54 protein-coding genes, 4 pseudogenes and 3 riboswitches (1 of these 61 only partly in view) are annotated in these 57117 nt (G+C 66.0%); of the genes and pseudogenes, 32 read left to right on the top strand and 26 right to left on the bottom strand.

Annotated elements, in window-relative coordinates:
• The 3 genes in view from EV641_RS25835 to EV641_RS25825 are tightly spaced (each overlapping or abutting the next) and all read left to right on the top strand, a layout consistent with a single transcriptional unit that may run on beyond the window.
• Nucleotides 1-724: the 3' portion of an ABC transporter substrate-binding protein gene (locus EV641_RS25835; RefSeq protein ID WP_132475845.1), read on the top strand. Its footprint begins 287 nt before the window's first position; 724 of the gene's 1011 nt are visible here — the last part of the coding sequence; its start codon lies beyond the left edge, outside the window; it ends in the stop codon at nucleotides 722-724.
• Nucleotides 724-1773 (top strand): iron chelate uptake ABC transporter family permease subunit, encoded by a 1050-nt coding sequence (locus tag EV641_RS25830; protein ID WP_132475767.1) that lies wholly within the window; start codon nucleotides 724-726, stop codon nucleotides 1771-1773. Before EV641_RS25835 ends, EV641_RS25830 begins: the two co-directional genes overlap by 1 nt.
• On the top strand, nucleotides 1770-2546 hold the full coding sequence (locus EV641_RS25825) for an ABC transporter ATP-binding protein (protein ID WP_132475764.1): 777 nt from the start codon (nucleotides 1770-1772) through the stop codon (nucleotides 2544-2546). The genes EV641_RS25830 and EV641_RS25825 overlap by 4 nt, the downstream gene beginning before the upstream one ends.
• A 27-nt stretch (nucleotides 2547-2573) precedes the next feature.
• Here EV641_RS25825 and EV641_RS25820 read toward each other — a convergent pair whose 3' ends face one another.
• Entirely contained in the window at nucleotides 2574-2834 is a 261-nt protein-coding gene (locus EV641_RS25820; RefSeq protein WP_132475761.1) for a WhiB family transcriptional regulator, read from the bottom strand.
• Nucleotide 2835: 1 nt separating this feature from the next.
• Nucleotides 2836-4260 (bottom strand): short-chain fatty acyl-CoA regulator family protein, encoded by a 1425-nt coding sequence (locus EV641_RS25815; RefSeq protein WP_132475758.1) that lies wholly within the window; start codon nucleotides 4258-4260, stop codon nucleotides 2836-2838.
• A 145-nt stretch (nucleotides 4261-4405) separates the two neighbouring features.
• On the opposite strand from EV641_RS25815, the gene prpD reads away from it, so the two are divergent.
• The 3 genes from prpD to EV641_RS25800 are packed head-to-tail and all read left to right on the top strand — an operon-like array spanning nucleotide 4406 to nucleotide 7946.
• Nucleotides 4406-5908, top strand: a complete 1503-nt coding sequence (gene prpD, locus EV641_RS25810; RefSeq protein ID WP_132475755.1) for a 2-methylcitrate dehydratase PrpD — start codon at nucleotides 4406-4408, stop codon at nucleotides 5906-5908.
• Nucleotides 5908-6822 (top strand): methylisocitrate lyase, encoded by a 915-nt coding sequence (prpB, locus tag EV641_RS25805; protein ID WP_132475752.1) that lies wholly within the window; start codon nucleotides 5908-5910, stop codon nucleotides 6820-6822. The genes prpD and prpB overlap by 1 nt, the downstream gene beginning before the upstream one ends.
• Nucleotides 6822-7946, top strand: coding sequence for a bifunctional 2-methylcitrate synthase/citrate synthase (locus EV641_RS25800; RefSeq protein WP_132475749.1), 1125 nt, complete (start codon nucleotides 6822-6824; stop codon nucleotides 7944-7946). Before prpB ends, EV641_RS25800 begins: the two co-directional genes overlap by 1 nt.
• A 105-nt stretch (nucleotides 7947-8051) precedes the next feature.
• On the opposite strand, the gene EV641_RS25795 is transcribed toward EV641_RS25800, so the two are convergent.
• On the bottom strand, nucleotides 8052-9011 hold the full coding sequence (locus EV641_RS25795) for a CoA ester lyase (RefSeq protein ID WP_132475746.1): 960 nt from the start codon (nucleotides 9009-9011) through the stop codon (nucleotides 8052-8054).
• 60 nt (nucleotides 9012-9071) lie between these two features.
• Between EV641_RS25795 and EV641_RS25790 the strand changes: the two genes are divergently transcribed.
• The gene (locus EV641_RS25790; protein ID WP_132475743.1) at nucleotides 9072-9596 is read left to right on the top strand and encodes a flavin reductase family protein; all 525 of its coding nucleotides are present in this window, start codon (nucleotides 9072-9074) and stop codon (nucleotides 9594-9596) included.
• Between the two features lie 6 nt (nucleotides 9597-9602).
• Here EV641_RS25790 and EV641_RS25785 read toward each other — a convergent pair whose 3' ends face one another.
• Entirely contained in the window at nucleotides 9603-10313 is a 711-nt protein-coding gene (locus EV641_RS25785; RefSeq protein WP_132475740.1) for a GntR family transcriptional regulator, read from the bottom strand.
• A gap of 106 nt (nucleotides 10314-10419) precedes the next feature.
• Here EV641_RS25785 and EV641_RS25780 point away from each other — a divergent pair, with 106 nt between their 5' ends.
• From EV641_RS25780 to EV641_RS25770, 3 genes are read left to right on the top strand one after another with little or no spacing between them, the layout of a single operon-like run.
• A complete protein-coding gene (locus EV641_RS25780) occupies nucleotides 10420-11823 on the top strand; it encodes an LLM class flavin-dependent oxidoreductase (protein WP_054714077.1) in 1404 nt (467 codons plus the stop codon).
• 22 nt (nucleotides 11824-11845) lie between these two features.
• A complete protein-coding gene (locus EV641_RS25775; RefSeq protein ID WP_132475839.1) occupies nucleotides 11846-13051 on the top strand; it encodes a CoA transferase in 1206 nt (401 codons plus the stop codon).
• Nucleotides 13048-13962 carry a CoA ester lyase gene (locus EV641_RS25770; protein WP_199233390.1) on the top strand — a complete coding sequence of 305 codons (915 nt, stop codon included), beginning with the start codon at nucleotides 13048-13050 and terminating at the stop codon, nucleotides 13960-13962. Before EV641_RS25775 ends, EV641_RS25770 begins: the two co-directional genes overlap by 4 nt.
• Nucleotides 13963-14011: 49 nt before the next feature.
• On the opposite strand, the gene EV641_RS25765 is transcribed toward EV641_RS25770, so the two are convergent.
• Together EV641_RS25765 and EV641_RS25760 are read right to left on the bottom strand one after the other, a co-directional pair.
• The gene (locus tag EV641_RS25765; RefSeq protein ID WP_132475737.1) at nucleotides 14012-14773 is read right to left on the bottom strand and encodes an NAD(P)H-binding protein; all 762 of its coding nucleotides are present in this window, start codon (nucleotides 14771-14773) and stop codon (nucleotides 14012-14014) included.
• Between the two features lie 14 nt (nucleotides 14774-14787).
• Entirely contained in the window at nucleotides 14788-15240 is a 453-nt protein-coding gene (locus tag EV641_RS25760) for a DUF1772 domain-containing protein (protein WP_054719122.1), read from the bottom strand.
• A gap of 88 nt (nucleotides 15241-15328) precedes the next feature.
• Between EV641_RS25760 and EV641_RS25755 the strand changes: the two genes are divergently transcribed.
• The gene (locus EV641_RS25755; RefSeq protein WP_132475734.1) at nucleotides 15329-15904 is read left to right on the top strand and encodes a TetR/AcrR family transcriptional regulator; all 576 of its coding nucleotides are present in this window, start codon (nucleotides 15329-15331) and stop codon (nucleotides 15902-15904) included.
• Between the two features lie 78 nt (nucleotides 15905-15982).
• On the opposite strand, the pseudogene EV641_RS25750 reads toward EV641_RS25755, so the two are convergent.
• From EV641_RS25750 to EV641_RS25720, 8 genes and pseudogenes are all read right to left on the bottom strand, one after another.
• Nucleotides 15983-16239, bottom strand: a pseudogene (locus EV641_RS25750) (epoxyalkane--coenzyme M transferase); the annotation flags it as partial.
• A 162-nt stretch (nucleotides 16240-16401) separates the two neighbouring features.
• Complete coding sequence (gene metE / locus EV641_RS25745; RefSeq protein ID WP_132475731.1) at nucleotides 16402-18684, bottom strand: 5-methyltetrahydropteroyltriglutamate--homocysteine S-methyltransferase; 2283 nt, start codon at nucleotides 18682-18684, stop codon at nucleotides 16402-16404.
• A gap of 146 nt (nucleotides 18685-18830) precedes the next feature.
• Nucleotides 18831-19037: riboswitch (cobalamin riboswitch) on the bottom strand.
• 181 nt (nucleotides 19038-19218) lie between these two features.
• Complete coding sequence (locus tag EV641_RS29995; protein WP_241997476.1) at nucleotides 19219-19371, bottom strand: hypothetical protein; 153 nt, start codon at nucleotides 19369-19371, stop codon at nucleotides 19219-19221.
• Between the two features lie 67 nt (nucleotides 19372-19438).
• On the bottom strand, nucleotides 19439-19792 hold the full coding sequence (locus EV641_RS29990; RefSeq protein WP_241997475.1) for a hypothetical protein: 354 nt from the start codon (nucleotides 19790-19792) through the stop codon (nucleotides 19439-19441).
• A complete protein-coding gene (locus EV641_RS25735) occupies nucleotides 19789-20436 on the bottom strand; it encodes a (2Fe-2S)-binding protein (protein WP_054719751.1) in 648 nt (215 codons plus the stop codon). Before EV641_RS25735 ends, EV641_RS29990 begins: the two co-directional genes overlap by 4 nt.
• Nucleotides 20429-21238: an ABC transporter ATP-binding protein gene (locus EV641_RS25730; protein ID WP_054719757.1), complete on the bottom strand. Its 810-nt coding sequence runs from the start codon at nucleotides 21236-21238 to the stop codon at nucleotides 20429-20431. Before EV641_RS25730 ends, EV641_RS25735 begins: the two co-directional genes overlap by 8 nt.
• Before the next feature lie 14 nt (nucleotides 21239-21252).
• On the bottom strand, nucleotides 21253-22353 hold the full coding sequence (locus EV641_RS25725; RefSeq protein WP_132475728.1) for an iron ABC transporter permease: 1101 nt from the start codon (nucleotides 22351-22353) through the stop codon (nucleotides 21253-21255).
• On the bottom strand, nucleotides 22350-23510 hold the full coding sequence (locus EV641_RS25720) for an ABC transporter substrate-binding protein (protein WP_241997474.1): 1161 nt from the start codon (nucleotides 23508-23510) through the stop codon (nucleotides 22350-22352). Before EV641_RS25720 ends, EV641_RS25725 begins: the two co-directional genes overlap by 4 nt.
• Before the next feature lie 74 nt (nucleotides 23511-23584).
• Nucleotides 23585-23717, bottom strand: a riboswitch (cobalamin riboswitch).
• 70 nt (nucleotides 23718-23787) lie between these two features.
• On the opposite strand from EV641_RS25720, the gene EV641_RS25715 reads away from it, so the two are divergent.
• Nucleotides 23788-24366, top strand: coding sequence for a TerD family protein (locus EV641_RS25715; RefSeq protein WP_132475722.1), 579 nt, complete (start codon nucleotides 23788-23790; stop codon nucleotides 24364-24366).
• 77 nt (nucleotides 24367-24443) lie between these two features.
• Here the strand turns inward: EV641_RS25715 and EV641_RS29985 are convergent.
• Both EV641_RS29985 and EV641_RS29980 read right to left on the bottom strand, forming a co-directional pair.
• Nucleotides 24444-25139, bottom strand: a pseudogene (locus EV641_RS29985) (ABC transporter substrate-binding protein).
• Nucleotides 25136-25681 carry an ABC transporter substrate-binding protein gene (locus tag EV641_RS29980; protein WP_277874527.1) on the bottom strand — a complete coding sequence of 182 codons (546 nt, stop codon included), beginning with the start codon at nucleotides 25679-25681 and terminating at the stop codon, nucleotides 25136-25138. The pseudogene EV641_RS29985 and the gene EV641_RS29980 overlap by 4 nt, the downstream one beginning before the upstream one ends.
• Between EV641_RS29980 and EV641_RS29565 the strand changes: the two genes are divergently transcribed.
• Entirely contained in the window at nucleotides 25593-25871 is a 279-nt protein-coding gene (locus EV641_RS29565; protein ID WP_241997472.1) for a sulfatase-like hydrolase/transferase, read from the top strand. The genes EV641_RS29980 and EV641_RS29565 overlap by 89 nt on opposite strands.
• A gap of 18 nt (nucleotides 25872-25889) precedes the next feature.
• Nucleotides 25890-27284 carry a sulfatase-like hydrolase/transferase gene (locus EV641_RS25705; protein WP_199233388.1) on the top strand — a complete coding sequence of 465 codons (1395 nt, stop codon included), beginning with the start codon at nucleotides 25890-25892 and terminating at the stop codon, nucleotides 27282-27284.
• A gap of 114 nt (nucleotides 27285-27398) precedes the next feature.
• On the opposite strand, the gene EV641_RS29340 is transcribed toward EV641_RS25705, so the two are convergent.
• Nucleotides 27399-27572 carry a hypothetical protein gene (locus EV641_RS29340; protein WP_158289213.1) on the bottom strand — a complete coding sequence of 58 codons (174 nt, stop codon included), beginning with the start codon at nucleotides 27570-27572 and terminating at the stop codon, nucleotides 27399-27401.
• 393 nt (nucleotides 27573-27965) lie between these two features.
• The gene (locus EV641_RS25700) at nucleotides 27966-28616 is read right to left on the bottom strand and encodes a hypothetical protein (protein ID WP_054713766.1); all 651 of its coding nucleotides are present in this window, start codon (nucleotides 28614-28616) and stop codon (nucleotides 27966-27968) included.
• A gap of 246 nt (nucleotides 28617-28862) precedes the next feature.
• On the opposite strand from EV641_RS25700, the gene EV641_RS25695 reads away from it, so the two are divergent.
• Complete coding sequence (locus EV641_RS25695) at nucleotides 28863-30152, top strand: adenylosuccinate synthase (RefSeq protein WP_054713763.1); 1290 nt, start codon at nucleotides 28863-28865, stop codon at nucleotides 30150-30152.
• A 67-nt stretch (nucleotides 30153-30219) separates the two neighbouring features.
• On the top strand, nucleotides 30220-30702 hold the full coding sequence (locus tag EV641_RS25690) for a hypothetical protein (RefSeq protein WP_054713778.1): 483 nt from the start codon (nucleotides 30220-30222) through the stop codon (nucleotides 30700-30702).
• 404 nt (nucleotides 30703-31106) lie between these two features.
• Here EV641_RS25690 and EV641_RS25685 read toward each other — a convergent pair.
• Nucleotides 31107-31761: pseudogene (locus EV641_RS25685) on the bottom strand (hypothetical protein); the annotation flags it as partial.
• Nucleotides 31762-31880: 119 nt separating this feature from the next.
• On the opposite strand from EV641_RS25685, the gene EV641_RS25680 reads away from it, so the two are divergent.
• The 3 genes from EV641_RS25680 (at nucleotide 31881) to EV641_RS25670 (ending at nucleotide 38412) form a co-directional block, all read left to right on the top strand.
• Complete coding sequence (locus EV641_RS25680; RefSeq protein WP_132475719.1) at nucleotides 31881-33431, top strand: alkaline phosphatase D family protein; 1551 nt, start codon at nucleotides 31881-31883, stop codon at nucleotides 33429-33431.
• A gap of 106 nt (nucleotides 33432-33537) precedes the next feature.
• On the top strand, nucleotides 33538-34992 hold the full coding sequence (locus EV641_RS25675; protein ID WP_054713754.1) for a PLP-dependent aminotransferase family protein: 1455 nt from the start codon (nucleotides 33538-33540) through the stop codon (nucleotides 34990-34992).
• A 147-nt stretch (nucleotides 34993-35139) separates the two neighbouring features.
• Nucleotides 35140-38412 carry a serine/threonine-protein kinase gene (locus EV641_RS25670; protein WP_132475716.1) on the top strand — a complete coding sequence of 1091 codons (3273 nt, stop codon included), beginning with the start codon at nucleotides 35140-35142 and terminating at the stop codon, nucleotides 38410-38412.
• A gap of 34 nt (nucleotides 38413-38446) precedes the next feature.
• On the opposite strand, the gene EV641_RS25665 is transcribed toward EV641_RS25670, so the two are convergent.
• Nucleotides 38447-39544 (bottom strand): CaiB/BaiF CoA-transferase family protein, encoded by a 1098-nt coding sequence (locus tag EV641_RS25665; RefSeq protein WP_132475713.1) that lies wholly within the window; start codon nucleotides 39542-39544, stop codon nucleotides 38447-38449.
• A gap of 75 nt (nucleotides 39545-39619) precedes the next feature.
• Nucleotides 39620-40000 (bottom strand): nuclear transport factor 2 family protein, encoded by a 381-nt coding sequence (locus EV641_RS25660; RefSeq protein ID WP_132475710.1) that lies wholly within the window; start codon nucleotides 39998-40000, stop codon nucleotides 39620-39622.
• A gap of 91 nt (nucleotides 40001-40091) precedes the next feature.
• Here EV641_RS25660 and EV641_RS25655 point away from each other — a divergent pair, with 91 nt between their 5' ends.
• Nucleotides 40092-40472: a VOC family protein gene (locus EV641_RS25655; RefSeq protein WP_054718184.1), complete on the top strand. Its 381-nt coding sequence runs from the start codon at nucleotides 40092-40094 to the stop codon at nucleotides 40470-40472.
• Between the two features lie 25 nt (nucleotides 40473-40497).
• On the opposite strand, the gene EV641_RS25650 is transcribed toward EV641_RS25655, so the two are convergent.
• Nucleotides 40498-40926 (bottom strand): hypothetical protein, encoded by a 429-nt coding sequence (locus EV641_RS25650; protein ID WP_054718178.1) that lies wholly within the window; start codon nucleotides 40924-40926, stop codon nucleotides 40498-40500.
• Nucleotides 40927-40953: 27 nt separating this feature from the next.
• Complete coding sequence (locus EV641_RS25645) at nucleotides 40954-43683, bottom strand: vitamin B12-dependent ribonucleotide reductase (RefSeq protein ID WP_132475830.1); 2730 nt, start codon at nucleotides 43681-43683, stop codon at nucleotides 40954-40956.
• Between the two features lie 86 nt (nucleotides 43684-43769).
• Between EV641_RS25645 and purT the strand changes: the two genes are divergently transcribed.
• Complete coding sequence (purT, locus tag EV641_RS25640) at nucleotides 43770-44993, top strand: formate-dependent phosphoribosylglycinamide formyltransferase (RefSeq protein WP_132475707.1); 1224 nt, start codon at nucleotides 43770-43772, stop codon at nucleotides 44991-44993.
• Nucleotides 44990-45472: a DUF456 domain-containing protein gene (locus EV641_RS25635; RefSeq protein WP_054717640.1), complete on the top strand. Its 483-nt coding sequence runs from the start codon at nucleotides 44990-44992 to the stop codon at nucleotides 45470-45472. Before purT ends, EV641_RS25635 begins: the two co-directional genes overlap by 4 nt.
• Nucleotides 45473-45540: 68 nt before the next feature.
• On the opposite strand, the gene EV641_RS25630 is transcribed toward EV641_RS25635, so the two are convergent.
• Nucleotides 45541-46935 (bottom strand): FAD-dependent oxidoreductase, encoded by a 1395-nt coding sequence (locus tag EV641_RS25630; RefSeq protein WP_132475704.1) that lies wholly within the window; start codon nucleotides 46933-46935, stop codon nucleotides 45541-45543.
• A gap of 288 nt (nucleotides 46936-47223) precedes the next feature.
• Between EV641_RS25630 and EV641_RS25625 the strand changes: the two genes are divergently transcribed.
• The 8 genes from EV641_RS25625 to EV641_RS25590 all read left to right on the top strand — a co-directional run bounded on the left by EV641_RS25625 (nucleotide 47224) and on the right by EV641_RS25590 (nucleotide 54316).
• Nucleotides 47224-47667 carry a hypothetical protein gene (locus EV641_RS25625; protein WP_054717643.1) on the top strand — a complete coding sequence of 148 codons (444 nt, stop codon included), beginning with the start codon at nucleotides 47224-47226 and terminating at the stop codon, nucleotides 47665-47667.
• 73 nt (nucleotides 47668-47740) lie between these two features.
• Nucleotides 47741-48151, top strand: a complete 411-nt coding sequence (locus EV641_RS25620; RefSeq protein ID WP_054717646.1) for a rhodanese-like domain-containing protein — start codon at nucleotides 47741-47743, stop codon at nucleotides 48149-48151.
• Entirely contained in the window at nucleotides 48148-49371 is a 1224-nt protein-coding gene (locus EV641_RS25615; protein ID WP_132475701.1) for an O-succinylhomoserine sulfhydrylase, read from the top strand. The genes EV641_RS25620 and EV641_RS25615 overlap by 4 nt, the downstream gene beginning before the upstream one ends.
• Nucleotides 49372-49380: 9 nt before the next feature.
• A riboswitch (cobalamin riboswitch) is annotated at nucleotides 49381-49527 on the top strand.
• Nucleotides 49528-49607: 80 nt separating this feature from the next.
• A complete protein-coding gene (locus EV641_RS25610) occupies nucleotides 49608-50531 on the top strand; it encodes an ABC transporter substrate-binding protein (RefSeq protein ID WP_199233387.1) in 924 nt (307 codons plus the stop codon).
• A 59-nt stretch (nucleotides 50532-50590) separates the two neighbouring features.
• Nucleotides 50591-51553 (top strand): iron ABC transporter permease, encoded by a 963-nt coding sequence (locus EV641_RS25605; protein ID WP_132475827.1) that lies wholly within the window; start codon nucleotides 50591-50593, stop codon nucleotides 51551-51553.
• Entirely contained in the window at nucleotides 51550-52350 is an 801-nt protein-coding gene (locus EV641_RS25600) for an ABC transporter ATP-binding protein (RefSeq protein ID WP_132475698.1), read from the top strand. Before EV641_RS25605 ends, EV641_RS25600 begins: the two co-directional genes overlap by 4 nt.
• Nucleotides 52350-53693 (top strand): bifunctional adenosylcobinamide kinase/adenosylcobinamide-phosphate guanylyltransferase, encoded by a 1344-nt coding sequence (cobU, locus tag EV641_RS25595; RefSeq protein ID WP_132475695.1) that lies wholly within the window; start codon nucleotides 52350-52352, stop codon nucleotides 53691-53693. Before EV641_RS25600 ends, cobU begins: the two co-directional genes overlap by 1 nt.
• Before the next feature lie 377 nt (nucleotides 53694-54070).
• Nucleotides 54071-54316, top strand: a complete 246-nt coding sequence (locus EV641_RS25590) for a WhiB family transcriptional regulator (protein WP_054719037.1) — start codon at nucleotides 54071-54073, stop codon at nucleotides 54314-54316.
• 66 nt (nucleotides 54317-54382) lie between these two features.
• On the opposite strand, the gene EV641_RS25585 is transcribed toward EV641_RS25590, so the two are convergent.
• Entirely contained in the window at nucleotides 54383-55141 is a 759-nt protein-coding gene (locus EV641_RS25585; RefSeq protein WP_054719040.1) for an HAD-IIA family hydrolase, read from the bottom strand.
• 71 nt (nucleotides 55142-55212) lie between these two features.
• Nucleotides 55213-55986 carry a sulfite exporter TauE/SafE family protein gene (locus tag EV641_RS25580; protein WP_132475692.1) on the bottom strand — a complete coding sequence of 258 codons (774 nt, stop codon included), beginning with the start codon at nucleotides 55984-55986 and terminating at the stop codon, nucleotides 55213-55215.
• Between the two features lie 196 nt (nucleotides 55987-56182).
• On the opposite strand from EV641_RS25580, the gene EV641_RS25575 reads away from it, so the two are divergent.
• Nucleotides 56183-56839: a DUF559 domain-containing protein gene (locus EV641_RS25575; protein WP_241997470.1), complete on the top strand. Its 657-nt coding sequence runs from the start codon at nucleotides 56183-56185 to the stop codon at nucleotides 56837-56839.
• A gap of 126 nt (nucleotides 56840-56965) precedes the next feature.
• Nucleotides 56966-57117 (top strand): annotated as a pseudogene (locus tag EV641_RS25570) (glucose-6-phosphate dehydrogenase (coenzyme-F420)); the annotation flags it as partial.

Raw genomic sequence — 57117 nt, 5'->3', positions numbered from 1 at the left:
CAATAATCCTTCCTTCGAGGTCGTGCTCGACACCGAACCCGACTTCGTGTCGGCCTCCTTCGGGGGCACCCTCGGCGAGGGCGGAGTCGCGACATCGGAGCAGTTCGAGCAGCTCGGGGTCCCGTCGTACCTGTCGCCCACCGACTGCGACGGCAAGGACGACAACAGCGTCAACTCCGATGGCAACCGGACCGAGCCGCTGACGATGGACGCGGTGTACAAGGAGATCCGCGAACTCGCGGCGATCTTCGACGTCACCGAGCGTGGAGAAGGGTTCGTCGCCGAGCTTCAGCAGCGATATGAGAGCGCCGCGGGTGATGTCGACGGATCCGGGGTGTCGCTTGCGTACTGGTTCGCCGACACTGCCACCCCGTATGTCGCGGGCTGCTGCGGTTCGTCGGGCATCATCACCGACTCCGTCGGCGCGAAGAACGTCTTCGACGACACCACGAACGAGTGGCCGCAGGTGAGCTGGGAGTCGATCCTCGATCGTGATCCCACGGCACTGGTACTCGGCGATCTGAGCCGGCGCAGCATCGCGGGTGACGCGCTGGACAGCAAGATCGAATTCCTCGAATCGAATCCGGTCACCCAGCGTCTGACGGCTGTGCAGAACCAGCGGTACATCGTCGTCAACGGTGCCGACATGAACCCGTCGATTCGTACGATCGACGGCATCGAGAAGGTGGCCGGCGCTCTGCGCGAGTGGAATCTCGCGGGCTGATGGTGTCGGCGACGAAGTACCGGTCGCCTGCCGAACGTACCCCGGTCGCAGCGGTCGTCGTCGTGGTCGGGCTGGTGGTACTGGCGTTCTCGATCGCAGTGACCGTCACGATCGGCCCGGCCGAACTCTCTGTGTCGGACGTCTACGCGGTCATCTTCGACCGGGTGGGGTTGGCAGACAGCTCGGTCAGCGCGATCCGTGAGGGGATCGTCTGGGAGCTGAGGCTGCCGCGGACCCTGCTGGCCGCGGTGTGCGGCGCGGGTCTCGCGGTGTGCGGCGTGATCATGCAGTCACTGCTGCGCAACCCGCTGGCGGATCCGTTCGTCCTGGGGATCTCGTCGGGTGCGTCGACCGGTGCCGTGATGATCGCGGTGCTGGGCATCGGTGGCGGTGCCGTGTCGTTGTCGAGCGGTGCCTTCCTGGGCGCGCTCGTGTCGTTCGCGCTCGTCCTGTTGCTTGCGACCGGCGCGGGCGGAGGTACTTCGCGCGTGGTGCTCGCGGGCGTGGCAGGGACCCAGCTGTTCTCGGCGTTGACGTCGTTCATCGTCATCTCGTCCGCCGATGCGGAGCGCACCCGTGGGGTGCTGTTCTGGTTGCTGGGGTCGCTGTCCGGTGCTACGTGGAGCGATGTGGCGCTCTGCGGCGCGGTGTGTGCGCTGGGCATCGTGGTGTGTCTGGTCAAGGCGTCCTCTCTGGACGCATTCACATTCGGTTCGTCGACCGCCGCGACGCTCGGGATCTCGGTGGGACGTACCCGGCTGATGTTCCTGTTGGTGACCGCTCTGATCACCGCCGTGCTGGTCAGCGCTGCGGGCGCAATCGGGTTCGTCGGTCTCGTCCTGCCACACGCGGCACGATTCCTGGTGGGTCCCCGGCACAGTCATCTCGTGCCCGTCACCGCCGTGGTGGGTGCAGTGTTCATGGTGTGGGTGGATGCGGTGGCCCGCACCGTGTTCGCACCGCAGGAGGTACCGGTGGGTGTGGTGACCGCTCTGATCGGCGTGCCGGCCTTTGCGCTGATCCTGTTCCGTACGAGGAGTACGCCGTGACACTGTCCGCAAAGTCGCTGCGGTGGAGCCGCGGTGGGAATCTCGTCATCGACGACGTGACGATCGAACCTGTGCAGGGCGAGACGATCGGGCTGTTGGGGCCGAACGGGTCGGGTAAATCGTCCCTCCTGCGCTTGCTCGCAGGCATCGATCGTCCCGATGAGGGGTCGGTGGCTCTCGATGGACAGGACATCGGGAGTCTCGGGCGCCGTGATCTGGCGCGCCGGGTTGCGATGGTCGGGCAACACGCGCACACCGAGGTCGACATCCGGGTGCGGGATGTGGTGCGACTCGGCAGGATTCCGCACGCCGATGTGTTCGGACGCGACGACGGCGGAGCGGACGCCATCGACCGTGCCCTTGCCGTGACGGGGATGGCCGAGTTCGCCGACCGGTTGTGGCGCTCGATGTCGGGTGGGGAACGTCAGCGAGCGCAGATCGCCCGGGCCCTCGCGCAGGAACCCGAAGAACTGCTGCTGGACGAGCCGACGAACCACCTCGACATCCAGCACCAGCTCGACATTCTCGAACGGGTCGCGGCACTTCCGGTGACCAGCTACGTGGCGTTGCACGATCTCAATCTCGCGGCGATGTTCTGCGATCGGGTCGTGGTGCTCTCGAAAGGCCGGATCGTTGCGCACGGCACACCGTCCGAGGCGCTGACCGCCGAGATGATCGAGCAGGTGTACGGGGTGCACGCGACGGTGACCGTCGACGACGGTGTCCCTGTGATTCGCTATCACAGGTTGCGCAGCCCTGCTGCCCGTGCGTGATTCCGGTGGTAGTCCCGGACGCTGGAATCACGCACGGGTGAGTGATCTTCTCTCCCGTTCGGATGTGCCACCCCAGATCCCGAACTGCTCGCCGATGTCGACCGCGTACCGAAGGCACTCGTCGGCGACAGAGCAACCGGCGCAGATCCGCTTGGCGTGGTTCTCGCGGCGGAGCCGCTCGGTGGGGGTTTCGGAGTCCGGTCCGAAGAACGGTGACGGGCCGAAGAATCGGCAGTCGGCCTGTGCCCACCAGTGAATGTCGCTGTCGAGGTGTCGTTCGTCGTGCATCTCACTGGCTTTCCGCGGCGGAGTAGGGTGCGAGGCCCGCATTGTTCTCGTCGATTCGGATGATGCGGCCCAGATGTGGGAAGGCACGTTGGGTGCACGACGGGCGGTCGCACACCTTGCAGCCTGCGCCGATAGGTACGGTCGTGTCCGGATCGTCGAGGCGCAGGCCGCGTGAGTACACGAGCTTCTCGGCGTAGCCGAGGTCGCAGCCGAGCCCCACGGCGAAATCGCGCTTGGGCGCGAGATATCCAGGCATGCCTTCGTGAGTGGTGCGGGCCAGCCACAGGTAGGTTCGCCCGTCGGGCATCTGCGATACCTGGGTCAGGATCCTCCCGGGGGAGGTGAAGGCTTCGTGCACCACCCACAACGGGCAGCTGCCACCCACCCGTGAGAAATGGAATGCAGTGGCGGACTGCCTCTTCGAGATGTTTCCGGCTCGATCGGTGCGGACGAAGAAGAACGGCACCCCGCGATGTCCGGGACGTTGCAGGGTCGACAGCCGGTGGCACACCGTCTCGAAGCCCACTTCGAACTTCGCGCCGAGATGGTCGATGTCGTAGCGCATCGCCTCGGCCGAGCGAAGGAACTGGGTGTACGGCAGGATCAGCGCGCCTGCGAAATAGTTGGCCAGGCCGACGCGAGCAAGGGCCCGTGAGCGTTCGGGCAACGTGTCGGCGTCTGCGACGATCGCGTCGATGGTGTCGGCGTGTGCGATGAACGCGAGCTGCGTCGCCAGCTGGAATGCGCGTTGGCCTGGGGTGAGGCGTCGCGCGAGGGTCAGGACCTTCGCGACCGGGTCGTACGACCGTTTCGGTCCGATGCGGTCGGGTTCGTCGGTGCGGATGGTCACAGTGATGCCGTGTTCGTCGTGCAGCAGGCTGCTCAGCTGCAGATCGAGCCCGCCGACCGTCAGTCCGCGGCTGGTGAACAGTTCCTCGGCGGCATCGTCGAGTCCGGCGATATGGTTGCGGCGGTCGTAGAAGAAGTCGCGGACCTCCTCGTAGGGGGTCGTTGTGGCGTGGTCGGCGACGACCCCCGGATCGCCCGGGGCGAACTGCTCGAGCTGTTCTGTAGCGCCGCGCAGCCGGCGGTGCAGCGACACCAGTGCGCGTGCCGCAAACGGAGTGCGCGACAACAGTTCGTCGATCTCGGAGGCGGAGACCGCAGTGGTGTCGGGGTTCTCCGCGAGCACCTCCTGGAGGTCTGCGAGGAGACGGGCGTCGGTGTCGGCAGCGAAGAACACCATGTCGAGGTCGAACATCGAGTTCAAGCGCAGCAGTACCGGCACGGTGAGGGGACGGTGGTCGTTCTCGAGCTGGTTGACGTAGCTGGTGGACAACCCGAGCGTGGTTGCGAGCGCGGTCTGGGTCATCCCGCGTTCCTCCCGCAGGCGGCGCAGACGGGCCCCGGCATACATCTTCTGCATGGGTGCGAATCTAGCATCCTGGCCTTACGCAATCTTCGCAAATTTGCTCGATGTGTTCCGCAAAAATAGGCATTTGCAAGGCATTTCCAACTTTGCTAATCGCTGCGTAGCGTGCAAACCGAAGCGCCGACGTTCGGAGGATCCAGTGAAGACACATCTCGTACGCACCCATCGGTCCGCGGAAGAATTTCCGAAGGAAGAGCACCTCGCGTGGCGGATCGCGGAGGTTGCGACCGACCCGGTCGAGGTTCCGGACGACACCGCAGACATGATCGTCAACCGCATCATCGACAACGCCGCGGTCGCCGCCGCGTCGCTGACTCGCCGACCCGTGTCGAACGCGCGGGCCCAGGCCCGAACGCACCCGTACACCCCGGGTTCGACGGTGTTCGGGGTCGGCGGCACCTACTCGCCGGAGTGGGCGGCGTGGGCGAACGGGGTCGCGGTGCGCGAGCTCGACTTCCACGACACCTTCCTCGCTGCCGAGTACTCCCATCCGGGCGACAACATCCCGCCGATCCTTGCGGTGGCCCAGCACGCCGGACGCAGCGGTGCCGAGTTGATCCGAGGCCTCGCCACCGGCTACGAGATCCAGGTCGACCTGGTCCGTTCGATCTGCTTGCACGAACACAAGATCGATCACGTCGCGCATCTCGGCCCGTCCGCCGCCGCCGGCATCGGGACACTCCTCGGGCTCGACACCGAGACCGTGTACCAGGCCATCGGACAGGCCCTGCACACGACGACGGCCACGCGTCAGTCCCGCAAGGGCGAGATCTCCAGCTGGAAGGCCTACGCTCCCGCTTTCGCGGGAAAGATGGCCGTCGAGGCCGTCGATCGTGCCCTTCGCGGCGAGGGCGCCCCGTCTCCCATCTGGGAGGGTGAGGACGGTGTGATCGCGTGGCTGCTCGGCGGCCCGAAGGCCGAGTACGACGTGCCGTTGCCGGCACCCGGAGAGGCCAAGCGCGCGATCCTCGACACGTACACCAAGGAACACTCGGCCGAGTACCAGAGCCAGGCTCCGATCGATCTCGCCCGCCGCATGCGAGAGCGCATCGGCGACCTCGAACAGATCGAGTCGATTGTTCTGCACACCAGCCATCACACCCATGTCGTGATCGGTACCGGCTCGAACGATCCTCAGAAGTTCGACCCACACGCGTCCCGCGAAACCCTGGACCACTCCGTGATGTACATTTTCGCGGTCGCATTGCAGGACGGTGTGTGGCACCACGAACGTTCCTACGCACCCGAGCGTGCGCAGCGCCCCGACACGATCGCGCTCTGGAACAAGATCTCCACCGCAGAGGACCCGGAGTGGACGCGCCGGTACCACTCCACCGACCCCGCAGAAAAGGCATTCGGTGCCCGCGCCGAGGTCACGCTGAAGAACGGCGAGGTCATCGTGGACGAACTCGCCATCGCGGACGCCCACCCGCTCGGTGCGCGCCCGTTCGCTCGCGACCAATACATCGAGAAGTTCCGCATCCTCGCCGAGGGTGTCGTCGAGCCGTCCGAGCAGGACCGCTTCCTCGACACCGCGCAGCGCGTCGCCGACCTGAAGGCCGGTGAACTGGGTGGTCTCACCTTCACCGTCACCGACGACGTGCTCGCACGGGCACCGAAGCTGCCGAAGGGCCTGTTCTGATGACGGGACTGATCGCTGCCTCCACCACTCCGGCGGACAAGCGCATTGCCTTCCGGAAGGGCCTCGAATCGGGCACCATCACGCGTCTTCCCGGCGCGATCAATCCGCTGACGGCCAAGCTCGTCCAGGAGATCGGTTTCGAGGGCGTTTACATCTCCGGCGGAGCCTTTTCCGCAGGGTTGGCGCTGCCGGACATCGGGTTGACGACGCTGACCGAGGTCACCGCACACAGCGCGCAGATCGCGCGGGTCACCGACCTGCCGGTGCTCGTGGACGCCGACACCGGCTTCGGTGAGCCCATGAGCGCTGCCCGCACCGTCACCGTGCTCGAAGACGCCGGTGTCGCCGGTCTGCACCTCGAAGATCAGATCAACCCGAAGCGGTGCGGTCACCTCGACGGCAAGGCCATCGTCGGCACCGACGAGATGGTGCGTCGTCTGCGCGCCGCGGTATCGGCTCGCCGCGACTCGAACTTCGTGATCTGCGCCCGCACCGACGCGGCGGGTATCGAAGGGATCTCCTCCGCCATCGATCGTGTGAAGGCCTACGCCGAGGCCGGCGCCGACCTGATCTTCACCGAGGCGCTCCACACCACGGCGGACTTCGAGAAGTTCCGCGCCGCAGTGGATGTGCCGTTGCTCGCGAACATGACCGAGTTCGGCAAGTCGCAGCTGATCCCCGCACAGGTTCTGGAGAAGATCGGCTACAACGCGGTGATCTACCCGGTGACCACTCTGCGGTTGGCCATGGGTGCCATCGAGAAGGGACTGCGGGTCATCCATGAGGAGGGAACGCAGGAGAACCTGCTCGACGAGATGCAGACTCGCTCGCGGTTGTACGAGGTGCTCGAATACGAGCGCTACAACGAATTCGATTCCGGGATATTCAATTTCACCCTCGACAGGAGGCAGTGATGACAGACACCGCTGTTCCGACGATCTACAAGGGTCTGGCCGGCGTCGTCGTCGACACCACCGCGATCTCCAAGGTGGTGCCCGAGACGAACTCCTTGACATATCGCGGCTACGCCGTACAGGATCTGGCCGCGCACTGCAGTTTCGAGCAGGTGGCGTACCTACTGTGGAATGGTGAGTTACCGACCGATGCGGAACTGACGTTGTTCATGCAACGTGAACGTTCCGAACGTCGGGCCGACCGGTCGCTGCTCGCGCTCGTCGCGAAGCTGCCGGAGAGCTGCCACCCGATGGACGTGGTGCGGACCGCGATCAGCTACCTCGGCGCCGAGGATCCGGCGGAGGCCGACAGCACTCCCACCGCGAATCGCGCCAAGTCGCTGCGCATGATGGCGGTGCTGCCGACGATCGTCGCGGCGGACCATCGCCGTCGCCGTGGCCTCGATCCGATCCCACCGCACCATTCGCTGGGGTTCGCCGAGAACTTCCTGAACATGTGCTTCGGATCTGTGCCGGAACCCGAGATCGTCAAGGCGTTCGAGGTGTCGCTGATCCTGTACGCGGAGCACAGTTTCAACGCATCGACGTTCGCGGCCCGTGTGGTGACCTCGACGATGTCCGACATCTACAGCGCCGTGACCGCCGCGATCGGCGCACTCAAGGGACCCCTGCACGGCGGCGCCAACGAGGCTGTCATGCACGACATGCTCGAGATCGGCGAACCGGAGCGTGCCGAGGAGTGGATGCGTGGCAAGCTCGCTCGCAAGGACAAGGTGATGGGCTTCGGCCATCGCGTCTACAAGAGCGGTGATTCGCGCGTTCCGACGATGCGGCACGCATTCCGCGACGTTGCTGCCCGCACCGACGGCGACAAGTGGGTGCGGATGTACGACATACTCGAGAAGACGATGGTCGACGCCACCGGAATCAAGCCGAACCTCGACTTCCCCACGGGCCCTGCGTATTACCTCATGGGATTCGACATCGAGGTGTTCACGCCCATCTTCGTGATGAGCCGTATCAGCGGCTGGACGGCGCACATCATCGAGCAGAGTGAATCCAACGCGCTGATCCGTCCGCTCAGTGAATACACGGGTGTTCCGCAACGGTCCGTCGTGGCCTGACACCCGCCTCAGCGGCGCCCCGGGCTGTTTCCGTCACCCGTCTCCTGTCCCGGGGCGCGCTTCTGAAGTGGCCCGCACCGATGATCCGGTGGGGGCCACTTCGGGTCATTCCGGAGGTTGCCACACCGAGGTTCGTGTCATGCCCGCCGCGCGGCCCTTACCGGAGATGACCAGCGCCATCTTGCGGGAGGCCTCGTCGATCATCTCGTCGCCGAGCATCGCCGCGCCGCGGGACCCGCCGGCTTCGGACGTGCACCACTCGTAGGCGTCGAGGATGTTCTCGGCGTGGTCGTAATCGGTCTGATCCGGGCTGAAGGCTTCGTTGATCACGTCGACCTGGGTGGGGTGGAGCACCCATTTGCCGTCGAAGCCGAGTGCCGCGGCTCGGCCCGCAACACGTCCGAGACCCTCGAGGTCCTTGATTGCGAGGTAGGGGCCGTCGATGGCCTGCTTGCCGTGGGCGCGGGCTGCCATGAGGATCGACATGAGAATGTGGTGGTATGCATCGCCCACGTCGTATCCGGGCGGTTGCTCGCCCACGACGAGCGATTTCATGTGGATCGACGCCATGAAATCGGCGGGTCCGAAGATGAGCGTTTCGATTCGCGTGCTCGCCTGCGCGATGGCATCCAAAGCGATGAGCCCCGAAGCGGTTTCGATCTGGGCTTCGATTCCGATCTGGCCGACCTCGAGCCCGGCCGACTTCTCGATCTGCGTCAGGAGCATGTCGAGCGCGCGCACCTGCGCGGCGTCCTGCACCTTGGGTAGCATGATGCAGTCCAGGTGCGCGCCGGCGCCTTCGACGACGTCGACGACGTCGCGGTAGGTCCAGGGCGTGGTCCAGTCGTTGACCCGGACTGTGCGGATCTTGTCGTCGAACCCACCCTCGAGGAGAGACTTCACGATGATCTCGCGTCCGGCAGCCTTGGCGTTCGGTGCGCACGCGTCCTCGAGGTCGAGGAAGACCGCGTCCACAGGCAGTCCGCGCGCCTTGTCGATCATCTTGGGGTTCGATCCGGGTACCGCGAGGGTGCTGCGCCTCGGGCGGGTGGTGCGGGTGCTCATAGGACACCTTTCGTATATCGAGACTGTACTGATGTATCTGATTATGAGTAATATACGGGAGTGCCCACGACTTCAACCCCGAGCCGTTTCACCGCTGTGTTCCGCAGGCACCCGGCAGGCGTCGCACTCGTCACCGCTGATTCGGGAGGCGGGCCGGTGGCGCTCACGGCCACCTCGGTGGCATCGGTGAGCGCCGACCCTCCGATGCTGATGTTCTCCGTCTCCGACGCCTCGTCGAGCTCGTCGACGGTCACTGTGGCCGACACCGTCGTGGTTCACCTGCTCGCGGCGGAACAGTTGCACCTGGCGAAACTCGGCGCCACCAGTGGAATCGACCGTTTCGCCGATGCGGCCCTCTGGGAGAGGATGCCCACCGGGGAGGTGTACTTCCGCGACGCTCCCACCAGGATCCGTGCCCGGACCGTGGAACGCGTGAAGGCGGGCTCCGCGTGGGTGATCGTGGTCGAGGCACTGGATATCGACGCGCAGGAAGATGAGGAGCGGCCGGGTAGGTGCTCCAGCGTGCCGCTCGTCTACCACGATCGCGGGTGGCACAGCCTCGGCGACCACTCGCGGCTGGAGTAGCTGGAGCTACCTGGGCGGGGTGCCGTTGCGGGTGGCCTGGGCGATGTAGGTACTCAGCATCTGCGATGCTCCGGCGAAGTGCTGCTCGGTGATACGCCGGGCCTCGGCGCCGTCGCCCCGTGAGAGTGCTCCGATGAGGGCGTCGTGTTCGTCGAGGCTGCAGGGAACGCGTTCGGGGAAGAGTTCGAAGTATCGCTGGGGGATCATGCGTCCTGCGTCGCTGAGCATGCCCTGCAGGCGTGTCGACCCGCACGACTTGTTGATCTCGCGGTGGAACAGCCAGTTGAGGGTGGCGATGTCGTCGCCGGATGCTGCGGCCACACGAATTTCGCGATGCAGCTCACGTACGCGAAGCAGCTGTTGGTGGGTGATCCGGCCCGCGGCCCACTGCGATGCGACCCCGGACAAGGCTGCCATCAGTGCGAAGTTCTCGATGATCGTCTCCGGGGAGACTCCGATGACGGTGATGCCGCTGCGTTGTGCGACGCGGACCAGGCCCTCTTGCGCGAGCGCCAGGCAGGCCTCCCGCACCGGAGTGCGGCTGGTGCCGAACTCCTCGGCGACGGCGTCGAGGTCGATGCGGTCGTTGGGGGAGAGGTCCCCGGACAGGATCCGATGCCGTAGCGCTGCGCGTACGCGTTCACGGCCCGTCTGCTTCGACGATGTCTCGTCCGACGTCTCGCCGACGATCCACGGCCCCCGGTCGGTCTCCGTCATCGCGACCCCTTTTCCTGACACGCATTTCGGTGTTGACAATCTATCACCGAGCATTAAATATATCAGTTGACTTCAGATGTGTTTATTTCCGACAAGGGAGCCTTCTATGGCAGAGCGCAGAACCGACCAGATGACGCTCGTGGCGTTCATGCAGGCGTCGAACGTGTCCGTGTACTCGGGGTCATGGCGATACCCGAATTCGGCGCAGGACTACTTGAGCCTGGCCTACTACCAGCGGATCGCGCGGGTCCTCGAAGAAGGCAACTTCGACCTGATGTTCTTCGATGACCGGCTTGCAATGCCCGGCATCTACGGCAACTCCGTCGCCGACGCCGTCCGCTACGGCGCGCGGCCGATCAAGCTCGACCTCACCGCGATTCTCGGCGCTGCAGCGGCAGCGACCACGCATCTGGGCCTCGGAGCGACCTACTCCACGACCTACTACCAACCGTTCCATGTCGCAAGGACATTCGCGACACTCGATCATCTCAGTGGTGGACGCGCCGCCTGGAATATCGTCACCTCGGTGAACGACGCCGAGGCGCGCAACTTCGGTGTGGACAAGCACTTCGATCACGACAAGCGCTACGACCGCGCCGAGGAATTCGTGGAAGTGGTTGCAAAATTGTGGGATTCGTGGGAAGACGATGCGATCGTCGCCGACCGGAAGTCGGGCATCTTCGCCGACGCGGAGAAGGTCCACGAGGTCGATCACCACGGCGAATTCTTCGATGTCCAAGGCCCGCTGACCGTGCCGCGAACGCCGCAGGGCCGGCCTGTGCTGATCCAGGCCGGGCAATCCGGCCGCGGCCGTCAGTTCGCCGCCAAGTGGGCAGATCTGATCTTCACAGGCGACCCCAGCCAGGCCGTCGCAGCAGAGCACTACGCCGATCAGAAGGCGCTCGTCGCCGAGTACGGCCGGGCGACGGACTCCGTGCGGGTACTTCCTATGGTCTACGTCATCCCGGGTGAGACCGAGGAGATCGCGCAGCAGAAGGAAGGCATCTTCCTGCACGATCTCGTCCACCCCCAAGCGTCGCTGACGCTGTTGTCCGAGGTCACCAACCACGATTTCGCGGGTCACGGCCTCGACGACGTCGTCACCGACGAGCTGATCGAGAGTGTTTCGGGCATCCGGGGCCTCGTGCAGGGCGTCAAGCGCCACATCGGCGACCAGGAACTGACGCTGCGCGTCCTCGCCAACCACCGCGCCACCCTGCTGCAAGGTCCGCGTTTCGTGGGCACCGGTGCCCAGATCGCGGAGCAGATGGAGGAGTGGTTCCAGTCGCGTTCGTGCGACGGATTCGTCATCGCCGCAACCCATTTCCCCGGAGCATTCGAAGATTTCGTGCGGCTCGTCGTGCCGGAACTCCGTGCTCGGGGGCTCGTTCGTGAGGAGTATACCGGTTCCACACTGCGTGAGAACCTCGGCCTCGAGCGCCCAGAGAACCTCATGACTGCGGGTGCGCAGACCGAACTTGTCGACGACCGGGTGGTCGAGCATGCCTGACCCAGAACCGTCGCGTAGCACCATGCTGCACGGTATCCGGGTGCTCGATCTTGCAACCCTGGCGGCCGGACCGCTCGCGGCCACGTATCTCGGCGAGTTCGGCGCCGACGTGATCAAGGTCGAGCAGCCGCAGGGCGGCGACCCGATCCGAGGGTGGGGTGTGCAGAAGGACGGGATCGGACTCGTCTGGAAGAGCATCGGACGCAACAAGCGCTCCATCACGATCGATCTCCGCACCGACGATGGTCAAGAGCTCGTACGACGTCTCGCGGCGGAATGCGACGTCGTCGTTGCGAACACCCGGCCGCAAACTCTCACTCGGTGGGGCCTCGACTACGACGCACTCCGGAGGATCAACCCCAAGATCGTGATGCTGCATGTCACGGGATTCGGCCTCACCGGTCCCAAGTCGCCGCGCCCGGGCTTTGGCACTCTCGGCGAGGCGATGAGCGGATTCGCGCACACCACAGGCGAATCGGACGGACCGCCCACGCTACCGTCCTTCATGCTCGCCGACGGCGTCGCCTCACTCAATGCCGCGTACTCGATCATGATGGCGCTGTATCACCGCGACGTCCACGGCGCAGACGGTCAGCTGATCGACGTCAACCTGGTCGACCCGTTGGCGCGGCTGCTCGAGCAGTCGTTGCTCGCCTACGACCAGACCGGTGCGATCGCGCACCGGAGTGGAAACCGGTGGGGTATCTCGGCACCTCGCAACACCTACCGGACGAAGGACGGCAAATGGCTCGCGATGTCGGCCAGTTCGCCGAGCATCGCGTTGCGGGTGTTCAAGGCGATCGGTCGCCATGACCTCGTCGACGATCCGGATTTCTCGGATGCGCAGCGGCGCCTGAAGCGGTTGGACGACGTCGACGAGATCGTCGCAGAGTGGGTGGCGCAGCGCACCCTCGACGACGCGATGGACGTGTTCGAAGCGGGGGAGATTGCCGCGGCGCCCGTCTACGACATCTCCCAACTCGTCGACGACGATCAGATGCAGGCCCGTGAGGTATTCGTCAGGATCGACGATCCGGATCTCGAGAGCATGCTCGTTCAGGCTCCGGTACCGCGATTCTCGGGGAATGCCGGAATCATCGACAGCCTGGGGCCCGCGTTGGGGGCCCATACCGCGGAAGTCCTCACCGAGGTCCTCGGCCTCACCGACGCGCAGATCGCCGATCTGTGCGACCGACACATCATCATGTCCGGAAGGAACGCCTCATGACCTCGCTGCCACGTCCGATCCGGCGGTCGGAACTCGCGACACCCGCGTCGAACGAACGGATGTTCGCGAAGGCCGCCGCCTCCGACGCCGACCTCGTGTTCCTCGACCTCGAGGACGCCTGTGCCCCGGCTGAGCGGGAAGAAGCCCGCGGCAAGGCTGTTCGCGCACTCAACGAGTACGACTGGGGGCACACGGCCCGGGCGATCCGTATGAACGGTATCGATACCCGCTGGGCGTACGGGGACGTCGTCGAGGTGCTCACTGGCGCCCGTGAGAACCTCGACGTGATCATCGTGCCCAAGGTGACTGCCGCACGGGATGTCTGGTGGGTGGACACCCTGCTCACGCAGGTCGAGGACACACTCGGGATGGCCAAACGTATTCGGCTCGAGGTGCTCATCGAGGATGTCGCGGGGGTGGCGAACGCGGAAGAGATCGCCACGTCAAGCGGTCGTCTCGACGCACTCATCTTCGGTGCCGGCGACCTGTCGGTGTCGCAAGGTGCACGGGTCGACACGAACTTCAAGCCCCGCGACGAGTATCCGGGAGACTTCTGGCACTACGCCCGCATGAAGGTGCTTACCGCTGCACGGATCGGGGGCCTGCTCGCGATCGACGCGCCGTATCCCGATTTCAAGGATGCCACCGGCTACGAACGTGAGGCCCGTCGTGCGTCGGCCTTGGGATTCAGCGGCAAGTGGGCGATCCACCCGTCGCAGATCGACATCGCCAATGACGTGTACTCGCCCACCGAGGAAGAGATCCGCCAGGCGAAGCGGAACCTCGAGGCCTATCGCGAGGCGGAAGCTCGCGGTCTCGGCGCGACCAGCGTGGACGGGCAGCTCGTCGACGCGGCCCACGTCAAGCTGGCGCTCGCCGTTCTCGAACAGGCGGAGCAGATGCGGCGCTGAACTGCCCGCCGACGAAGACGAGTACGACAGGTCGAGGTCCTCGACCGTGCTACCCCAGGTGCTCGCTGAAGGTCTGGACTCCGACCGCCCGCTCCGGGGTCAGGTTGTTGCCGGCACGAAACGCCGCAAAAGCGCGCCCGGGGAGCCGGATCGGCCAGATCCTCTTTCGTGCACCGATCGATGCGGCGTAGGTCCGGGCGAGATCGCGGGCGTCGATGATCTCGGGTCCACCGACCTCCGGTACCCGACCGGCCGGCGGGTCCGCTGCCAGTCGGGCAAGTTCGTCGGCGACTTCGGTCGCAGCGATCGGCTGGATCCGGATATCCGGGGTGAGAAGAACGGGTAGGCGTCTCTGGCGGGTGAACAGGCCGGCGACCAGTTCGTGGAACTGTGTGGAGCGCAGGATGCTGTACCCGAGCCCGGATCGTTCCAGCAGTAGTTCGACCTCCACTTTGCCCATGTAGTAACCGAAGGGGATCCGGTCCGCGCCGACGATCGAGATGAGCACGACGTGCTCGATTCCGGCGACTCGCGCGGCCGAGAAGAGGTGCCGAGCGGCGCGGACATCCGCACGTCGGGAGTAGCCGGTCGCGCAGTGCACCACGGTGTCGGCGCCCGCCAACGCACGCTCGATGCCTTCGTCGCGGCCCAGATCGGCGACTGCCCATTCGGGTCCGGTTTTCGTGTCGCCGGATCGGTCGTGACGGCTGACCACACGCACCCGGCGCCCGGCATCGCGCAAGCGGTCGACGACATGATGGCCGACGGTGCCGGTGCCGCCCGTGACGACTATCGGCGACGAATTATTCATGGCCGTCCTTCGGGTCAGATCAGGAGTAATCCCACTGCCGACAGTATGAAGCCGAGCGCGATGACGCCAACCCGCACATAGTGGTAGCGGTCCCAGGTGTCAGCCTGCTCCTTCCAGTCCGGCGGCGCTCCCTCTTCTGCCCATCGGATCGAGCGATTGTTGATCGGTACGAGAAGCAGGACCGACATCACGACGCTGACCAGCAACAACACCGACGCCCCCAGCGTCATCCACGCGGTGGTGTCGCCCCACCCCAGAATCGTCCACAGGATCGCAAAGGCGAGCGTGCCGATGTACCAGAACGGCATCACGCGCCCGAGCACCCGGGCGCCGTCGCTGCGAGCAGCCACACCGGCATCGTCAGGAATTCGATCCATAATCGGATTGACGAACACTGCGATGGCGAATTCCACTCCCACCAACATCCCGAAGACCACGACCGTGGTGACTGCAACTGCATTCAGCATGGAAGCCTCCATAGATATAGCAGTGCCAGAAATTGGATCGACGATAACATTTCGGCGACCCAAGATCTAGCGCTGCTAGAATTATGGAATGTCAGTGCAGGAGCGCAAGGCGCGTGAGCGGGCTTCCCGCCACAGGTCGATCATCGTGGCAGCGCGTGAGATGGCAGAGGCAGAAGGGTGGGACGCCGTCACCACTCGGCGATTGGCGGAACGGATCGAGTACAGCCAACCTGTGCTCTACAGCCATTTTCGGGGCAAGGACGAGATCATCGCGGCTGTCGCACTGGACGGATTTTCCGAGATGACCCTGGAGTTGTCCCGAGCGGTCTCCGGAACCCACTCGCCACGCGCCGCTGTGGCTGCCCTCACGAGTGCCTACATCGCGTTCGGAGAGCGACACCCTGCCGTATACGACTCGATGTTCAACCTCGACAACGGGCTGCCTTTCGCGGACCCTGCGGCCCCGGCCCCGATGCGTGAGTCGTTCCAAGTCCTACACGACACGTTGACTCTGGTCGCGGGAACCGTCGAACCGGGTCTGCTGGCCGAGGTCTACTGGGCTGCAGTGCACGGTCTGGTCGAGCTCACCCGAACGGGCAGGGTTCCTCCGCAGGGCACCGCACGTCGCATCGAGGTGCTCGTCGATCGCTTTGCCGTCGAATGAGGGCCGGGCGTGGTCCGGCAGGATTTCTTCCGGACCACGGCGGTTCAGCGTCGACTACCAGAGACGCTGGGTAGCCAATTATGCGCCCTTGGTGAGTGATTCGAGCTTCGCCCACGCGATCTTCGGGTGGATGCGACCGCCGAGACCGCAGTCGGTCGAGGCGATTACGTTCTCGGGCCGACGATGCTCGCGAACCGCTCGATCCGGTCGGCGACGAGTTCGGGGTGCTCGACCACATTCGTGGCGTGGCTGATCACGCCGGGCACGATCTGCTTGCCATCGGGCAGTGTCACGTCCTCCCACACCCGCCATTCGTGGTCGTGACGGACGTTCGCGGCATTCCGAATACTCGCTCGTCGTGTCGAGCCTGAAGCCGTCTGCGGAGTCCCGGCGTGCCCGGTTGGCGGCCACCAGCTCGTCGGTTCGAGGCAGGATCCCGGCGTGCGTGGTGCGAATGTGTTTCGTGGTCATGGTGATCGGGTGCTTTCTGGGAATCGCTATCGGTCGACCTCGGATCGAACCGTTGCCGCCGCGGCGACGAGGTTCGTCAACGACGCCGTGACCTCGTCGGTGCCGCGCGTCTTGAGTCCGCAGTCCGGGTTGACCCACAGGCGCTCGGCGGGAACGGCGCGCAGCGCTTCGCGAAGAGACTCGGCGATCTCGGCCTCGCCTGGAACTCGCGGTGAGTGGATGTCGTAGACGCCGGGACCGACGCCGAGGTCGAACCCGACCGCATCGAGGTCGTCGAGAACCTCCATGTGCGAACGTGCAGCCTCGATGGAGGTGACGTCGGCGTCGAGTTCGGCGATCGCCTCGATGACCTCGCCGAATTCCGAGTAGCACAGATGGGTGTGGATCTGAGTCGAGTCGGCTACGCCCGACGTCGCGAGTCGGAAGGCCCCCACGGCCCACTTCAGGTACTCCGTCTGCTCGGAGGTGCGGAGCGGCAACAGTTCTCGCAGAGCGGGTTCGTCGACCTGGATGATGCGGACTCCTGAGGCCTGCAGATCCACCGTCTCCTTGCGGATGGCCAGGGCGATCTGATCTGCGGTGTCGGCGAGGGGCTGGTCGTCGCGGACGAAGGACCACGCAAGGATGGTCACGGGACCGGTGAGCATGCCCTTGACCGGCTTGTCGGTGAGTGACTGCGCGTAAGTGATCCAGTCGACGGTCATGGCATTCGGCCGCGCGACGTCGCCGTAGAGAATCGGCGGACGTACACAGCGGCTTCCGTACGACTGGACCCAGCCGTTCTCGGTCGCGAAGAAACCGTCCAGCTGCTCGGCGAAGTACTGCACCATGTCGTTGCGCTCCGGCTCGCCGTGCACGAGCACATCGAATCCGAGCTGCTCCTGGAGGGCCACCACTTCAGCGATCTCGTCGCGCATCCGCTGCACGTAATCAGCGCGTTCGATCTCACCCTTGCGCAGCGCGGCCCGGGCCACCCGGATGCGCGTGGTCTGCGGGTACGAGCCGATGGTGGTGGTCGGCAGCAGAGGCAGATCGAGATGCTGTCTCTGGATCTCGCGGCGCTGATCGGCCGACGTGCGAGTGCGGTTCGATGCGATCGAGTCGAGCATGCCGCGCACCTGGCCGTTGCGCAGGCGAGGATCGGACGCGCGTACATCGGCAGCCGCGTGCGCCGCGGCGAGCTTGGAAGCAACGGCGTCGCGGCCGATGCGCAGTGCCGTCGACAAGGTGACGACCTCGGCGACCTTCTCGGTGCCGAATGCCAGCCACGTGCGCAGCGACTCGTCGAGGCCGGATTCTGCCTCGATCGTGTACGGAACGTGCAGCAAAGAGCACGACGACGACACAGCCACCGAGCCTGTGGACCCGAGCAGTGTCGCGAGCGTCGCCAGTGTCCTCTCCAGATCGGTGCGCCACACATTGCGGCCGTCCACCACGCCCGCCACAATCATCTTGTCCGCCAGAGCGGGCAGTCCGGCGATGTCGGCCGAATCACCCGCGACCAGGTCGACAGCGATGCCTTCGACACCGGTGCGGGCGAGTGCGCCGAGCGCAGGACCGAGGTTGCCGAAGTAGGAGGCGACGAGAATCGCGGGACGGTCCTGTGCCTGCGACAGCGTGCCGTACACCTGCTCGACCGCGGTGACGGTCGCGTCGTCGAGATCGCGGACGAGTGCGGGCTCGTCGAGCTGCACCCACTCGACCCCGACGGCGGCGAGCTGCGACAACAGGTCCTGATAGAGCGGGACGAGCTCACCGACACGGTCGAGCAGCGGGCCCAGCCCGTCGACGGACTTCGACAGCAGCAGGAACGTCAGCGGGCCGACCACGACCGGTCGGGCCGGGACACCGAGCGCGCGGGCTTCGGCGACCTCGCTGAGAACCTTCGACGCGTCGAGCGTGAAGACCGTGTCCGGGCCGATTTCGGGTACGAGGTAGTGGTAGTTGGTGTCGAACCACTTCGTCATCTCGAGCGGTGCGACGTCGTCATTGCCTCGCGCGGCCGCGAAATAGCGGTCGAGGTCGTCGGCGATACCCGACACCCGCGGCGGCAGTGCTCCGAGCATCGCGGCGGTGTCGAGGACGTGGTCGTAGAACGAGAATGTATTGACGGGAATCGAATCGAGCCCTGCGTCGCGCTGCGCAGCCCAGGTGCCGGCACGCAGATCGGCAGCGACCTTCTCCAGTGCGTCGCGATCGATCATTCCGGCCCAATAGGATTCGACGGCTTTCTTGAGCTCGCGGTTCGGTCCGATCCGTGCGGATCCGAGAACGGTGGCGTGGAAAGCCGGTGCAGAGGATGTAGACACTGGTGGTACTCCGGTGGTCGGTCGTGGATGGCCCACCGCCCGTCGAGTGCGCGAATCCGACCGAGCCCCGGTGTCTCCGACTGTGTCGGAGCGAAAGCGCAGCGGGTCCGCGCGCCCAGTCCTCGAGGCGGCACACCGCCGGGCACGGCGCGCCCGGCGCAGATGGCAGGTATTCGGACTTGCAAGCGCCCGGGCCGGTGGGCCCGTACCTACTGACCGTCGCTTCCCGGGATGATTCCCAGTGCTGATGACGGCGGTCGTTCCTGCATACCGCTGCGGGACAGTCCCGGATTCTCACCGGGTTCCCTCTCCGCATCCCGATCGAGGGATACGTCGACGCCGCCACGGTCTTCGGGGCTCCTCACGACCGGCACGGCGAACCAACTGCATCCCGGAGTATAGCCACGTCCTCGTTCGGACGGGCAATGCAGAAACAACAGTTACAACGCAACCAGGTAGATACAACCGTTCCGTAGGGTTGTATCTACCTGTGCGCGTTGCATTTTGGTCGGAGAGGGTCGTCGGTTGTGCTGGTCAGGAGTGGCGAAAGCCTTTGCCTGTTCGGTCACTGGGATCCGGATCCAGGCCGAGGAACTCCGACCGAATGCGGTCCCACGCCTCGAGGCGCGCCCATACCGGTTCGTCCGTCAGCTGCTGCATGTTGGTGAGGAACGGGGTGGGCAACATGACGGTGAGCATCTGTTCGTCGCGGCCGTTGAACAGGCGCGCACCCCACGACGTCGGTGCGTCGTCCTTACCGATCCTGCGGTACAGCTCTGCCCGGCTGCAGCGACGGATACGGCCGAGCTCCGGTCCGCTCGCGGTGTGTTCGCCGATGCACAGGTGAAAATGCCAGCGACCGAAGTCGACGGTTGCATACCCGTCGTACATCCCCGTCGTACATCGAGATCTTCTTCGGAGCATTGGGTGCCGCGACTTCGAGCGCCGAACCTTCGATGAGCAGGCCGAACCACATCTCGTTCCAGTACTCGTCGAACAGTAGCCGGATCAGGCGCAGCAGTGAGTCCTCGTCGGTGGGAAGCGACCAGTGCTGTTCGCGACCACCGTCCTCTGTGTCGACGATCTCGGGGTCGAATGTGGCTGTCACAGAATCTCCTTCGACGATGCTTTCGGTGGGCTGGCGAAGACGCAATCGCCGCACACACCGCCGCCCGGGACGCGGTAGTACAGGCAGCAACTGCGACGCCGACCGGTGGATCGGACTATCGCGCCGACCAGTGGTGGATCGCCCAAGAGGGTGTCGATGTGCGCCTGCGCTGCATCACCGATCACGCGTCCGGCCCCGATCAATGCGGACGCGGAGTTGCCCCACATCAAACCCGGCGCGACGATGTCGCTCCACGCGTCGATGAGCGGTTCGAGCTGGTCGTCGAGAATTTCACTGGTAGCCGACCCGAATTCTGGGTCGACGATGTGCAACCGCAGGCCCCCGTCGTTGCACCACAGCAACGCGTCCGGGGCGAGCCGAACACATCGGCCCGAGTCGACGACCGATCCCAACACAACCGACCACATCCTGGCGGCGTAGCCGAAGAACAGAGTCGACGCGGCCACTCGCATCTCGCCGGTTCCCATCCGCTGTGCCGTGTCCGATACCAGCGTGTCTCTAATCATGCTGTCGCGCAGCGCAGATGTCGGCCGCCACAGGCCGTCGGGTACAGGGCCGGTGCTCACCGAGAAGTAGGGACTCAGCGCGGCGATGCGCGCCAGTACTGCAGCAGCGTCAGGCACGGCTGTCCTCCGGATCGAGGTCGAACACCAGTGTGCGCGGGTCGAAGCGCATCCGTCCACGATCGAATGCTGCCCCGATCCGACCGGACTCGGCCAGAGCTGCGGGGGAGTCGCACGTCAGCGTGCGGTCGGTGTCGAGCAACCACATTCGGTCCGACACACGCAGCGCGAGCTCGAGCTCGTGGGTGGACATGATCACGGCGAGGTTCTGTTCGACGGCGAGGCGCCGCAGCACGTCGACGAGTTCGACTCGGGACGGCACATCGAGGAACGACGTCGGCTCGTCCAGTACCAGCAACGAGGGGTCCTGTGCGAGGGCGCGTGCGGTGAGCGTGCGTTGTCGCTGCCCGTCGGACAGCTCACTGAACTGCCGGGACGCCAGTTCTGTCGCGCCGACCGCGTCGAGCGCCCAGTCCACCGCGGCCTTGTCCTCCGGTGAGAGTCGTGCGCCGGCGGAGAGGTGCGGCGTCCGTCCGAGCGCGACGAGTTCGCGCACCGTCAGCAGGCCGGGATCGATGCGTTCGGTGAGGACGACGGAGATCCGGGTCGCGAGGTCTGCAGGTCGAATCGACGACACGTCGTCGCCGTCGATCAGCACCTGTCCGCGCAGCGCCGGTTGCAGGCCGCACAGGGTGCAGATCAATGTCGACTTCCCTGCACCGTTGGGGCCGACCAGGGCGGTGAGCTCACCGGGGCGAGCGACGGCGTCGAGACCGGTCGCGATCTCGGTGATGCCTCTCTTCCGTAACGCGCGGCGGCGTGTGTACCCGATCGTCACATCGCGCAGCTCCACACCGTTCACGGCACCGTCACTGTTCACAATGCCGCCCCCAGTGCTCCACGCCGGCTGCGGACGAGGACAACGATGACGACCGGTGCGCCGACGAGCGCGGTCACCGCATTGAGTGGGAACACCGTGTCGGTGCCGGGCATCTGACTCACCACGCCGCACACCAGAGCCACCACGGCACCGAACAGCGCGACTCCGGGCAGCAGCACTCGATGATCGGAGGTGCCGAATGCCATGCGCGACAGGTGCGGAACGATGAGCCCGAGGAAGCCGATGGGTCCGCAGAAGGCAGTGGTGACGCCCGCGAGCAGTGCGGCCGATACCACCGTGGTCAGCCGGACGACGCGGATATCGATGCCCATCGACCGGGCATATCCTTCACCGAGGAGCAGCGCGTTGAGGGCCCGCACCGTCAGGAGCGCCACGGCTGTGCCGCCGACCACTACGGGCACCAGCAACTTCAGGTCCGACCACGTGGTCGCAGTGAAACTGCCCAGGCCCCACACGAGGAACTGCTGAGCGCGCTGCGGGTCGGCGTAGACAAGGAGCACGGAGACGGCGGCCGTGGTCGCCGATCCGAGCATCACGCCGATGAGCAGCAGCGTCACCGCCGAACGTACCCACCGCGACAGCACCACGATCAGCATCAAGACGGCCGCCGCGCCGAGCGCGGCAGCGATGACGACTCCGGTACGGCCGAGCCCGGCCAGATTCGCTGTGAATCCACTGGCTCCGCCGCCGCCGGCCACGACGACGAGCGCGACACCGAGACTCGCACCCGAGCTCGCGCCGAGGATGTACGGGTCGGCGAGCGCGTTGCGGAACAGGGTCTGCATCTGCAGGCCGGCGATGCCGAGCGCCGCACCCACCGCGATCGCGGTGAGCGTGCGAGGCAACCGGAGGTCGCGGATCACCATGTCCCAGCGGGGATTCTGCGCGTCCTGTCCGAGCAGGACGCGCAGAGTCTCGTCGAGTGGCACCGTGACCGACCCCACTGTCACCGATACCACGGTGGCGACCACGAGCGCTGCGATCAGTGCGGCGAACGCCACCGCCACGCGCCGGGTACGGACCGGCGGAGCGGAGGTCTCAGTGACTGCAGGCGCCGCGTCGAGCACGGTGGTCATGCCGGCAAACGCTGATAGAACGTGAACTCGTGATCGGGCAGCAGCTCGGGATGCAGGACCGCGACCAGGTCGGACAGGACCAGATCGGGTCGCAGCACCCCACGTTCGTAGAAGTCGTTACCACCGCCCGGCCCGAGCGCCTTGTTCGCGTTCCACACCTGACCGGTGCCGACCGCTGCGAGGTCACCGTAGCGTTCGTCGTCGGCCAGAGCGTCGCCGATCGAGGTCCAGCTGTTGACGACGAGCCAGGTCGGTGCATCGGAGGCCTCCGCAACCACGGCCTCGAAGTCGAGGGGCAGCGACCCGGTGCTGGTGACGTCCTGCCACGGCCACGTCGCCCCCGCATCGCTGAACAGCCGGCCCATGTAGCTGCCGCCCGACGACATGTACCACGTTCCCTGCGACATCCCGCCGAGCAGTACCGGTGCGGGTTCCGCTCCCGCGGCCTTGTCGGCGACCTGCAGGTAGTCGCGGCGGATTCCGTCGTAGGCCTCGGCTGCGCGGACTTCCGTGCCGGTCAGTGCCGCCATCACCTTGATCCACTCGGCGCGACCCAGCGGCGACGCTTCGAGCCACTCGGCGTTCGCGACCACACCGATCCCGGCTTCACGCAGCTGCGCGTATGCGGGGTCGTCGGTGCCACCGGTCATCACGACGTCGGGTGCGGCGACGACGACGGCCTCGGTGTCGATGGTGCCGCCGGCCGCGTATTCGGCGACGTCACCGGACGCGATCCGATCGACGACCGCGGTGTCGCTTACATAGGATCCGTTGGACATGCCGGTGAGTACGTCGAGCACGCCGAGTTCGGCGACGAGCGGCAGGTGTGTCGTCGAACCCGAATACAGGCTGCTGATCGGCACCGAGATCTGCTGAGCATCGGCCAGATCGTCCGACAGTTCCGGTGCTGGTGCGCCACACTTGACCAGCACGTACGACTCCGGTTCGGCACCCGAGTACGGCTCGTCGACAGTGAGCACCTGGTAACTGTTCTCGTAGGTGATCGAGAAATTCTCTGCGTCGACGACCTCGGACTTGTCGGGGAAGTAGTCGACGCTCGGATCGAAATCGGTGATACAACCGTCGGGGGCGGCAGTGTCGGTGGTATCGGTGGTGGCGGTCGAACAGCCGGCGAGGGCCAGACCTGCGACTGCCACAGCGCTGAGCAATCTGAGTGGTACGGCACGAGCGCGCATGGCGAAGACGCCCTTTCTCGGGGAGATCCGCCCCGTCCAGGTGAGTGCGGCGACGTGAGTATCTGGCTCCCGGGAGAGTTGCTCCCCGGTCACAGTGGCGGGACCGCGCCGGAATCGCACCGGCTTCCTCATGTGTCGTCGCATACGACGTCGGGAACCTAACACGGACCAAGACGGCAATACGGACCGGGTTCTTCATGGTTATCGTGGAGGGACCACAACGATCGAAAGGACCGGTATGGGTGTCAGCTTGGCCAAGGGTGGAAACGTCTCGCTTTCGAAGGAGGCGCCGAATCTCACGGCGGTGACGATCGGACTGGGCTGGGATGTCCGGGCCACGACGGGAAACGACTTCGATCTCGACGCCAGCGCACTGCTTGCGGGTGCCGCTGGCAAGGTGCTCTCCGACCAGCACTTCGTGTTCTACAACAACCTGCGTTCTCCCGACGGTGCGGTCGAGCACACCGGCGACAACCTCACGGGTGAGGGTGACGGCGACGACGAGTCGATCAACGTCGATCTCGTTGCACTTCCTACCGATGTGCAGTCGGTGGTGTTCCCGGTGTCGATCCACGACGCCGACGCGCGTGGCCAGTCGTTCGGACAGGTGCGTAACGCATTCATCCGCGTCGTCGACCGTTCCAACGACCGCGAACTCGCCCGCTACGACCTGACCGAGGACGCCTCGACCGAGACCGCGATGGTCTTCGGTGAGCTGTACCGGCATGGCAGCGAGTGGAAGTTCCGCGCCATCGGCCAGGGTTACGCATCCGGGCTCGCGGGCATCGCTCGGGATTACGGCGTGAACATCGGCTGACCCGGTAGCGGTCCGCCGACGAGGCGTGTGGGGTGCCCGGCGACTGCCGGGCACCCCACACGTCGTTTCGGTCGGGCTCAGTTCTCGATCCACAGCTCCTCGGGCAGCGGGGAGCCCAGCGTGTAGAGACGCAGACCGTGGACTTTCTCGCCCATCATCACGGACGGTGCCGATCGGACGTACCAGACGCCCGGGTCGAGTTCGGCGATCCGCCTCTGGACGACGTCGTAGGCCTGCGTGCGTTCGTCGATGGTCTCGGCTGTTCTGCCGGCGTCCAGTGCGTCGTCGAGTTGTGGGTCGGAGACGCCCATGAAGTTGCCGGTCGACTCGGAGTGGAACGCCGTCCAGAGCGCGTAATCCGGGTCCTGGGTGATCGCCGACGAGACCATCATGTCGAAGTCGTGAGCACCGGCCCTCGCGGCACCCGTGGGGAAGTCCACCACCTCGACGTCGACCTCGACATTGTCGTGGGCGTTGAGCTGCGCCTGCAGGGCTTCCGCGGTGGACTGGTTGTCGACACCGGTATAGGTGGTGAAGGTGAACTCGACGGGCTTACCGTCTGCGGCCAGCTCGTCGAACAAGGCCTGGGCGGCCGCCTTGTCCTACTGCGGTAGCGGAATATCCGAATAGAACGGTGAGTTGTCCGGGAACAGGGTTTGCGGCACCTCACCGTCACCGTTGAACACGATGGTGTTGATCATGTCGCGGTCCACGGCCAGCGCTACCGCCCGGCGCGCTCGTTCGTCGTCGAACGGGGCGCGCCGCAGGTTCATTCCCAGGAACTGCCCTCCGCCGGCGGACACGGTGGACACCTGTGCTCCTGAGCTCTGGGCTCTGGGCTCTGGGCTCTGACGACGCTCGACGGATTCGATTCTGCGGACAGGTCGGCGTCGCCGGTGGTGATTGCGTTCACCCGCTGGTTGGTGTCCGCCACCGCGCGGATCGTGATCGCGTCGAGGTAGGGTTTCGGCGCATCCCAATAATCGGGGTTGCGTTCGAGTTCGATCGCGCCTTGCCGCATCCATCGCGTGAGTTCGAACGGTCCGGCACCGACAGGTGCTTCGTCGAATGCTGTCCGGCCGTTCCCGAGCGCGGTCGGTGAGGCGATCCAGTTCATGGATGTGGCCGGCATCCCCTGCGGAAAGCTGGGGTTCGGGTCGTGGAGAACGACCTTCAGTGTGGTCTCGTCCAGCACCTCGGTGGTTGCAACCTGGGAAACCTGGCGGATGGCAGTGGATCCGAGTGCCGGGTCGCGGAGCCGCTCCCAGCTGAACTGGACTGCTGCAGCGTCGAGCGGCGTGCCGTCGGTGAACATCCTCGACGACCTCGGATTCGGGCAGATAGGTTGCTACGGGTCGGACATCGCAACACCCAACATCGATCGACTCGCTTCGGACGGAGTGCGATTCAATCGTTTTCATGTGACGGCACTGTGTTCCCCCACTCGTGCACTCGTGCGGCGATCGTGGGCGGATGCCTACGCAGGAAAGTTCGACGGCGGATGAGAGAGGTGGCGGGAGGCCGTGTTCGAGCGGCAGCTCGCGGCGGGGGTCGTGCCGCAGGGGACGACACTGACCGAGCGGCCGTCGTGGGTGCCCGACTGGGATTCCCTGACCGACGAGGAACGCCGGGTCTATGCGCGGATGCACGAGGTCTGCGCCGGATTCCTCACCCACACCGATGCGCAGATCGGGAGGGTCGTCGACAGTCTCGAAAAGCTCGGCGTCCTCGACAACACACTCATCTTCGTGATGTCGGACAACGGTGCGAGCGCCGAGGGTGAGGTGGGCGGCACTTACAACGAACACCCCTCCACCCATAACATTCGCGACGACGTCTCGGAAAGCGTGGCACTCCTGGATGATTGGGGTGGACTCGACGGATATCCGCACTACGCTTGGGGTTGGGCGTGGGCGGGCAACACACCGTTCCGTCTGTGGAAGCGATACGCCTGGCTCGGTGGCACCCGTGTTCCCATGATCGTGCACTGGCCCAGTGGAATCCGCGATGTCGGTGGGGTTCGTGATCAGTTCGCCCATGCGATCGACATCCTGCCCACGATTCTCGACGCGTGCGGTGTGACGATGCCGGATGCGGTCGGTGGTGTCGACCAGCTCCCGGTCGACGGAGCAAACCTGCTCCAGTCACTCGGAGATGCTGCCTCGCCGTCGCCCCGATCGACCCAGTACTTCGAGATGCTCGGGTCCCGATCGATTTTCGCCGACGGATGGAAGGTCACGACCGACCAGCACTCCGAGGTGGTTCGCGCGCTCGAACGGCAGTGGTTCATCGAGGCCGGCCGCAACAACGTGACTCCGCTCGCCGACAGCCTGCGCGGTCGGGCAGGGGCAATCAGGTCGCGTCAGTACCCGATTCCGTCGAGCCTCACGTTGTATCCGGAAGGCGGACCGGTCTCGGATGATTCATTGCCACGGATGGCGGGCGGTGGCAGGGTCCTCGCAGAGGTGGACGTGCCGGACAGCGAACCCGAGGGAGTTCTGTTCGCGCTCGGTGACTGGACAGGAGGTTTCGCCGGGTTCGTGGACCGAGGCATCCTGACCGTGGTCGCCGCGACACCGGGCGGTGAGATCCGGGCGGTCGCGAACCGTCCACTCAGCGGGGGACGTCACATCCTCGGGTGCGCATTCCGGCTCGCGCCGAACGGGTCGCTGCGGGTGGAAGCACTCATCGATGATGTCGTCGTCGGAGCCGCAGACAGCAACCACGAGTTGCCTCACGCGTGGCAGCACGGCGGTGCGTCGTTGATCCTCGGACACGACAGGGGGCTGGCGGTATGTAAGGGCTACGAACCGCCCTTCGCATGGAACGGTGTGCTCCATCGCGTGACCGTCGAAGCGACTCGAGGCAGGCCGGTGATGGAGGAGGACATCATCCGCGTTGCAATGCAGGTCGATTGACGAACCGACACGGAAGGAACCTCGAATCGCGATCGACACGACCGTCGACGCCGCGTCGGAAATCCACGCGAACGGGGGAGCCGCGGTCCGCAAGGTCGGCCCATCTCGCGGCCGTCATCGACGTGTCACGCTGTCCGAAGACATCTCCTCCGAGGCCGGCACCATCTGACGGACGAGATCCAATACGAGTTCGGTGCGCGCATCGGCATTCCGACCACCGACCACCCGCTCCTGGGCGCAGACGACAGCAAGACCCTGGTCCTCGAAGGAGCCGCGAGCGGTTGGCACACCGACGTCACGTTCGCGGACGGGATCCCGAAGGCCTCGATTCTACCCGGTTCGACTACGCCGCAGCACTCGCACCCGAGAAGTTGAACGGAAACTACCCGAAATCGAAGCAGGACTTCCGCAGTGGGTTCGCGAAGGTGACGTTCGAAACAGAGCACCCGGTGGTCCGTGTGCACCCTGAAACGGGCGAGCGAAGCCTGCTCCTGGGGCACTTCGTTCGTGAGTTCGTGGGTCTGAAAGCAGGGAGTTGCGGCGGACAACCTTGCGGGCGATGCGCCCGTGGATGTGCACGGACACCGAGTCGAGTCCGTAACCGAGATGCCTCGAACTGCTCCGTGATCGACGAAGCCGCACGGCTACCGGGATTCGCGAGCGTGTAGAACTCGACGCGTGTCAGCGCACCAGCTTCCACTTCGTCTCGTGGCGGTAGAACGTCGACCGCTTGAGCGCGCGAGGATTCGGGACACCGTCGCGGGTGAGGAATGCGGAGGGAGAACCGAGCTGCACGGCCCTGCCCGTGAGCCACTTGTAGCCGCCGAACCATCGCGCCCTGTCGACGGCTGCGCGTAGTCCCGGCATCTGTGGCGTCGGCTCGATCCGGATGCCGGGCACCGTGCCCGAGAACAAGCGGGTGTCGTCGACGTAGGCCTCACCCACGAGCGAGTTCTCCTCGCCGCGGACGAGCGCGCGTCCGACGAGGGCCACCCCGGCATCGTCGCGGATGAGCGGGATCGACTTCGCCTCACCTTGGAGGGCGATGGACGCGGCCTTCGATCCGGTGCGTAACCCGTAGGCCTCGGTCGCGGGTGTGCGCGACTCGGGGACGAACGCGACCTCGGTCGCGAGGCGGTCGGTGCGCATCAGCCGGGTCAGTGTCGCCGCGAACGCTGCGTCGTCGCCCACAATGATCAGTCGTGGGTCATCCACCGACTCGGTGTGTGCGAACACATCCTCGAAGTCGTCCTTCTCGGGAATCGCAGGAGCCGACAGCGCGGTCACAGAGGTGAGTGCCAAGGGGAGTGGCACATCGCCGCATCTGAGCACTACCGGGGTCAACTGATCTCCTTGCTGGTCACGATCGGGCGGCCGTCGGTCAAGCGTCCACTGTAATCCGAACCCGTGCCGGTCGTGGGGACCCCGGATCATGGCGGGCCGGACCGAGCATTCGGATACCGGAACCGGACCTTCGCCGAAGGTGGACTACACTGTGGTCCCGGCTGCTGCCCGGATCCGGGCAGGACCCTGCAGGCGAGACCGCCCGCACGAACAACCCTGCCTGAGGAGCGCGAAATGCCGGCAATCGTCCTGATCGGAGCCCAGTGGGGCGATGAGGGCAAAGGCAAAGCAACCGATCTGTTCGGCGGTCGTCTGCAATGGGTCGTGCGTTATCAGGGCGGAAACAACGCCGGCCACACCGTCGTGCTGCCGAACGGCGACAAGTTCGCGTTGCACCTGATCCCGTCGGGCATCCTCACGCCGGGCGTCACGAACGTCATCGGAAACGGTGTTGTCGTCGACCCGGGTGTGCTGCTCGAAGAGCTCGCGGGCCTCGAAGAGCGCGACGTCGATACCTCGCGTCTGCTGCTGTCGGCCGATGCGCACCTGATCATGCCGTACCACGTGGCCATCGATAAGGTCACCGAACGTTTCCTCGGCGCGAAGAAGATCGGCACCACCGGCCGTGGTATCGGCCCGTGCTACCAGGACAAGATTGCGCGTGTCGGCGTCCGTGTCGCCGACGTCCTGGACGAGAAGATCTTCACCCAGAAGGTCGAGGCGGCTCTCGAGTACAAGAACCAGGTGCTCGTCAAGATCTACAACCGCAAGGCCCTGGACCCACAGCAGGTCGTCGACGAGGTCCTCGGCCAGGCCGAAGGATTCAAGCACCGCATCGCCGACACGCGTCTGCAGCTGGGCGAGGCGCTCGATCGCGGCGACACCGTGCTGCTCGAGGGCTCGCAAGGCACGCTGCTCGACGTCGACCACGGCACCTACCCGTACGTGACGTCGTCGAACCCGACCGCCGGCGGTGCTGCCGTGGGGTCCGGTATCGGACCCACGAAGATCACCACGGTCCTGGGCATTCTCAAGGCCTACACCACGCGCGTCGGCTCCGGTCCGTTCCCGACCGAGCTGTTCGACAACCACGGCGAGTACCTCGCCAAGCAGGGCGGCGAGGTCGGCGTGACCACCGGCCGTGCCCGCCGGACGGGCTGGTTCGACGCGGTCATCGCCCGCTACGCCACGCGTGTCAACGGCATCACCGACTACTTCCTCACCAAGCTGGACGTGCTGTCCGGCCTCGACACCGTGCCGATCTGCGTCGGCTACGAGGTCGACGGTGTGCGCGTCGACGACATGCCGATGACGCAGACGGACATCCACCACGCCAAGCCGATCTACGAGGAGATGCCCGGATGGTGGGAGGACATCTCCCACGCCCGCACCTTCGAGGAGCTCCCCAAGAACGCGCAGAACTACGTGCTGCGCCTCGAAGAGCTCTCCGGCGCGTTCATCTCGTGCATCGGTGTCGGGCCGGGCCGCGACGAAACGATCGTCCGGCGCGACATTCTCGCCTGATCGGGGCATTTGCCCGGAAACGCCGAATGCTGGACGCGACCCGGGCGGACGCGCGACAGTGGAGCGCATGGTTCGTACAGCAGAGGTGAATGCAGCGGGGCCGCGTAAGGCGCGTTCGAGAGCTCTCATGGTCGCCGTCACCGCCGCGGGACTGATCGCGGCGGGGCAGGCCACCGCGCACGCTCAACCGGAATCGACACAGCTGGCGCCTGCCTACACGATCGGTCACGGATCCCTCGGGTCGATCGCTGTATGTATCGGCCGGCTCGACGTCGAGGTGTACCCGTCCGAGGACGGCCCCCAGCCGTACGTGGTCCGGCTCGAGAGCAACTTCGTCGGTGTCACACCCGTCTGCTTGGTCGACGGCACGTTCACGTGGCACAACCTCGATACCGGCGCCTCCGGGTCGGACGACTGGGCGCTGTCCGGCTGGGATGGGCCGGAAGCGGGTACCGTGCGCTATTTCGACCCCGGGCCGGGACGCGTCGAGGTCACTATCGCGCCGGCGACACCGCACCTGCCGGGTGGTGGCGAGTTCACGGCGGCCTGAGCACGAATCTTCGAGGGAGGCGCGGAGTCACGGTCGGTCATCGACCCGGTCGTATCTCTCGACGAAGCTCAGGAAGCGCGGGATCACCTGGTCGGGATTCGCCCACAGCAGGTCGTGTCCCACCTCCGGCTGAATCTCGACGTCGGCGGACGGGATGTGCTTGCGGACGCGCGCTGCCTGGATCTCGGGATCGTTGTGATCGTCTCAGCTCCGAACGGGGCCGATAGCGGCGCCGAGACACGGGCCAGTTCGTCGTCGGTGACGGTGCGCTCCCATGGCACGCCCATCCGATACTTCAGTCCGGCCACGATCATCGCGAATTCTTCGTCGGTGTGCTCGTATCTGGGCATCATCCACTGGTTGAACTTTCGGAGCGTCTACGTAAATCTGATACTTCCTGCCACCTACGTGCCAGGCGGTCCAGCTCCACGTTCCTCACGGCTACCCGAGGCATTCTGCGATATCGCGGGCTCGACCGTGTCCCACACCGACGCTTCAGGTGCAGGACGAGACTTCGACTTGTTCACCCCCTCAGCAGAGGTCGGCCTGGGAACACTACAGCGGACACGGCGATGCCGCGGCCTCCCGGGTGTCGGGCCGGTCTTGTCCCGACACTGGCGCACCGGAGCATGCTCGGTGGTCCGGATCTCCAGACTCCCACCACGGGTGCGGACCACAGCACCTCGCCCGAGGAGAGCACGCGAGGACCGTGATCTTCGCTTCCAATTCGCTGCGGAGCTGGGGTGGTGCATTCTCCGCGAGCCGCGCCAGACGGGCGGCCTTGCGATGCAGGAATTGACCTTCGGTCTGCAACCGGGCCAGTTTGATACCGAGGTCGCGATCGTCGTAGGTGTAACCCTGAAAATCGGAGACCAGTCCGTCGTCGGTGTCGGTGGTGATCGCAGCGGCGCCGAGGGTCGACGGTGACCAGTCCACCCCCACCGCCACGGTCGCGGCACTCAGTTCGCTGGTGGGGACGGCTTCGGTGGCGGCGCAGCGCAGCAGCAGACCTCGACCGTCGTGGGTCAGGGTCGGTAGATGCCACGCGGTGATCGGTCGGATCGAACAGTGCATCATTCCTGATCTTGATCCTTGCGGATCACGTCGTGTTCACCGCACGTTGGCATGGACAGGGAACCGTCGCCGTTGCCTTATCGTATTGTCCCGAGGAGAGACACGTGTACCTGTCCCGACGTGCCCTGCTCCGCAGCACGGCCATCGGCCTGCTTGCGGTTCCCGCAGCGGCCTGCTCGTCCACTGGATCCGGATCGGCGGCGGCCTCCTCTCCGGCGCTGGTTCGACAGCGCCCGACACTGACTCACGGCGTCGCGGCCGGTGACGTCCGCGGGGACGGCGCTCTGATCTGGGCGCGCTCGGACAGTCCTGCCACCTTGATCGTGGAGACCGCGAGCACCGACTCGTTCACGAATCCCACCCGGCATGTCGGCGGGCTGCTCACCCCCGACACCGACGGCACCGGTCGACTGCGGCTCACCGGCCTGCCCTCCGGCGAACAGGTGCACTACCGAGTGAGCGTGGAATCCGAGGACGGAGCCACCTCCGAACCCGTCACCGGCATGTTCCGCACCGCACCCAGCGCACCCGGCGACATCCGACTGCAATGGTCGGGCGACACCGCAGGTCAGGGCTTCGGGATCAACCCGGACCTCGGCGGAATGACGATCTTCGACACCATGGCCTCACGCGACCCGCACCTGTTCCTCCACTCCGGCGACGTCGTATACGCAGACGGCCCGCTGGAGGAGACGGTCGAACTGCCGGATGGGCGTATCTGGCGCAACGTGGTCACCGAAGCGAAGAGCGCCGTCGCCCAGACCCTCGACGAATACCGGGGCCAGTACGCCTACAACCTCACGGACGGGAATTATCTCCGGTTCAACTCCTCCGTCGCGCAGATCGTGCAGTGGGACGACCACGAAACCGTCAACAACTGGTATCCGGGAGAGATCCTGGATCTCGAGCAATACAGCGAGAAGAACGTGGATGTGCTTGCGGCGCGCGCCTTCCAGGCCTTCCACGAGTGGAACCCGCTCGATCCGGCCGAAGCCGTCGACGGGCGTGTCCACCGCACCATTCCGTACGGGCCATTGCTGGATGTGTTCGTGCTCGACATGCGCACCTACAAGGACGTCAACGGCGCGAACGTCGGTGCATCGGGGCAGGTGCTCGGTGCCGAACAGACCCGCTGGCTGATCGACGAACTGAGCAGTTCCACGGCCACCTGGAAGATCATTGCCGCGGACCTTCCGATCGGTCTCGTCGTACCCGACGGCGACACCGCGTTCGAGGGTGTCGCGAACGGCGATCCCGGCATGCCCTCGGGTCGTGAATCCGAGATCGCCCAGGTGTTGTCTGCTGTCAAGGCTCGCGGCATCACCGGAACCGTGTGGCTGACCGCCGACGTGCACTACACGGCGGCGCACCACTACTCACCCGCCCGCGCGACATTCACCGACTTCGACGAGTTCTGGGAATTCGTCTCGGGGCCTCTCAATGCGGGAGGCTTCGGCCCCAACGACCTCGACGGTACCTTCGGGCCCGAAGCGGTGTTCGTGCACGCGCCGCCGGAGGCCAACGCGTCGCCGATGGAGGGCTTCCAGCATTTCGGTGAGGTCTTCATCGACGGCGATACTCGTGAAATGCGAGTGGAGCTGCTCGATGCCACCGGAGCTGTCTTGTTCACGCAGGTACTCGCACCACCCGCCTGATCGGCACCCCCGGATGTCCGGCCCATCGACGGGCCGGTCCGGGGACTATCCCGAGGAGCCCCACTGGCCTGTCGTGGAGCAGTCCACTATGCGGGATACTGGACCGGTGATCACACGCGCGATAGGGGCCGGTTCGCTGGTCCGCGACCTCGGAAACTGGCAGGACACCGGTGACGTGCGCCCCGCGTACAGGGCCCTCGCCGACGGCATCCGCCTCCTCGTACACGACGGCCGTGTCCCGCAAGGCGTGGCACTGCCGAGCGAGCGTGAGCTCGCGTCGGCCTTGTCTCTGAGCCGCACCACCGTCACCTCGGCGTATTCGGCGCTGCGTGACGAGGGTTATCTACGCAGCCGGCAAGGTGCGCGCAGCACCGTCGCGATGCCGGCCGGCCGGTCGCTCGGTCGCGATGCGGTCAAGTCGGGGGTGCTCGGAAACGACGCGATCGATATGAGCAACGCGTCGCTCCCGGCTCCGGCTGCAGAGATCGAGGCCGCGTACGAACTGGCCTTGCGGTCGATGTCGACCTACCTGGCGTCGCACGGGATGGAACCGATCGGTGTGATGGCCCTGCGCGAGGTGGTCGCGCGCCGGTATCGCGAACGCGGGCTACCCACCTCACCTGAACAGATCATGGTCACCAGCGGCGCGCAGCACGCGATGAGGCTGCTGCTCGGTGTGCTCACCGATCCGGGCGACCGCGTGATCGTCGACCATCCGACCTACCCCAATGCGCTCGAGGCGATCCGGCGGCACGGTGCCCGGCCGATCCCCGTCGCGGTCCGTCCGGAGGCAGGGTCGTCCGGAGGGTGGGATCTCGGTGCGCTTGCCGGTGCCGCGCGCCAGACTGCCGCACGCACAGCTTTTCTCGTCCCCGATTTCCACAACCCCACCGGTCTGTGTCTGGACGCGGACGGTCGCGGCGAACTCGCGCGCATCATGTACGACGCCCGAATGACTCTGGTGGTGGACGAGACGATGGTGGACCTGTGGCTCGACGCCCCGCCCCCCGCGCCGGTCGCGTCGTTCCGCGCGGGCTCCTCGGTGGTGACCATCGGATCGACCGGTAAATCCCTGTGGGGTGGATTGCGTGTGGGCTGGATCCGGGCCGACCGCGAGTTGATCGCCCGGCTGACCGGAGCCCGGTCGGGCGTGGACCTCGGTACGCCCGTCATGGAACAGTTCGCGGCCGCGCACCTGCTCTCGGATGTCGAGGACCTTCTCGAACAGCGGCGCGCACAACTCCGTGAGCAACGGCAGGCGTTGTGTGAGGCACTCGCCGACCAGCTGCCCGAGTGGCAGTACACCCCGGGGCAAGGTGGGATGTCGCTGTGGGTGCGGATGCGGGAGCCGGTGTCGACCGCGCTCGCTGCCGTTGCGCCCAGCCGCGGTGTATTGCTCGCGGCCGGGCCACGTTTCGGGGTGCAAGGCGCATTCGAACGATTCGTGCGGTTGCCGTACACACAACGCCCCGATGCACTGCGCGGGGCCGTCTCGGCTGTGGCCGACGCGTACACGCAGGTGGCGCAGGGCGGCGACCTGGAGTCGAGGCTCGTCGTCTGACCCGATGTCGTGTTTCGCGGCGGTGCCGACGTCGGCCGGGGCCGACCGGATCTATCTCGGCCGACCTGCCGTGGAGTGTCGGTCGTCGGCGATATCGTGGACACAGGACTCGGACAGGGTCTGTGCTCGACGAAGTGAGGGTCGATCGTGGCCGCGCAGGATCCGCTGCAGACGCAGCGCGACGCCGGACCCGACGTCGCTGCGGAGTTGGCTGCGGCCGGATTCGTCGAGGCCAAGGAGATCGGTCGCGGCGGGTTCGGAATCGTGTACCGCTGCCGGGAGGCCGCGCTGGACCGGATCGTGGCGGTCAAGGTCCTCACTTCCGATCTGGACGTCGACAACCTCGAACGTTTCCTGCGCGAACAGCGCGCGATGGGGCAGCTCTCGGGACACCCGAACATCGTCAACGTGCTGCAGATCGGCACTACCGATTCGGGACGCCCCTTCCTGGTGATGCAATATCACCCCCGCGATTCGCTCGACGCGCTGATCCGCCGGTCAGGCCCGCTGCACTGGCACGACGCGCTCCAACTCGGCGTCAAACTGACCGGTGCCCTGGAGACCGCCCACCGGCTGGGCATCGCGCACCGCGACGTCAAACCCGCCAACATCCTGCTCACCGAATACGGCGAACCACAGCTCACGGATTTCGGGATCGCCCGGATACGAGGGGGATTCGAAACCGCGACCGGTGAAGTCACCGGGTCGCCCGCGTTCACCGCCCCGGAAGTGCTCTCCGGACGTCCCCCGACCCCCTCGTCCGATGTCTACAGCCTTGCGGCGACGATCTTCTGCGCACTCACCGGCCATGCCGCGTTCGAGCGCCGCAGCGGCGAGCGCGTCGTCGCGCAGTTCGTGCGCCTGACGACCCAGCCGATTCCCGACCTGCGGGCCGACGGAGTGCCCGACGAGTTGTGTGCCGCGATCGAGCAGGCGATGTCGGTGGATCCCGACTCCCGCCCGGAGACCGCAGCCGAATTCGGCGAGATCCTGCGTGCTGTGCAGGCCGACCACGGGTTACGAGTCGACGATCTCGCGGTCGCCGGAGCCGAGAACGACTCCGACACGGCTGTGGGCCACACAGCAACGACGGCCGCCACGGGCGGGCGGGTGAGCACGCGGCGCACGAGCATCCGGTCGACCACTCCGCCGGCGCCGGCGACGAGATTCCGCCCACCCGTTCCGTCCAAACGACTCGTCGCACGGTGGTCGCTGCTGAATCTGCTCAGTGAGTCGCACCGCCGCAGGCTCATCGTCGTGCATGCGCCACCCGGCTTCGGGAAGACGATGTTCGCCATCGAATGGCGTTATCAGCTCGACAATCAGGGCGTTGCGGTGGCGTGGCTCAACGTCGACCACGACGACAACAACGTCGTGTGGTTCCTCGCGCACCTCATCGAAGCCATCAGGCAGGTGCGACCGACTCTTGCACAGGAACTGGGACAGGCGCTCGACGAACACGGCGACGACGCCGAACGCTACGTCCTCACTTCCCTGATCGACGAGATCCACTCCGCAGGAGAACGGCTCGTGGTGATCATCGACGACTGGCATCGCGTCACCGACCCGGCGACGATCGCGGCCCTGGCCTTCCTGCTCGACAACGGGTGCCATCACCTCCAGGTCATGGTGGTCGGACGCACCCGTGCCGGACTGCCCGTGAGCCGCATGCGGGTGCTCGACGAGCTCGTCGAGATCGACCACCGCATGCTCACCTTCGACATCGACGAAACCAAGAAATTCCTTGCACGACACATCGGTACGGAGCTGGACGACGACATCGTCGCCGATCTCGTCGCCGCCACCGAAGGCTGGCCCGCCGCCCTGCAACTGGCGTCGGTGTCGCTGCACGGACACGACGATCCCGCGCATCTCGTGGCACACCTGTCGGGCCGGCACCGCGGGATCGGACAGTTCCTCACCGAGAACGTCCTGAGCTTGATCGACGAGGAACTCGTCGACTTCCTGCTCACCGCGGCGGTGACGGAGCAGACGTGCGGGAGCCTGGCCTCGGCGTTGAGCGGGCACGGACACGGACAGGCGATGCTCGAAGACATCGAGGACCGCGACCTGTTCCTGCACCGCGTCGACGAGGAAGGCCGGTGGTTCCGGTTCCAGCCGCTGTTCGCCGAGTTCCTGCGGCAGCGACTCGAACGCGACTTCCCGGAACGGATGCCAGGGCTCCACCGGATCGCTGCGCATTGGTTCGAACAGCATGCGATGACGTTGGAAGCCGTCGACCATGCTCTCGCGGCGGCCGACGACGATTACGCCGTCGACATCGTCGAACGTCACGCGCGGGACCTGCTCGCCGACGGCCGTGCCACCACGCTGCTGGGGTTGGCCGCGAAGCTGCCGCGCGGCGCCGTGGCCGCGCGGCCACGGCTGCAACTGGCCTTGGCGTGGGCAAGCGTCGTCATCCACGACACCGCGCGTGGCCAGCGCGCACTCGCCATGGTCGAACGCGGTCTCGATGCGGACAAGATCACCGGCGACGAGGCCATCGACGTCGCCGTCGAGGTGGAAGTGGTGCGGCGCATCGTCGACGTGCGCCGCGACCGGACCGGCCCGGCCGACGGGCTCGCCGAGCGGCTCTTGGCGCGCGCGGACACACTCGCACCGATCGTCGTGTCGTCGGGCCTCAACGCCGCGACGTTCGATGCTGTCTACCGCGGTGAATTCGACGAGGCACGGAGATTGCAGGATCTCGCTGCTCCGTACCACGATCTCAACGCCGGGCCGTACAACCTGATGCACGGCAACGCCCTCCTCGGACTCGCCGCACTCGAACAACTCGATCTCGATGCGGCAGGCGAACTCCTGCGGGAGGCGTGGCGATTGTCGCGGCTCGGCAGCGGTGCGTACTCGTCGTCGGCGTTGCTCGCCGGATCGGTGCTCGGGGAGTTCCTGTACGAACAGGGAGATCTCGACGAGGCAGAACGGCTACTCGACGACGGTTACGAGCTGGGCGCCGAGGGTGGCGTCGTGGATTTCAAGATCGCTCGATATGTGGTCGGTGCACGGGTGAAGGCGCTGCGTGGCGAGCATGACATTGCGGTGGCTCGATTGGAGGACGGTGCGCGCGCTGCCGAGGCGATGAAACTGGACCGTCTCGCTGCGGCTGTCGAGAACGAACGTGTCCGGCTCGGATTTCCGATCGCACATCCGCGACCGGTGGTCGAATACGGTCGTCCGCGTCCTGAACCGGGAATTGCGTTGCACATCGCCCAGATCGAAGAGGACACCGCGATCCGGTTGCTGCTCGCGGATCCCTCGCCGGAACATCTCGTGCTCGCCCACCGGTGGGCGAGTGAGTGGTTCGTATTTCTGCAGGAGCTCGGATTCCTGCACCGCGCACAGCGTGCCCTCGAACTCGTCGAGGAATGCGAGAAACACGGTGCCACACCAGATCACAAATGATCCGATGCGGCACCGCGTCGCTACAGGCTCCTGATCAGACCCACAGAGTGGTGATGTCGGTGGCCTCGCCCGCCGGCGCAGCCGGCTCGCCCGCCGGAGTGCGGGAGAACCGCGGAGCCGGAGCATGCTGGGTGATGCCCTCGATCTCGATGAGCGACCCGCGCGCCGCGATGTGCTCGTTCGCGGGTGCCTCCGCGAACGTGAGAACGGGGGAGACACACGCGTCGGTGCCCAGGAAGATCGCCGACCACTCGTCGCGCGTCTTCGACAGGAACTTCTCCGTGAACAACTTCTTCATCTCCGGCCACGCCGCAGGATCGTTCTGGGTGGGCAGCTCGGCCGCGTCGAGATCGAGTCCCTTCAGCAGCAGCGCGTAGAACTGCGGCTCGATCGAGCCGACAGCCATGTACTTGCCGTCCTTGGTCTCGTACACCTCGTAATACGGGGCGCCGGTGTCGAGCATGTTCACGCCGCGTTCGTCGGACCACGCGCCGCGGCCGCGGAACGCCCACATCATGTGCGACAGCGCCAGTGCGCCGTCGACCATCGCTGCGTCGACGACCTGACCCTTCCCGGACACACCTCGCTCGACGAGCGCGGAGAGGATACCGAAGATCAGGAACATCGAGCCGCCGCCGAAGTCGCCCACCATGTTCAGCGGCGGCACCGGACGTTCACCCTTACGACCGATTGCGTGCAGCACACCGGTGAGGGAGATGTAGTTGATGTCGTGGCCGGCGGCGTTCGCCAGCGGGCCTTCCTGACCCCAGCCCGTCATCCGGCCGTAGACGATGCGCGGGTTGCGTTCGAGTACCACGTCGGGGCCCAGACCCATGCGCTCGGTGACTCCGGGGCGGAAGCCCTCGATGAGCACGTCGGCGCGCTCGAGCAGCGAGAGCACCTTCTCGATGTCGTCGGGGTTCTTGAGGTCGGCCTCGATGATGCGGCGATTCCGCTGGATCGGGTCGCGCGCGCCCTCCGGCGGGATCCCGCCTGGGCGCTGGACCGTCACGACGTCGGCGCCGAGATCGGCGAGCAGCGTCGCAGCGTGGGGTCCGGGGCCGAGCCCCTTGAACTCGACGACGCGGATACTCGCGAGGGGGCCCTTCTTCTCAACTGCTTCAGCAGACACTCGTCGAACCTCACTCCGGTGCGTAGGGACTATGCAACGGAGAGTACCTTAGCGAGCGTTCAACATATTGCTGTGTCACTGCTCGTACAGGTCGGCCTCGCCGAGTCCGGTCGCCTCGAACGCGTCCTGGAGACTGCCGTGGCGCACGACCGTGACAACCTGGTCCTCGACCACACGGAATGCGATGGCCTCCTCGACCGGGGTGCCGGGGTCGGATGCCCACGTGGACTTCTCTTCGACGACGACGATGCCGTGGTGCACGAACATGCGACCCATCTCGAGCGTGACACCCGACGAGGTAGCCCACTCGCGCAATTCGTCGAGGCCCTGGTCGGGATCATCGTCATCGGTGGGCAACACGATGTCGTCGCTGGACAACTCCACCAGAGTGTCGATGTCGTTACTGTTGACGGCATCGTGCCAGGCCAGAACGGTCGCGATCTCCGAGGTGCTCATGCATCCCAGAGTAGGTCAACGCGGTCGAGGTCAACACGATTGTGACCTGATCTGTTGCCGAGTGAGGTGCGTACGGAGCAGAGTGGGTGCCATGACGATCAGCGGCCAACTCGTGAGCTTCGTGCCGAGCACCGATCTCGATGTCTCGGAAATGTTCTATGTCGATACCCTCGGCTTCCGGAAGATCGATCGGGACAATTTCACGCTGGTGATCGACGGAGGTGAAGGAGCCCCCGTGCGGATCACCCTCGTGCAATCGCGCGGCGAGACCGGATACACCGCCTTGGGCTGGCGGGTGCTCGACCTCGACGAGACCGTCGACCGACTCCGGGCCAAGGGCGTCGACTTCATTCGGTACACAGGCATGGATCAGGACGACCACGACGCATGGACCGCGCCCGACGGGCTGCGGGTCGCGTGGTTCCGCGACCCGCACAGCAACGTGCTCTCGCTCATCGAGAATCACGTCTGACCGAGAATCACGAACGACAAAGCGCTTACGTCAGGAAGCTGCCCTTCACGAACCCGGCGAGCAGCACCGCGAACCCGCCCATCTCGCCGACGATGAGCGCGGCCATCGCGACACCCAGCCCTCGAGTAGGATGTGCGAACTGGTTGGTGGTGTCGCGCAGCACGCCGTGGAGGATGTAACTCGCGATCGCGCCGACGAAGAACACCACGACCACCGCGGCCGCCGTCAGATTCACCCATGTCGGCCATGCGCTGAGCTCCACGAACACAGCGATGAGTAGCGTCGCGAACGCATACATCAACGCCGAGCGGTGCGCGATGTCCACATACGGGTGCGCGAGATGCGTCTCCGACGTCGCCATCTGCCGGTACTTCCACACACCCAACGCCAGAGCGAGCAGGAATATCAGCCCTGCCGCGAGCAACGTCAGTTCTGTATCGACGCCCAAGTTCATCCGGCCAGTATGCGATACGAGCGCAGATCAGCTGCAGCCACTCGTGTTTCCACATGACGGGCAGGCGTGACACGATCCCGACCGCTGCATCTGCACGCCGCATTGCATGCAGTACGGCGCGTCCGAACCGGAGCCGGATCGCGACGGACCCGACGCCGCATGGCCCTGACGGGTGTCGGCGGTGGCATGGACATCGTCCGGGGTCGGCAGATCGGGGGCGAGTCCGTCCTGCGCGGCCCGTTCCCCACCGGTACGCACACCGAGTTCCATCCGCTCGTCGATTTCGAGGTAATCCACCGCGAGCCTGCGGAATATGTAGTCGAGGATCGACGAGGCGATCCGCAGATCCGGATCGTCGGTGATGCCCGCCGGTTCGAACCGCGTGCTGGTGAACGCCCGCACGAACGTCCGCAGCGGAACCCCGTATTGCAGGCCGTAACTGACCGCCATGGAGAACGCGTCCATGATGCCGGCGAGGGTGGAGCCCTGCTTCGAGACGCGCAGGAACAACTCTCCGGGGCGCCCGTCGTCGTATTCGCCGACCGTGACGAAACCCTTGCAGTCGGCAACCCGGAACTCGAACGTGCGCGAATTGCGGGTGCGCGGCAGACGCTCCCGACGGGCAGTCGCAACCGGAGCAATGTCCGAGGCGGACGGAGCCGGGGGCGTCGACGTGGACAGTGGTTGCCCGAGCTTGCAGTTGTCGCGGTAGACAGCGATCGCCTTCAGACCCAGCCGCCACGCGTCTACGTACAGGTCTGCGATGTCGTCGACGGTTGCGGACTCCGGAAGATTCACCGTCTTCGAGATCGCACCCGACAGGAACGGCTGTACCGCCGCCATCATCGTCACATGTCCTCGCGGCGCAATCACATTGCTGCCCATCGATGTTGCGAACACCGGGTGATGTTCGACGTGCACATGCGGAGCGCCCGCGAGGGTGTGCTGCCGGTCCAGGTGGGCGACGATATCGGCGACCTCGGCGGGATCGTATCCGAGCCGTGACAGCGCGCGCGGCACACTGCGGTTGACGATCGACAGACTGCCGCCGCCTACGAGTTTCTTCGTCTTGACCAGGGCCAGATCGGGCTCGATGCCGGTGGTGTCGCAGTCCATCGCCAGGCCGATCGTGCCGGTGGGAGCGAGCACCGTCACCTGGCTGTTCCGCACACCGTGCTCGGTGCCGTCGGTGACCGCGCGATCCCACGCCTCACGGGCCGCCGCCAGTACGACCGGCGGAGCGAGTTCGACATCGACGTCGTCGACCGCACCGCGATGCCGTGCGAGCACGCCGAGCATCGAGTCGCGGTTCTCGGCGTACCCGTCGAACGGGCCCAGTCGTTCCGCGAGGCGCGCCGACACCTCGTATGCGTGCCCCGTCATCAATGAGGTGATCGCGGCGGCACAGGCGCGGCCGGCCTCGCTGTCGTACGGAAGCCCCGATGCCATCAGCAGCGCACCGAGATTCGCGTATCCGAGGCCGAGCTGCCGGAACCGGCGGGACGTCTCACCTATCTTCTCGGTGGGGTAGTCGGCGCGACCGACGAGGATTTCCTGCGCGGTGAGCATCACCGCGACGGCATGCCGGAATCCGTCGACGTCGAACACGCCGTCTTCCCGCAGGAATGTCAGCAGATTCAGGCTCGACAGGTTGCATGCGGAATCGTCGAGGTGCATGTATTCAGAGCACGGGTTGGATCCGTTGATCCGGCCGGTCGACGCCGCGGTGTGCCAACGGTTGATCGTGGTGTCGTACTGCATGCCCGGGTCGGCGCACTCCCATGTGGCAGCAGCGATGCGCTGCAGGAGGTCTCGCGCTCGGACCGTGCGGACGGACTCGCCGGTCGTCACCGCGCGCAGCGGCCACTGCGCGTCGTCGACGACGGTCTGCATGAACTCGTCGGTGACCCGCACCGAATTGTTCGCATTCTGATACTGCACCGAATGGATGTCGGAACCACTCAGCCCCATGTCGAACCCGGCGTCCGCGAGTACTCGCGCCTTGCGTTCCTCGATCGCCTTGCAGTCGACGAACTCCTCGATGTCGGGATGCGCGACGTCGAGGATCACCATCTTCGCGGCGCGGCGGGTCTTGCCGCCCGACTTGATGGTCCCCGCCGATGCGTCGGCCCCGCGCATGAAGCTGACCGGGCCGGACGCCGTGCCACCTCCTCCGAGATGCTCGACGGACGATCGGATGCGTGAGAGGTTCACGCCCGCCCCGGAGCCACCCTTGAAGATCACTGCTTCTTGCCGGTACCACTCGAGGATCGAGTCGATGCTGTCGTCGACGGACAGGATGAAACAGGCGCTTGCCTGCTGCGGAGTGTCGGGCACACCGATGTTGAACCACACCGGGCTGTTGAACGACGCCTTCTGATGCAGCAGCAGATGTGTCAGCTCGGCGGCGAACGCGGACGGGTCGTCGAGGTGACCGTCGGTGGTGCCCCACGCGGTGATCGTGTCGACGATGCGCGCGACCACATCACGCAGCGAATGCTCGCGGGTGGCGGTGCCGATCTGCCCGCGGAAGTACTTCTGCGTGACGATATCGGTGGCGTTCTGAGACCAGAACTCCGGGAACTCGACGCCCGGTTGCTCGAAGACGACCTCACCGGTGCCGTGGTGGACGATGCGGGCGTCGCGGCGCTGCCAGGTCACCTCGTCGGCGGGATCGACCCCGGGTGTCGTGAACCAGTGGACATCAGCACGAGCGCGGTGGACATCGCCGCGTGCGTGATCGGGACGCGCAATCATTGTGCGCTGCCCTGTCCTGCTCGACTGTGGTGCACTGCTCATCGCTTCCTTCCGGGACGGCGACGGTTGCCACATATAGTCCCACCATGGTCTCATCGCGTCCCCGTATCTCTCCACGTCTCGGCACTCCGCTGTCTCTCTCTGCCACCCGTGTCCTGCTGCTCGGGTCGGGCGAGCTCGGCAAGGAGGTGACCATCGCATTGCAGCGCCTCGGTGTGGAGGTGATCGCGGTGGACCGATACGCCGACGCACCCGGTCATCAGGTCGCGCACCGGGCCCACGTCATCGACATGGGCGACCCGGAAGCCGTGCTCGCGGTCATCGAGGCCGAACGCCCCCATCTGGTGGTTCCCGAGATCGAAGCCATCGCCACCGACGCGCTCGCCACCGTGGAGCAGCGCGGCCTCGCCGAGGTGATCCCCACCGCGCGGGCCACGCAGCTGACGATGAACCGGGAGGGCATCCGCCGGCTCGCAGCGGAGGAACTGGGCCTGCCGACGTCGCCCTACCGATTCGCGAACTCCCTCGACGAGGTCCGAGCCGCCACCGAGGCGATCGGCTTCCCGTGCGTGATCAAGCCGGTCATGTCGTCGTCCGGCAAAGGCCAGTCGACGGTGCGTTCGGCCGACGACCTGAACGCCGCGTGGGAATACGCCCTGGCAGGGGGACGCATCAACCACGGCACCGTCATCGTGGAAGGGTTCGTCGACTTCGACTACGAGATCACACAGCTCACTGTGCGTGCAGTCGGCGAATCGGGGGAGGTCGAGACCTTTTTCTGTGAACCGATCGGTCACCTGCAGCGCGACGGCGACTACGTCGAATCGTGGCAACCGCAGCCGATGAGCGACGCCGCGCTCGCCCGGTCGCGGGAGGTCGCGGCGGCCGTGACCGGCGCGCTCGGTGGCCGGGGAGTGTTCGGCGTCGAACTGTTCGTCAAGGGCGACGACGTCTACTTCTCCGAGGTGAGCCCCCGCCCGCACGACACCGGGCTGGTCACCATGGGGAGCCAGCGCTACTCCGAGTTCGAACTGCACGCCCGCGCGATTCTCGGGCTGCCGGTGGACGTGGAGCAGTTGCGTCCGGGTGCATCCGCCGTGATCTACGGCGGACTCGACGCGACCGGTATCGCGTTCGACGGTGTCGCCGAGGCCCTGCGTACACCGGAGACGGATGTGCGCCTGTTCGGGAAGCCCGAATCGTTCCTGCGCCGCCGGATGGGTGTGGCCGTCTCGACCGGACCGGACGTCGACGCTGCCCGCGAACGCGCGACGCGCGCAGCGTCCCTCGTTCACCCCGTCGCGCCGTGAGTGCAGGGGCCGAACTCCTCGTCGGTCTCGCGATCCTCGTGGGGCTGGTCGGCATCGTCGTGCCGATCCTGCCGGGTGTGTTGTTGATCTTCGCGGCGATCGCGGTGTGGGCGTTCATGACCGGCGGCACCGTCGCATGGGCGGTGTTCGCGGTGACGACGGTCGCGCTGCTGGTCACCGGGGTCGTCAAATACACCTGGCCCGGTAAGCGGCTTCAGCGGTCGGGAGTGCCCAACCGGTCGCTGGTCATCGGCGGGTTGGTCGGCATCGTCGGGTTCTTCGTGATCCCGGTGATCGGCCTGTTTCTCGGATTCCTGCTCGGAATGTATGTGTCGGAGGCCCAGCGGCATCGGACGCACAAGGATGCGTGGCGTTCGACGGTGGAAGCGACGAAGGCCGTGGGCCTGTCGATGCTCGTCGAACTGCTCGGTGGGCTCGTAGCCGCCGGCGCGTGGTTCGGTGCCGTGCTGTTCGCCTGAAACGGGGCCGGCCGGATACCACATCCGTCGACGTGGCATCCGGCCGGAAGAACCGCAGGTGGTAGTGGTTACTTGTGGGGTTCCGAGGCGCGGAACATGTCCTCGCGCTCGACGACCTTCACGCGCTCGCGACCCTCTGCTTCGCCGAGGCTGCGCTCGTGCGCGTCGAGGCGGTACCAGCCCTGCCACGTCGTGTACGGCAGCTGCTTCTCCTCGAGGAACTGCACGATGTCGTCCACTCCCGGGGCTTCCGGGGTGTTGAGACGGCCTGCAGCGCGGTCCTCGAGCAGGTTCGCGACGGTCTCGTTGGCATCGCCCTTGGTGTGGCCGATGAGGCCGACCGGGCCGCGCTTGATCCAGCCGGTGACGTACGTGTGCGGCATGAACCGGTCGGGGCCTTCGACGGTCTCGTCGGCGAGCACACGCCCGGCCTCGTTGGGAACGGTGCCTGCCTGCTCGTCGAACGGCAGGTTCGCGATGTTCTGCGACAGATAGCCCACTGCGCGGTACACGGCCTGCACGTCCCAGTCGCGGGTCTTGCCGGTGCCGCGGACGTTGCCCGTGCCGTCGAGTTCGGTGCGCTCGGTACGCAGACCGACGACCTTGCCGTTCTCGCCGAGAACCTCGGCGGGCGACTCGAAGAAGTGCAGGAACAGCTTGTGCGGACGATTTCCTGCGTCGCGGATGGCCCAGTCCTGCAGGGTGTTGGCGACCATGTCGACCTGCTTCGAGTTGCGGCGCGCTGCCTCGGAGCCGGCGTCGTAGTCGATGTCCTCGGGGTCGACGATGACCTCGATGGTCGGCGAGTGGTCGAGTTCGCGCAGCTCGAGCGGGGTGAACTTGGCCTGGGCCGGGCCGCGACGCCCGAAGACGTGCACCTCGACGGCCTTGTTGTTCTTCAGGCCCTCGTAGACGTTCGGCGGGATCTCGGTGGGCAGCAGTTCGTCGCCGGTCTTGGCGAGCACGCGCGCGATGTCGAGCGCGACGTTGCCGACGCCGAGGACCGCGACCTTCTCGGCCTCGAGCGGCCAGGTACGCGGCACATCGGGGTGGCCGTCGTACCAGGACACGAAGTCGGCGGCGCCGTAGCTGCCGTCGAGTTCGATGCCGGGGATCGTCAGTTCACGGTCGGCGTTGGCGCCGGTCGAGAAGATCACCGCGTCGTAGAAGCGGTACAGGTCGTCGAGAGTGATGTCGACGCCGTAGTCGAGGTTGCCGAGCAGGCGCACGTTGGGTTTGTCGAGCACCTTGTGCAGCGCGGTGATGATGCCCTTGATGCGCGGATGGTCGGGTGCCACGCCGTAGCGGATGAGGCCGAACGGCGCCGGCATGCGTTCGAACAGGTCGATGCTCACCCCGGGATCCTGCGCAGTGTCGGACTTCATGAGTGCATCGGCGGCGTAGATACCGGCGGGGCCGGCACCGACTATCGCGACGCGAAGGGGACGGCTCTGATCAGTCACAGGGGATCAACTACCTCTTCGGTGTGCGGACGGACATATCCAGCTTAAATTAAGGCTGCCCTCAGTGGGCGGGCGCAGGGTCGCGCGGGATGACGGTGGAGGAGAACTCCGGGAAACGTCGGGAGAATCGCTTCAGCGACAACACATGTGGGCACTCACGCGGCACAGGTCGACGGCGAGGCGTCGGACGAGCGGAGTGGTGGCCATGGTTAATTCCTACCTCACTAGGGTTTATTGGCGCAAATGCAGCCGACCGAGGGTGGATCCGCCGAGGATAGGATCATCCGCATGGCACAACGGCGTGACCCCGATCCCGAACCCGACGGTCTCGAACCGGACGGACCCACGAGCAGCACACCCTGGCCGTTCATCGGCGCGGTGCTCGTGATCGTCGTCCTCGCGCTGGTGCTCGTCGTCACGCAGTTGCTCTCGCCCGAAGGCGAGTCCCTCGACGACAACGAACGGATCACGCGCACCACCAGCGACTACGTCAAGGCCGTCAACGCAGACGACGAGGATGTCCTCGTCATACTCCGCTGCGGCGAACTGCGCCGCGGTGAGGGGCCGCTCGCCGGGGTCGACAGCGACATCGAACTGCAGCGCACCGACAACATCGTCATCGACGGCGACAAGGCCACTGTCGATGTCACCACCGTGATCGACGGTGAGTCGACGACCGAGACGTGGAACCTGACCCTCGCCGACGACGTGTGGCGCGTCTGCACCGCCTGATCAGCCCGGCTCGATCCTCCTGATCCACCTCCCCGCGTAGTCGCGCGCGCTTGACCTGTGAAAAGGTATTCGCGTGAGCTACGCAGGTGATATCACGCCGCAGCACGCCTGGGAGCTGCTGCAGGAAAATCAGGATGCCGTGCTCGTCGATGTGCGCACCGACGCCGAATGGAAATACGTGGGTGTCCCCGACACCGCATCCATCGGGCGCCGCACGCTGTTCGTCGAATGGGTGTCGTACCCCGCGGGTGCCCCCAACGAGCGCTTCGTCGACGAGCTGAAGGCCGCCGGGATCGGCGGCGGACCGGTGATCTTCCTGTGTCGCTCGGGTCAGCGTTCGATCGGCGCCGCCGAAGCTGCGACGGCCGCGGGCCTGGCCCCTGCGTACAACGTTCTCGAAGGATTCGAAGGGCCGCTCGATGCCGACAAGCATCGCGGCGGACAGGGCTGGCGGGCCGCGGGCCTGCCGTGGAGGCAGTCGTGAGTGCAATTCCCCAGGGCGGTGCGTTCAGCAAGGCACTTCCCGATTCCGTGCGTCCCGCCACGCTCGGTGTACGGGGCGGGGTGATGCGATCCGGTTTCGAGGAGACGTCCGAGGCGCTCTACCTCAACTCGGGGTTCGTCTACGAGTCGGCGGAGGCCGCCGAGCAGGCGTTCACCGGCGAGGTCGACCACTTCGTCTATTCCCGGTACGGCAACCCCACCGTGACGATGTTCGAGGAGCGGCTGCGGTTGCTCGACGGAGCGGAAGGCGCGTACGCCACGGCTTCGGGCATGTCGGCGGTGTTCACGGCGCTCGCCGCCCTGCTCGGCAGGGGTGACCGTCTCGTCGCGGCCCGCAGTCTCTTCGGCTCGTGCTTCGTCGTGTGCAACGAGATCCTGCCGCGGTGGGGTGTGGAGACGGTGTTCGTCGACGGAGAAGACCTCGACCAGTGGGAGAAGGCGCTGTCGGTGCCCACCACCGCCGTGTTCTTCGAAACCCCGTCGAATCCGATGCAGACTCTCGTCGACGTGCGCAAAGTCTCCGAGATGGCCCACGCCGCAGGCGCAAAAGTGGTGCTGGACAACGTCTTCGCCACCCCGTTGCTGCAGCGCAGCCTCGACCTCGGCGCCGACATCGTCGTGTACTCGGGTACCAAGCACATCGACGGCCAGGGCCGGGTGCTCGGCGGAGCGATCCTCGGGCCCCAGGACTACATCGACGGACCCGTCAAGAACCTCATCCGCCACACCGGTCCGTCGCTGAGCCCGTTCAACGCGTGGACCCTGCTCAAGGGCCTCGAGACGATGCCCGTCCGGTTGCGTGCCGCGGTCGATTCCACGTTGCGCATCGGCAAGTTCCTGGAGTCGCACTCCGAGGTGAGCTGGATCAAGTACCCGTTCCTCGAGTCGCACCCACAGCACGAGCTGGCGAAGTCCCAGATGAGCGGTGGCGGCACGATCCTCACCTTCGAGCTCGCCGCCTCCGAGGGCGAAGGAAAGAAGCGGGCGTTCGAGCTGCTGAACAAGCTGCGCGTCATCGACATCTCCAACAACCTCGGTGACTCCAAGTCGCTCATCACCCACCCCGCGACCACCACTCACCGGGCGATGGGCCCGGAAGGGCGTGCCGCGATCGGCCTGTCCGACGGCGTCGTGCGCTTGTCGGTGGGGCTCGAAGATCCCGAGGATCTGCTCGAAGACCTGGAGCAGGCGCTCGCCTGATCCGGAAACACCGTGGGATACGCTGCGGGTGCTCTGCCAATCGGGCAGGGCACCCGCAGCGTTTCGGTGAAGCCGGTGAGAATCCGGCGCTGTCCCGCAACTGTGAGCCCGGCATTCGGCCGGTGAGTCAGGTCAGCCGGCGCCGCGGGCACGTACTGGTCCTCGGACGAAGGACGGTGTCGTGCCGCAACTCGTCGTTGCAGCCGTGCTGTTTTCGTCCTCCGAGCCAACGGAGGATGGCTGTGCCCACCACTTCCCGCAGGTTTCTCACCGCCGGTGTCGCTGCCCTCGCACTGGTGATCGCCGGTTGCAGCAGCGGTGACGACGCCTCGTCCGACGGCACCACGACGGTGCCATCCGATCGCACCGCGATCACCGAATCCGAGACCCCGCAGGCCATCGTGTCGCTGAGTCCGACCACCACCGAGATGCTCTACGCCGTCGGTGCGGGCGACCAGGTGATCGCCGTCGACGACCAGTCCGATTACCCCGAGGGAGTCCCGGTCACCGATCTGTCGGGCTACAACCCCAACGTCGAGGCCATTCTCGGCTACGACCCCGATCTCGTCGTCGCCACCGACGACAACGGCAACCTCGTCGCCGGACTCGAGAACGCCGGCGTGGACGTCCTGATTCTGCCCGCAGCCGTCACCCTCGACGACACCTACGCCCAACTCGAGCAGGTCGGTGCTGCGACCGGCCACGTCGGTGACGCCGCCGAACTCGTCGCACAGATGCAGACGGAGATCGACGAGATCGTTGCTTCCGTGCCCGAGCGTGAGGCACCGCTGCGGTACTACCACGAACTCGACAACACGTACTACAGCGTCACCGACGACACCTACATCGGCCAGATCTACTCGATGCTGGGCCTGACTTCCATCGCGACCGGCGGCGACGGCTATCCGCAACTGTCCTCCGAGTTCATCGTCGAGCAGAACCCCGATCTGATCTTCCTCGCCGACTCGCAGTGCTGCGGTGTCACACCCGAGACGGTCGGCGAACGCGCTGGCTGGGCGGAACTCACCGCAGTCCGCGACGGACAGGTCCATGTCCTCGACGAGGACATCGCGAGCCGGTGGGGTCCGCGCGTCGTCGACCTCGTGCGTGAAATCGCCGCGATCGTCGTCGCCGTCCCCGCGGGCCAGCCTGCACCGTGATCACCTCGCGCCGCCGCGCACTCGTGCTGGGTGGCGCGGTGATCGCCCTCTTCGCGGCGATGCTCGTCGGGATCCTCGTCGGACCCGCCGGGCTCACCGCGCAGGGAGTGTTGCTCGATGTGCTCGACAAGGTTCCGTTCGTCGACGTCGAGTCGGGTCTGACAACGAGACAGCAGGCGATCCTGTGGAACATTCGCATGCCCCGGGTGGTGCTCGGCGTGATCGTGGGCGCGATGCTGGCGGTCGCCGGCGCTGCCTACCAGGGCGTCTTCCGTAATCCGCTCGCCGACCCGTACCTCCTCGGCGTGTCGAGCGGTGCGGGTCTCGGCGCGACACTCGCGATAGTCGTGGGTGGAGCGGCCGGATTCGCCGGGGTCCCCGTCGCCGCGTTCGCGGGCGGGATGCTCGCGGTCGGCGCGACCTACGCTCTCGGGCGCACCGTCGGGGGCAGCCGCACCGAGGTGATCATCATCCTCGCCGGTGTTGCGGTCGCGGCGTTCGCCAACGCCATTCAGACCTTCTTCATGCAGCTCCACGACGACACGCTGCGGCAGGTCTATTCGTGGATGCTCGGACGCCTGGCCACCGACGGCTGGTCCGATGTGCGGACCGTGCTGCCGTACGTCATCGTCTCGGTCGTCGTGATCATGCTGCACCGACGCACCCTGGACGTCATGTCGGTCGGCGATGTCGAAGCCTCTAGCCTCGGCATCAACCCGGCTCGGGTCCGGCTGATCCTCGTGTGTATCGCGACGCTCGGCACCGCCGCCGTCGTCTCCGCCAGCGGCCTGATCGGGTTCGTCGGCATCGTCATTCCCCACGCCGTGCGGTTGCTGATCGGTCCGGGGCATCGCCTGCTGTTGCCGTTGTCGCTGATGGTCGGCGCCGCGTTCCTCGTCCTCGCCGACGTCCTGGCCCGCACCGTGATGTCCCCGGCCGAACTGCCGATCGGTGTCGTGACCGCGGCGATCGGCGCGCCGTTCTTCCTCGTCGTGCTGCGGCGGAGCCGAGGTGTGGCATGAACGGGGTGACCTGCCGCGGCCTGTGCGCGGAGCGTGGAGGAGTGCAGGTGCTGCACGACGTCGATCTCGTCGTCGGTGCGGGGGAGTGGGTGTCGCTCGTGGGACCCAACGGATCGGGCAAGACCACGCTGCTGCACGCCCTCGCGGGACTGGTGTCGGCGGACGGCGACGTCGAGGTCGCGGGGGTGACACCGCACCGCTCGGGGCGTCGCGCGATCGCGCGCGCGCTCGCACTCATGCCCCAGCGACCCATCGTTCCCGAGGGTGTCACCGTGCGTGAGCTGATCCATCTCGGCCGCACTCCGCACATCCCCCGCTTCGGGAGTGAAACCCCGCGCGACCGCGAGATCGTCGAGCGGGTCATCAAGCGGCTCGAACTCGAGGACTTCGCGTCGCGGCTCGCGACCGCGCTGTCGGGTGGAGAACTGCAACGGGTCGTGCTGGCCCGAGCACTCGCGCAGCAACCGCAGGTCCTGCTGCTGGACGAGCCCACTAGCGCCCTGGACATCGGACATCAGCAGCAGGTGCTCGACCTCGTCGACTCGATGCGCCGCGAAGGGGAGTTGACGGTGATCGCGGCGATGCACGACCTGACGTCGGCGAGTCAGTACGGCGAGCGGCTGGTGCTCTTGGACCGAGGGCGGATCGTCGCCGACGGAGTGCCCGCGGAAGTGCTCACCGTCGAGCGCATCGCCGACATCTACGGTGCCCGCGTCGAGGTGCTCGATCGTCCCGCCGGCCGCGCGGTGCTGCCTTTGCGTGACCGGCCCGAACCCGTCGAATCACAGGAGCCGTGATGGAAGTACTGCTGCTGGGCACCGGTGCTGCAGACGGATGGCCGAACCCCTTCTGCCGGTGCCGTTCCTGTGTGGATGCAGCGGACAGGAACGCGATTCGCGGTCAGACGGCCGCGTTGGTCGACGATGTGCTGATGCTCGACTGCGGTCCGGAGGCGCCGCGCGCGGCGGTACGGTTCGGCCGGACCCTCGCGGATGTGCGCCATATCCTGCTCACCCACGCGCACGCTGATCACCTGGGCCCGCAGGCTCTGCTGTTCCGGTCATGGGTCGACGCGGGGCACAGCCTCGATGTGATCGGCCCGGCAGACGCCCTCGACGTGTGCCGGCCGTGGGTCGGGCCCGACGATCCGGTCCGGTTCGTGCCGGTGGCGGCGGGCGACGAACTGCCGGTCGGTGAGTACACGGTGCGAGCGCTGCCGGCGCAGCACAGGGTGTTCCGCGACGGAGATGCCGTCCTGTACGACGTCACGGGGCCCGACAGAGCGCGGATCCTGTGGGCCTGCGACACCGGGCCGCTGCCCGCGTCCTGGTTCGAGGCGGTGCGTGACACCGCGTTCGATGCGGTCTTCCTCGAGGAGACGTTCGGCGACCGAACCGACCTGTCTTCGGGACACCTGGGTCTGCCCGGATTCGCGGAGACCGTCGGGGCTCTGCGCGGATGCGGTGCCGTGGTCGACTCGACGGATGTCGTCGCGGTGCATCTGGGACATCACAACCCGCCGATCGCACAGCTTCGTGAACGGTTGCGGCATTGCGGTGCCCGTCCGGGAACCGATGGGGAGGTACTGCACATGGGATCCGGATCGTCAGGATCGTCGAGTTCCCGGACCCTCGTGCTGGGTGGGGTTCGCTCGGGTAAGTCGCGTCACGCGGAGGAACTGTCCGCGGCATACGAGTCGGTGACGTACGTCGCGACCGGGGGCGCTCGCGAAGGGGACGAGGAATGGGCACGCCGTGTCGCGCTGCATCGTGAGCGGCGTCCCGACACGTGGGTGACGATCGAAACAGCCGACGTCGCCCAGGTGTTGCGTGAGGCCACCGAGCCGCTGCTGATCGACTGCCTCGGTACGTGGCTGACAGCGCGACTCGACGTGCACGATGTGTGGAACGGCGGTGATGTCGCGGCTGTCGACAGCGACATCGACGAACTGCTCGACGCGTGGAAAGCGTGTCGTGTTCCCGTCGTTGCGGTGAGCAACGAGGTGGGCAGCGGAGTGGTGCCGGCCACCGCTTCCGGGCGATTGTTCCGTGATCTGCTCGGCCGGCTCAACGCGTCGGTTGCGTCCGTATCGGATTCGGTGACGCTGGTCGTCGCGGGCATCCCGATGCCGCTGCGCTGACACGCGACGCACACAAATTGGACGTGGGCCACATTTCCTAGTTTCCGGCCTCGAATCGTGGCACACTGGATCCTCGGTGCCAGCAGGCAGAACATGGAGAGGAGGACCCGGATGCGTACCAGTCCATATCTGTGGAATGGATCGCGATCGATGATCCGACTCCTCGGCCATGAAGTCGAAAAGTCCGGTCGACCAACCGGATTCAGCTGCTGACACCCCGATTCCCGGGGTGTGTGCGCCCCGGGTTCGCAGTCTCCTCACGGTGACACCCCGGGCCGTTCACTCTTCGAGAATGTGCAATCCCAGAAGGACATGACGTCCCCGCTGCCTGTGTGGGACACACCTGTGCCGCGACGGCCCGGAAGGAGACAGACCCGATGACCATGACTTTGGCAGACCTGCTTGCTCCCACCTACGACGCCCCCGACTGGGACGTCGCCGCATGCCGCGGTGACGCACACCCCGATCGGTGGTTTCCGGACCCGAGCGAGGACTTCGACCACGCAGCCCGCGTGTGCGCCCGCTGCCCGATCCTCGATGCCTGCCGCACTTACGCCGCCGAGGGCAAGCAGTCCGGCGTGTGGGGTGGTCACGAGTACCGCCGCGGCAAGATCATTCGCTGACGTTGCCGTTCGGTTGCCTGGCGCCGGCGTGAAAAGTTTTGAGCCGGATACCTGTTCGCGGCCGCGTCAGAACGGGTTTCCGGTGCGACCGACCAGATCGGCGACCGAGTCGATGATCCGCGTCGGGCGGTAGGGATACATCTCCACCGATGCGCGAGTGCTGATTCCGGTGAGCACGAGCAACGTCTGGAGTCCGGCTTCGAGACCGCAGACGATATCGGTGTCCATGCGGTCGCCGATCATGAGCGTGTGTTCCGAGTGCGCGCCGATCGCCCGCAGCGCCGAGCGCATCATCAGAGCGTTCGGCTTACCGACGAAGTACGGGTTGCGGCCGGTGGCACGGGTGATCAGCGCAGCGACCGAACCGGTCGCGGGCAGCGACCCCTCGGGCGACGGGCCGGTCGGGTCGGGGTTGGTCGCGATGAACCGCGCACCGCGTTCGACGAGCCGGATCGCGGTGGTGATCGCCTCGAACGAGTACGTTCGGGTCTCGCCGAGCACCACGTAGTCGGGGTCGCTGTCGGTCAGCACATAACCGATGTCGTGCAACGCCGTCGTCAGGCCTGATTCGCCGACGACATAGGCGCTTCCGCCCGGACGTTGATTGGCGAGGAATGTCGCGGTGGCCAGGGCCGACGTCCAGATGGAATCTTCGGGTACATCGAGACCCGTTCTCAGGAGCCGCGCCCTCAGGTCGCGCGGGGTGCGGATCGAATTGTTGGTGAGCACCATGAACGGAATCTCGTTCGCGCGGAGCTCCGCGAGGAGCGCGTCGGCGCCGGGAATCAGTGCGTCCTCGTGTACGAGGACGCCGTCCATGTCCATGAGGTAGTTCCAGACAGGTGCGGTGGCAGGGTCATCATCCGAACTCACCCGCTCAGTCTCTCATCGGAACGTCAGGCGAGCAGCCGATACAGGCCGATCAGGCCGACCACGACGATCACCGTGCGCAGTGCGACGGGCGACAGCCGCCGGCCGTAGTGGGAGCCGAGCCACCCGCCGATGAGTGATCCCACCGCGATGAGGGCGGCGACGGTCCAGTTGATCCGGTCGAACGCGACGAGGATGTACGCCGACGCGGCGACGACGTTGACGATCAGTGACAGAAGGTTCTTCGCTGCGTTCTGTCGTTGGATGTGATCCTGCAGCAACGCGCCGAACAGTCCCATCAGCAGGATGCCTTGAGCTGCGGTGAAGTAGCCCCCGTAGATGCCGACCGCGAAGGTGCCGACGATCAGCAGAGTCGTGCGCACCGGACCGAGGTCGCCGTCGGTGTCGTCCCCGGTGCGTTGCAGGACCCACTTCTGGATCTTCGGCTGGAATACGACGAGTAGCAGCGCCAGGATCAGCAGAACCGGGACGACCGTTTCGAACACGGTCTCGGGAAGGTGCAGCAGCAACCACGCGCCGAGGAGCGCGCCTACGAAGGACGCAGGGATCTGCCAGCGCAGCCGCGGCCACTGTCCGCGTAGTTCCTTGCGGTAACCCCATGTACCCGACACGCCGCCCGCAACCAACCCGATCGCGTTGGACATCGTCGCGGTGACGGGCGGGACCCCGAAGGCGATCAAGGTCGGGAATGTGATGAGCGTGCCGGAGCCGACGAGCGAGTTGATCGCACCGGCCCCGAGCCCGGCCAGGGCGATGAGGAACAGTTCGAGCGGGGTCACCGAGGGGAGTCTAATCCGCTACGACCGGGAGGCTCTGCGCGGCTCACTCGCAGAAAGGCGCATACAGCCTCCCGCTCGAATCCGCAACAGCCGGGGGCCGTCTGTGGACAACTCTCAGCCTTATGCACATTGGCGCGCAACCCGTTTCGTCCCGTCTCGAACAAATGCACTCTGGTTTGATGATGGATTTCGACGAGTGCATGGAACACGATGGCTGGATCCGTCCGCTTCGGCCGAGATCGTCAGGGACGGTCATGTACGCGCGGTGCCGGGAATCATCGTTCGAACAACTCAGGATGTGGAGTCCTGCGTCGTCGACGAGATGGTGGTGACGACGCCGGCTCGTACCGGCTTCGACATCGCGCGAAGTGGCGGCGACGTCGGCCGACGCATAGAGATCCTCGATGCGTTGTGCCACGCGACCGGGCTGAAGGTTCAGGAGATCACGGCACATGCGGTTCTGCACCGAGGTGCTCGTGGCGCGGCCCAGGTGGAGCACATCCTCGGACTCGTGGACAGTGGAGCTGCCTCACCGCCCGAGACTCACACGCGACTGCTGCTCATCCGTGCCGGATTTCCGACGCCCGAAACCCAGATCGAGGTGTTCGACGGCGACCGCTTCGTCGCCCGCGCCGACTTGGGGTGGAGGCAATGGCGTGTTCTCGTCGAGTACGACGGTGCGCATCATTGGACGGACCCGAGCCAGCGCACGCGCGACATCGAGCGATATACGGTGCTGCCAGAGATGGGGTGGACGGTGATCCGTGTAGGGGCAGATCTGTTCTATCGCCGAACAGAGGTCCTCGTTGACAGGGTCGGGCAGGCGCTGCGTCGAGCCGGGGCTTCGCTCTGATCGATCGGGAGGTTGTGTGCGAGATTCCGCCAGCTTCTGCACATGACCTCCCGCTCGTGGGCGGACATCCGTGCGGACGCTGGGCATACTCGACGCAACAGCAGACGACGAAGGTGGGAGACACCGGTGGCTCAGGAACTCAAGTTGGGATACAAGGCATCGGCCGAGCAGTTCGGTCCGCGTGAACTGGTGGAGTTGGGGGTGCTCGCCGAGGCGCACGGGATGGATTCGGCGACGGTGTCGGATCATTTCCAGCCGTGGCGGCACAACGGTGGTCA

The organism is Rhodococcus sp. SMB37 (genome assembly GCF_004345605.1).
Lineage (GTDB): Bacteria > Actinomycetota > Actinomycetes > Mycobacteriales > Mycobacteriaceae > Rhodococcus.
Note: the sequence above shows the minus strand (reverse complement) of the source record. Positions and strands in the feature narration are given on the sequence as shown.

Coding starts and splice junctions, on each gene's coding strand:
- EV641_RS25830 (WP_132475767.1), top strand. CDS start 724: ATGGTGTCGGCGACGAAGTACCGGTCGCCTGCCGAACGTACCCCGGTC.
- EV641_RS25820 (WP_132475761.1), bottom strand. CDS start 2,834: ATGCACGACGAACGACACCTCGACAGCGACATTCACTGGTGGGCACAG.
- EV641_RS25815 (WP_132475758.1), bottom strand. CDS start 4,260: ATGCAGAAGATGTATGCCGGGGCCCGTCTGCGCCGCCTGCGGGAGGAA.
- prpB (WP_132475752.1), top strand. CDS start 5,908: ATGACGGGACTGATCGCTGCCTCCACCACTCCGGCGGACAAGCGCATT.
- EV641_RS25800 (WP_132475749.1), top strand. CDS start 6,822: ATGACAGACACCGCTGTTCCGACGATCTACAAGGGTCTGGCCGGCGTC.
- EV641_RS25795 (WP_132475746.1), bottom strand. CDS start 9,011: ATGAGCACCCGCACCACCCGCCCGAGGCGCAGCACCCTCGCGGTACCC.
- EV641_RS25785 (WP_132475740.1), bottom strand. CDS start 10,313: ATGACGGAGACCGACCGGGGGCCGTGGATCGTCGGCGAGACGTCGGAC.
- EV641_RS25780 (WP_054714077.1), top strand. CDS start 10,420: ATGGCAGAGCGCAGAACCGACCAGATGACGCTCGTGGCGTTCATGCAG.
- EV641_RS25775 (WP_132475839.1), top strand. CDS start 11,846: ATGCTGCACGGTATCCGGGTGCTCGATCTTGCAACCCTGGCGGCCGGA.
- EV641_RS25770 (WP_199233390.1), top strand. CDS start 13,048: ATGACCTCGCTGCCACGTCCGATCCGGCGGTCGGAACTCGCGACACCC.
- EV641_RS25765 (WP_132475737.1), bottom strand. CDS start 14,773: ATGAATAATTCGTCGCCGATAGTCGTCACGGGCGGCACCGGCACCGTC.
- EV641_RS25760 (WP_054719122.1), bottom strand. CDS start 15,240: ATGCTGAATGCAGTTGCAGTCACCACGGTCGTGGTCTTCGGGATGTTG.
- EV641_RS25755 (WP_132475734.1), top strand. CDS start 15,329: ATGTCAGTGCAGGAGCGCAAGGCGCGTGAGCGGGCTTCCCGCCACAGG.
- EV641_RS29995 (WP_241997476.1), bottom strand. CDS start 19,371: ATGTTGCCCACCCCGTTCCTCACCAACATGCAGCAGCTGACGGACGAA.
- EV641_RS25725 (WP_132475728.1), bottom strand. CDS start 22,353: ATGACCACCGTGCTCGACGCGGCGCCTGCAGTCACTGAGACCTCCGCT.
- EV641_RS25715 (WP_132475722.1), top strand. CDS start 23,788: ATGGGTGTCAGCTTGGCCAAGGGTGGAAACGTCTCGCTTTCGAAGGAG.
- EV641_RS29565 (WP_241997472.1), top strand. CDS start 25,593: ATGGCAGTGGATCCGAGTGCCGGGTCGCGGAGCCGCTCCCAGCTGAAC.
- EV641_RS29980 (WP_277874527.1), bottom strand. CDS start 25,681: ATGTTCACCGACGGCACGCCGCTCGACGCTGCAGCAGTCCAGTTCAGC.
- EV641_RS25695 (WP_054713763.1), top strand. CDS start 28,863: ATGCCGGCAATCGTCCTGATCGGAGCCCAGTGGGGCGATGAGGGCAAA.
- EV641_RS25690 (WP_054713778.1), top strand. CDS start 30,220: ATGGTTCGTACAGCAGAGGTGAATGCAGCGGGGCCGCGTAAGGCGCGT.
- EV641_RS25660 (WP_132475710.1), bottom strand. CDS start 40,000: ATGAGCACCTCGGAGATCGCGACCGTTCTGGCCTGGCACGATGCCGTC.
- EV641_RS25655 (WP_054718184.1), top strand. CDS start 40,092: ATGACGATCAGCGGCCAACTCGTGAGCTTCGTGCCGAGCACCGATCTC.
- EV641_RS25650 (WP_054718178.1), bottom strand. CDS start 40,926: ATGAACTTGGGCGTCGATACAGAACTGACGTTGCTCGCGGCAGGGCTG.
- EV641_RS25645 (WP_132475830.1), bottom strand. CDS start 43,683: ATGATTGCGCGTCCCGATCACGCACGCGGCGATGTCCACCGCGCTCGT.
- purT (WP_132475707.1), top strand. CDS start 43,770: ATGGTCTCATCGCGTCCCCGTATCTCTCCACGTCTCGGCACTCCGCTG.
- EV641_RS25625 (WP_054717643.1), top strand. CDS start 47,224: ATGGCACAACGGCGTGACCCCGATCCCGAACCCGACGGTCTCGAACCG.
- EV641_RS25610 (WP_199233387.1), top strand. CDS start 49,608: ATGGCTGTGCCCACCACTTCCCGCAGGTTTCTCACCGCCGGTGTCGCT.
- EV641_RS25605 (WP_132475827.1), top strand. CDS start 50,591: ATGCTCGTCGGGATCCTCGTCGGACCCGCCGGGCTCACCGCGCAGGGA.
- EV641_RS25600 (WP_132475698.1), top strand. CDS start 51,550: ATGAACGGGGTGACCTGCCGCGGCCTGTGCGCGGAGCGTGGAGGAGTG.
- cobU (WP_132475695.1), top strand. CDS start 52,350: ATGGAAGTACTGCTGCTGGGCACCGGTGCTGCAGACGGATGGCCGAAC.
- EV641_RS25590 (WP_054719037.1), top strand. CDS start 54,071: ATGACCATGACTTTGGCAGACCTGCTTGCTCCCACCTACGACGCCCCC.
- EV641_RS25585 (WP_054719040.1), bottom strand. CDS start 55,141: ATGGACATGGACGGCGTCCTCGTACACGAGGACGCACTGATTCCCGGC.